Below are 55,703 nucleotides of genomic sequence, written 5' to 3' on the forward strand. Positions count from 1 at the left end.
GCCAAAGGAATCAGTTACAGATCCCTTCCTGACACCTCCGGAGGCATTTGAGAAGGACTAACTCGATCTATATCAGCTGATCGGCAGGGTGGCGCACATCGCGCCGCCGCCATCGTGTAGAAAACCCGACGTGAGCACATCTGCGGGCATCGTCATCGTCGGAGGCGGGTTGGCCGCCGCCAGGACCGCCGAACAGCTGCGGCGGTCGGAGTTCGCCGGTGCCGTCACCATCGTCAGCGACGAAGACCATCTGCCGTACGACCGTCCGCCGCTGTCGAAGGAGGTGCTGCGGGCAGAGACCGACAACGTCACCCTCAAGCCTGCGGAGTTCTACGAGGAGAACAACATCACGGTGCGACTCGGCAACGGGGCGCGCTCGGTCGACACCGCCACCCAGAAGGTCACGCTCGCCGACGGCAGCGAGCTTGCATACGACGAGCTGGTCATCGCGACGGGCCTTGTGCCCAAGACGATTCCGTCGTTTCCGAAGCTGAAGGGCATTCGGGTGCTGCGCTCCCTCGACGAGAGCATCGCGCTGCGCAAGCAGGCCGGCTCGGCGCGGCAGGTGGTCGTCGTCGGCGCGGGCTTCATCGGTTGTGAGGTCGCCGCGAGCCTGCGCGGTATGGGCGTCAGCGTGGTGCTGGTCGAGCCGCAGCCGACGCCGCTGGCGACGGTGCTCGGCGAGCGGATCGGCGCGCTGGTGACCCGGCTGCATCAGGCCGAGGGTGTCGATGTCCGCTGCGGCGTCGGCGTCGCGGAGGTGCGGGGAACCGACGACGTCGAGAAGGTGGTGCTGACCGACGGCACCGAGCTGGACGCCGACCTGGTCGTTGTCGGCATCGGATCGAGGCCGGCCACCGACTGGCTCGAGGGCAGCGGCATCAAGCTGGACAACGGCGTGCTGTGCGACGACGTCGGCCGCACCAGCGCACCGCATGTCTGGGCTATCGGCGATGTGGCGTCGTGGCGCCATCCCGTGGGACACCAAGTGCGCGTGGAGCATTGGAGCAATGTCGCCGACCAGGCGCGGGTGATGGTGCCCGCGATGCTCGGCAGGGAGATAGCTCCGTCGGTCTCGGTGCCGTACTTCTGGAGCGACCAGTACGACGTGAAGATTCAGTGCCTCGGCGAGCCGCAGGCCGACGACACCGTGCACGTGGTGGAGGACGACGGCCGCAAGTTTTTGGCCTTCTACGAGCGCGACGGCGTGGTGGCCGGCGTCGTCGGCGGCGGGATGCCGGGCAAGGTCATGAAGGTGCGTTCCAAGATCGCCAACGGCGCCCCGATCGCCGACGTCCTCCCCTCGCCTTAGCGATTTCGGCGCGCTAAGCGGCGCTGAGCGCACGTGAGCGCGCCGAAATCGCTCTAGAAGGAGCCGAGGTAGAAGCGGGAGCCCTGGTCGTCGGCGCACAGCGCCGAGCGGCCGTAGGACTGCTGCGACGGCTCCTCGATGATGGTCCCGCCCGCCTCGCGGACCCGGGCGACGGCGGCGTCGACGTCCTCGACGGTCCACATCGGGACGGTCACCGAAGCGGCACTGCTGCCCGCGACCCCCGCCATCGGATGGGTCTGCTGAATTTGCCACCCGTCGGCGATCCGGCCCGGCTCGAACGTCCAGAACAGCACGCGGCTGTAGAACGCCTTGAACGCCGCCGAATCCGTCACCTCGTACGTGACGTACGAAAGCTCGCCTGGGCCAGTGCCATTGAGTGCAGGCCGCGGCTGACCTGGCTTCGGACGGTAGACGGCGAATGAGCGTCCCAGTGAATCGGTGGCGCCGCTGAGAGTGCCGAATTCGAACTCCTCGACCTGATCGACGGTGCCGCCGCCCGCGACGATCGCCTGCCGCGCGGCGGCGAGGTCGTCGACCGCGTAACAGCAGAACAGGGTCGGCGGGCCCGGGACGCTGAAGATGCCGATGCGCTCAGCGGTGTTGGTGACTTCGTGAGTCGCCGGGTCGTAGGTCCATCCCAGCACGTGGCCGTAGAACGCGGCGGCGCGGTCGGCGTCGGGCGTCCACAACGAGACGTAGCCGATGTCGCCGTGCTGAATGGGCAGCGCCGCGCCGGTGACCGGGCCGCTGAGCATCCAGCGGTGGCCGAACGGGTCGATGATGGCCGCGTTGCGGGCGCCGTAGTTCTCGTAGGGCTCGCGCTGCACGACCGCGCCCCGCTCGCGCGCCACCTGCAGCGTCGCGTCGGTGTCGCTGACATGCAACATCAAGCTCACCGAAACTGCATGCGGTTCAGGCGCTTTCAAGCCGAGCTCGGGATACTCGTCGGCCAGGTAGAGCACTCCGTCGCCGATCTGCAGCTCGGCATGTCCGACGCGGCCGTCGTCCATTTCATACATCTCGCCGACGAGCGTCGCGCCGAACACCTCTCGGTACCACGCGACGGCGTCCCTGGCGTTGGCAACGGACAGGTAGGGCAGCGCGGCGGCCCGCGGCGGCACCGAGGCGCCGCGGTCGGCGATCGGCTCGTTCAATTCGGCGATAGCGGTGTCGGTGCCGCTCATGTCGACTCCTCTCGTTCGGTTCGGCAGGAAGAGCGCCGATTCCAGACGCGCGCGCAGTCGGGCAGCGAACGCCGGATCAGGGTGAACCGGAAGCTCGTCGCCATGCAGCACGGTCAACGGATCGTGCCCGTTGGACGTCATGGCTTCCCTCCTTCCGGTGTGGGGTAGTGAGCGCGAAACGCCCGGCGTGCGCGCACCAGCAGTGCCTCTGTGGCGTGCACCGTGCGTCCGATCAACTCGGCGCACTCAGGGACACTGCAGTCGTCCATGTAGCGCAGGGCCAGCACGGTGCGGTGCTGCTCGGGCAGCCTCGCCAGCACGCTCTCGGCGACGATCCGGTCCAGTTCGGCGTCCCAGTCGTCTTCCGGATCCGAAGGTTCGGGCGGATCGGCGACGGGCACGGTGAACCGGTCGGAGCGACGCCGGTAGTGATCGGCGAGCTTGTGCCGCGCCACCCCGATCAACCACGGCACCGTGATCGGCGGCGGATCGTCTTTCCGCGCGGCATCCATTGCCGCCAGAAACGTTTCCGACGTCAAATCTTCGGCGGCCCCGCGATCACCGCAGCGCCGGACGAAGTAGCCGTACACCACGGGCAATGCCTCGTCGTACAGCGCCAACAGCGCCCGCGGAGCGTCACCGTGATCTGGTTCGGCGCTCACACCCTTATCGTCGCTGCAGCGGGCCGAACTCCGACGCCCCAATCGCGGAATTTTTTCGCAAGCCCCGCCGAGGCCCGATTCCGGCCTCAGCCCAGCGCGCCGAGTCCGTCGCCGATCGTGTCGAACGCGTCGCGCAGCGCCTTGGCCAGCGACTGGGGACCGCCGGGGGAGGACTCGTCGGCCAGCCAGTGCTCATAGGCCGACAGCGCGACCCCCAGCATCGTCCAGGCCACGGTCTGCGGGATCAGGTCGTCGGGCCTCGCGCCCAGCCGGCGCGCGACGAATTCGGCGACCACCGCACGCCAGCCGGCATACATCGTCATCGAGTAGGCCTGCAGTTCGGCGGTCTGCAGAATGACCCGCATCCGCTGCCGATGCCGAGCCGTCTCGGCCTCGTCAAAGTTGTTGAACCCCAAAAGCGCTGTGCGCAGTGCGTCCCTGATCGGCACGCTCGGGTCAAGGTCGTCCAACTGCCGACGCATGCGCTCGAGATGCGCATCGAAGTCACCCCACGGCAGCGCGTTCTTCGACGGGTAGTAGCGAAACAGGGTCCGGCGGGCGATACCGGCGGCATGTGCCACGTCGTCGACGCTGACCGCGTCGAAGCCACGGGCGGCGAACAAGTCGATAGCGACATTGCTGAGGTGATCGGGGGTCGTCGACCGGCGCCGACCCACGCGATGCTCGGAATTCGGCCGCATCACCACCCCGCTCTTCCATTGTGGCACTCGATGCCATATTCTTGCGATCTCGATCACAAATGTCGAGACCCAGAAAGGTGGGAACCATGGAGCCGAATCAGCAGCAGGAGACGGAGACGGAACTGGTCGCCGAGATCTTGGTCGAAGAGGTGTCGATCGACGGGATGTGCGGGGTCTACTGACCCCTCCTCGGATGACACAGGGACCTGACGTGACGTTCGACCCGGACGTCAGCTGGCGGCTACACCATCAGGTGGCGGTGCGGCCGGAGCCGTTCGGCGCGCTGCTGTACCACTTCGGCACGCGCAAGCTGTCGTTCCTGAAGAACCGGACGATCGTCGAGGTGGTCAATTCACTGAGCGACCACCCCGACGTCCGGTCTGCCTGCCGCGCGGCCGGGATCGACGACGCGCACCAGGGTCCGTATCTGCACGCGCTGGGCGTGTTGGCCCAGTCGAACATGCTCGTAACGGAAGAGAGTCGATGACGATAACCGATTCGTCACCAGTGCAACCGCCAGTGCAACCGGTGCCGCGGCTGGTCGAACAGTTCGAGCGCGGCCTGGACGCGCCGATCTGCTTGACGTGGGAGCTGACGTACGCCTGCAATCTCGCGTGCGTGCACTGCCTTTCGTCGTCGGGCAAGCGCGATCCGCGCGAGCTGACCACCGAGCAGTGCAAGGACATCATCGACGAGCTCGAGCGCATGCAGGTGTTCTACGTCAACATCGGCGGTGGCGAACCCACTGTGCGACCGGACTTCTGGGAGCTTGTCGACTACGCGACCGCCCACCACGTCGGAGTCAAGTTCTCCACCAACGGAGTTCGGATCACACCAGATGTGGCCGCCAAGCTGGCAGCCAGCGATTACGTCGACGTGCAGATCTCGCTGGACGGGGCCACCGCCGAGATCAACGACGCGGTGCGCGGCGATGGCTCGTTCGCTATGGCAACCCGCGCGCTGGAGAACCTGGCCGCGGCCGGCTTCAAGGACGCCAAGATCTCCGTGGTGGTCACCCGCCACAACGTCGATCAACTCGACGAATTCGCTGCGCTGGCAGCGCGTTACGGCGCCACGCTGCGGATCACTCGGTTGCGGCCGTCGGGCCGCGGCGCCGACGTGTGGGACGACCTGCACCCGACGCCCGAGCAGCAGGTGCAGCTGTACGACTGGCTCGTCGAACGCGGTGATCGCGTACTGACCGGTGACTCGTTCTTCCATCTGTCCGGACTCGGAGCGCCGGGGGCGCTCGCCGGATTGAACCTCTGCGGTGCGGGTCGTGTCGTCTGTCTCATCGATCCGGTGGGGGACGTCTACGCGTGCCCGTTCGCCATCCACGACCGGTTCCTGGCCGGAAACATCGTCTCCGACGGCGGCTTTGACAACATCTGGAAGAACGCGCCGCTGTTCCTGCAGCTGCGGGAGCCGCAATCGGCAGGCGCCTGCGGCAGCTGCGGCCACTACGACAGCTGCCGCGGCGGTTGCATGGCGGCCAAGTTCTTCACAGGCCTGCCCATGGATGGCCCCGATCCGGAATGCGTTGAGGGCTACGGTATCTCGGCGCTCGAGAAGGACAGAGTCAAGCCGAAGCCCAGCGTCGACCACTCACGCGGAACCAGGCAAGGTCCGATCCCATTGAAACTGTTGACGAAGCCACCCGCGCGGCTCTGCAACGAAAGTCCGGTCTAGCTCATGGCACGCGACACATGGTTCGAAACGGTGGCGTTCGCCCAGCAGCGGGCGAAGAAGCGGCTGCCGAAGTCGGTCTACAGTTCCCTGCTGGCCGCCAGCGAGAAGGGCATCACCGTCGCCGACAATGTCGAGGCGTTCGGCGAGCTCGGTTTCGCGCCGCACGTGATCGGCGCGATCGAGAAGCGTGATCTTTCGACAACCGTTATGGGGCAGGATATTTCGCTTCCTGTGGTGATTTCGCCGACGGGTGTGCAGGCGGTGCATCCCGATGGGGAGATCGCCGTCGCCCGCGCGGCCGCCGCACGGGGCACTGCGATGGGGCTGTCGTCGTTTGCGAGCAAGCCGATCGAAGACGTGGTCGCCGCCAACCCCAAGACCTTTTTCCAGGTGTACTGGCTCGGTGGCCGCGACGCGATCGCCGCCCGGGTGGAACGGGCCCGGGAGGCCGGCGCCGTCGGGCTGATCGCCACCACCGACTGGAGCTTCGCACACGGCCGTGACTGGGGCAGCCCCAAGATCCCCGAGCACATGGATCTACGCACGACGGTGCGGATGCTGCCGGAGGGTCTGACCCGGCCCCGGTGGTTCCTGCAATGGGCCAAGACCATGCGACCGCCGGACCTGCGCGTGCCCAACCAGGCCACGCGGGGAGAGCCTGGCCCGCCGTTCTTCGCCGCCTACGGCGAGTGGATGGCCACCCCGCCGCCCACCTGGGAGGACATCGCGTGGCTGCGCGAGCTGTGGGACGGACCGTTCATGCTCAAGGGCGTGATGCGCGTCGATGACGCGAAACGCGCTGTGGACGCAGGGGTTTCGACGATTTCGGTGTCCAATCACGGCGGTAACAACCTGGACGGCACGCCGGCGTCGATCCGGGCGCTGCCCGCGATCGCCGACGCCGTCGGCGACCAGATCGAGGTCCTGCTGGACGGCGGCGTGCGGCGCGGCAGCGACGTCGTCAAGGCGCTGGCGCTTGGCGCGCGGGCGGTCATGATCGGCCGGGCCTATCTCTGGGGCCTGGCCGCCGAGGGGCAAGCGGGGGTCGAGAACGTCCTCGACATTCTCCGCAGCGGCATCGACTCGGCGATGATGGGCCTCGGGTGCGCCTCGGTTCACGACCTCGTGCCGGGCGACGTTGTGGTGCCGCCCGGGTTCACCCGAGCGTTGGGTGTGCCACCGGAGGGTGGCGACCAGTAGCAGTCCGAATCCGACGCGTGCGCCGTCGACACCACTACCAGCCCAATCGTCGCTGAGACATGCGTGGCAGGGGAGACAGACGGGGTTAGCCGACACCCGCTGAAGCAAATGGCCGAAAAACATTCTGCTCGCATGCGCCAACAACCGGCGCACAGCAGGTGAATTCGTCCTACCATCGGCGGGTGGCTTTCCTCAGCGAGCTTGGGAACTCAACCTCGAGGCAGCTGCACGGCACGTCACCCGCGTTGGTTATCCCGGTCGGTTCCACCGAACAGCATGGACCTCACCTGCCGCTGGATACCGACACCAGAATCGCCAGTGCCGTCGCTCGGGGGGTTGCTGAACGGCTCGCGGAAGCCGATCATGAGAACCGATGGATGCTTGCACCGCCGATCGGCTACGGCGCCAGCGGCGAACACCAGAGCTTTCCCGGCACTGTGTCGATCGGCACGTCGGCACTACGGCTGTTGTTGGTGGAGTTCGGGCGGTCGGCGGCGAGTTGGGCGCATCGGCTGGTGTTCATCAACGGGCACGGGGGGAACATGGAGGCATTGGCGGCTGCGGTCGCGCTGCTACGGTACGAGGGACGAGACGTCGCATGGTGCTCGTGCACCACGAAGAACGCCGACGCTCACGCGGGGCACACGGAAACGTCTGTATTACTCTATCTTTCGCCTGAGGACGTGCGTGTCGACGAGAGTGTGCCCGGCAATCGCGCACCGCTCGCCGACCTGCTGCCCGCCATGCGCACGGGCGGGGTGGCCGCGGTGAGCGACGTCGGAGTGCTCGGAGATCCCACCACCGCGACGGCGGCCCACGGGGCACAACTGTTCGCCGAGATGGTCGACGCGACCCTAGCCAGGATCACGCGTTGGACGCCGGATCGGGACGGGATGCTCATATGAGCCAGCCCCGCCTACCGGATGGCTTCGCCGTGCAAGTCGACCGCCGAGTCAAGGTGCTGGGCGAGGGCGCCGCGCTGCTCGGCGGGTCGCCCACCCGGTTGTTGCGGCTGGCGCCCGCAGCGCAGACCATGCTCAATGGAGGCCGGCTCGAGGTGCACGATGCACTCAGCGCGCAGGTCGCCCGCACCCTGCTCGACGCCACCGTCGCGCACCCGCGACCAGCCAGCGGGCCATCTCATCGTGACGTCACCGTCGTAATACCCGTGCGGGACAACGCATCTGGCGTGCACCGACTGGTGTCGGCGCTTCGTGGCCTGCGCGTCGTCGTGGTCGACGACGGATCGGTCACCCCGATCCAGCAAGCGGACTTCGAGGGCATGCACTGCGACGTGCATGTGCTGCGCCACCCGTACAGCAGGGGTCCGGCCGCAGCGCGCAACACCGGCTTGGCCGTGTGCACGACGGACTTCGTCGCGTTCCTCGACTCCGATGTCGTTCCCCGGCGCGGATGGCTGGAAGCGCTGCTCGGTCACTTCTGCGATCCTGCAGTGGCTTTGGTAGCTCCGCGCATCGTGAACCTGGCGCAGCCGGACAGCCTGATCGCCCGCTACGAGGCGGTGCGGTCCTCGCTGGACCTCGGCCAGCGAGAGGCGCCCGTGGTGCCGTACGGCACGGTCTCCTACGTGCCGAGCGCCGCCATCATCTGCCGGCGTTCCGTGATGAACGAGGTGGGCGGTTTCGACGAAACGCTGAAGTCGGGCGAGGATGTCGACCTGTGCTGGCGGTTCGTCGAAGCCGGAGCTCGGTTGCGCTACGAGCCCATCGCCATGGTCGCCCACGAACATCGCACACAACTACGAGAATGGTTCGCGCGCAGGGCATTTTACGGTGAATCGGCTGCGCCGCTATCCGTGCGACATCCCGGCAAGACAGCACCGCTGGTCATCTCAGGATGGACGCTGGTGGTGTGGATCCTGCTCACGATGGGCTCCGCGATCGGCTACCTGGCGTCGATGCTGGTGGCCGCGATCACCGGCCGGCGGATCGCAAAGTCGCTCGACAGCGTCGACACCGAGCCGAAAGAAGTCGCGGTCGTGGCGGCCCACGCTCTGTGGTCAGGCGCGCTGCAACTCGCCGCGGCCATCTGTCGGCACTACTGGCCCATCGCTCTGATCGCCGCTCTGCTGTCGCGCCGGTGCAGAAACGTGGTGCTGGTCGCGGCGATCGTGGACGGCCTGGTGGACTGGCTGAGGCGGCGCGGTAACTCCGACGACGACGCCAAGCCTGTCGGCCTCGTCAGTTATCTGCTCCTCAAGCGCCTCGACGACATCGCCTACGGCACCGGGCTGTGGACCGGGGTGATTCGGGAACGGCACGTCGGCGCGTTGAAACCGCAGATCCGGACCTGAAGCACCACATTGCAGGGTGATGCTGTCGGCGCTTTTAGCGACGTCCTCGTCATCGGCGCAGGCAGCGCTGGATCCGTTGTAGCCGAGCGTCTTTCCCGCGACGAATCCTGCCGGGTCACGGTCGTCGAGTCCGGACCCGCACCGTCCGATCCGCGGGTGAGGGCACAGATCACCAACGCCGTGAGGATGCCGATCGGTGCGGCCAGTTCGGTCGTGCGCCACTACACGGCCAAGCTGACGGACCATCCGGTACGGCACGGGCACGTCATGCGTGGCGCGGTGGTCGGCGGTTCGGGCGCGGTCAACGGCGGCTACTTCTGCCGCGCGCTGCCCGAGGATTTCGAGAGGTGGTCACTGCCGGGCTGGTCGTGGGATGATGTGCTGCCACACTTTCTGGCGATCGAGAGCGATCTGGACTTCGACGGACCGCTACACGGTTCAGCGGGACCGATACTCGTGCGCCGGGTATCCGAATTCGACGGGTGCACAGCAAGTTTCGTCGACGCCGCCACCGAGATGGGCTATCCATGGGTTGCCGATCTGAACGGTGCGGAGCCGGGGAAGCCGCCGGAACACGGCATCGGTGCCGTCCCGCTGAACATCAACGGCGGCATCAGAATTGGCCCAGGTGGAGCCTTCCTCCAGCCGGCCCTCGACCGTCCGAACCTGACACTCGTGGCCGATACACGGGTCATCCGAATCCGAATCGACGGCGGTCGCGCGACGGGCGTCGAATGCGGCGGCACCGACGGCCACCTCCTCTTGGCCGCTGATCGCGTTGTATTGTGCGCTGGCGCAATAGGATCAGCGCAATTGCTGATGCTGTCGGGCATCGGTCCCGAAGATGTGCTCACCGCAGCGGGCATCCCCGTGTCAGTCGAACTTCCCGTAGGCGCAAGGACGAGTGATCATCCCGAATGGGTGGTGCCGGTCGGGTGGACGCCCACTCACGACCTGCCGCCGGTGGAGGCGATCCTCACCACGCCGAACGGTCTTGAGATTCGTCCGTATACGCGGGGATTCGGCGCGATGGTCGACGGCGCCGCTCCCGATCCCGCTGACCGACCGCATATCGGCGTCGCGCTCATGCACCCTCGATCACGGGGCAGATTGAGGGTTGTGTCCACCGATCCCGACGCCGCGCCCGTCATCGAGCAGCGATACGACACAGACCCTCACGATGTGGCCGCGTTGAGCGCAGGCGCGGAGCTGGCCCGCGAACTCGCCTCGACCACAACGACAGTCGGCCGAGCAACGTGGTCCACGTCGCAGCATCTGTGTGGCTCGGCGCCGATGGGAAGCGACGGCGATGCCGACGCCGTTGTCGACGAGCGCTGCGCCGTGCGCGGCGTCGACGGGCTATGGGTGATCGACGGATCCGTCCTGCCCACCGTCACCGGCCGCGGCCCGCACGCGACCATCGTCATGCTCGGCCACCGCGCCGCCGACTTCGTCGTCGCCTAGCGCCGACGCCGCCGGGCTGCCGGACTTGCCGAAACGGCTTAGCACTCCGCGCGTCACGCGCGGCTGAGTGCCGTCGCGACCGGGCGCCACGAACGCCACGACGACGGCCGCGATCGCCAGCACGACGGCCAACACGACAACCGACAGCTCCATCGCGTCGAGGAACGCCGACTCGGCCAGCCGGAACAGCTCGGCACCCTGCGGTCCCATCTGTTCGGCCACCTCGAGCGCATTGGCGATCGAATCCAGTGCAGGACCGCGGACCTGCTCGGGCAATCCGACCAGACCGGGGCTCAGGGCGCTGCTGTACTGAGCCGCCAGCACCGACCCGGCCACCGCGATCCCGATCGCCGCCCCGACTTCACGGGTGGTGTCGTTGACAGCCGAAGCGACGCCCTGCTTTTCGGTGGGCACCGCATTCATGATCGCCGAAGTCGTCGGCGCCACACACAATCCGATGCCGACGGCGATGGTGAGGAACGGCGCGACCATGGTCACATACGAGGTGTCCGCCTCGAGGAAGCTCATCCAGTAAAGCCCGGCGGCGATGAACCCCAAGCCGCTCGAAACCGCCACCCGCAGACCAATCTTCGGAAGATACAGATGCATGGTGGCGCCCAGCGCCATCACGGGAACCGCCAACGGGGTCAACGCCAGACCGGTCGTCAACGCGCTGTAGCCGAGGACCAGCTGCATGTACTGCATGATGACCAAGAAGAAGCCGAAGTTGGCGAAGAACAGGAAGGTGATGCCGAGCGAGCCGGTCGCGAAATCCGGTTTGGCGAACAGCCGTACGTCCAGCAGAGGATGCGGGCGGCGCAATTCGACTGCGGCGAAAACGCCCGCCAACACCACACCCGCCAACATGCACCCCCAGACGACGGGATGGGTCCACCCGCGCGGCGGGGCTTCAAGGACGCCGAACACGAACACTGCGACCGCTGCGCCGCTCAGCACCGCGCCGACCCAATCCACCGGAGTTGCGGTTTCGTCGCGCGCCGACCGGATCGTCAGCGTGCAAGCGAACATGAGAACTCCGGCCGCGGCGAAGCCGTAGAAGATCGACTGCCACGGGAAGAAGTGCAGCAGCAGGCCGGTTCCCATGAAACCGACGACCGCGCCCGAACTCGCGACGCCTGCCCAGATCCCGACCGCCTTGTTGCGTTCGCTTTTCGGAAACGCCGATGTCAACAACGACAGCGTGGCCGGCATGATGAACGCCGCGCCGACGCCTGCGACCGCGCGCGCGACGATGATCTGCGTCGGGCTGTCGAAGATCGTCGGGGCAAGCGAGGCGACGGCGAAGATCGCGAGGCCGAGCAACAACGCGCCCCGTCGTCCATAGCGGTCACCGAGGGCGCCCGCAGGCAACAGCAGACACGCCAACACCAATGTGTACCCGTCGACCACCCAGGTCAGTTGGGTCTGGGTGGCCGCCGTCTCGAGCGCAATGTCGGGCAGCGCAGCGTTGAGCGCCACCATCGACGCGATCACCAACAGCACATCGACCGCGGCGACGGTCAGCAACCAGAAGCGCCCGAACTTCGAAAGGGTGACGAGGTTGGCGTCGATATCCTGTTCGGACCGGACGAGGGTGTCGGCCATCTGTCGTCGCTCTCTTTCGGCGGATAATCTCTGAGACTAACAGTCTCGGACAGAGACTTATAGTCTTGTTCCCACTTGGGAGGTGACGTAAACGATGACCGGGCGTACTGACCCGCGACCAGCACGATCGCGGGCGCGGCTCCTGGATGCGGCCACCGCACTGCTGCGCTCAGGCGGGCCGAGCGCCGTGACCGTCGATGCGGTCACCCGCGCCGCCAACGTAGCTCGCGCCACGCTCTATCGCCACTTCCCGAGCGGAAATGATTTGCTGGCAGCCGCTTTTCACGCCTTGATACCTCCGGTACCGACGCCGCCTGCCGAAGGTTCGCTGCGGGACCGCCTGATCGCACTGGTGCAGGCGCAGGCCGAAATGATCGCCGAGGCGCCGGGCACGCTGACGGCGATGTCGTGGCTCAGCCTCGGCGGGGACCTCGATCGGTTGCCGGGGGCCCCGCATCGCGGCTCGCCCGACAGCCCCGAGGTGTGCACGCTGCGGGAGCGGGTCGCCGAGCAGTATGCGGCGCCGTTCGACGCGATTCTGAGCAGTCCGCAGGCGGCGGCCGAACTCGGCGACGTCGACCGCGCCGAGGCGGCCGCGCTGCTGCTCGGCCCCATCGCGCTGGGGAAGCTGTCGACCCTGCCCGATTTCGATTACCGCAGGATCGCCGTCGCCGCCGTGGACGGATTCTTAGCCACCCACCGGAAGAAGACCCGCGAAGTCAGCGCACCGAGTAGCGAATCGGCAGGTGCTTGAGACCGCCGACGAAGGTCGTCGCCGAAAGCTCCGGTTTTCCAGCCAGCTCAATGGATTCCAGGCGCGGCAGCAACTCGGTGAAGAAGCTGTTCATCTCCATGCGGGCGAGTGCGGCGCCCAAGCAGAAGTGCACGCCGTAGCCGAAGGACAGGTGCTTGTTCGGGTCGCGTCCGACGTCGAACCGGAACGGGTCGTCGAAGATCTCTTCGTCGCGGTTGCCCGAAACATAAGCGAGATAGACGGATTCGCCCTTGGCGATGCGCACACCGCGCACCTCGGTGTCCTCCGCGGCGGTGCGCATGAACTCTTTGACCGGGGTCGCCCAGCGAATCATCTCCTCGACCGCCGTCGGCATCAGGTTCATGTTCTCCTGCAGCCGCTTCAGCTCGCCGGGATTCTCGATCAGCGCATGTAGTCCGCCGGAGATCGCGTCCTTGGTGGTGTCGTGACCCGCGCTGGCCACGATGACGTAGTACGACAGCGTGTCCACGTCGGACATCAGCTCGCCGTCGATGCGTCCGTTGGCGATCGCCGACGCCAGATCCTCTGTCGGGTTGGCGCGGCGCGAGGCCGTCAATGCCGAGAAGTAGTTGAAGAAGTCGGTGAGGACAGCGAGCAGATCCTCGGGGGAGTCACCGCGCTGGTGTTCGGCATCTTGGCCGCCGAACATCTCCTGCGTCAGCTTCATCATCCGCGGGAAGTCGTCCTCGGGCAGGCCGAGCAGCGAAAGGATCACATACAGCGGGAAGTTGACCGCGATCTCCTCGACGAAGTCGCATTCGGGGCCGATGTCGCGCATCTTGTCGACGTAGCGCTTGGCCAACTCGTCCACCCGAACCTTCAGGGCGCGCATGGCCTTTGGCCGGAACCAGTCCGCGCCGATGGCCCGAACTTTGCGATGGTGCGGGTCGTCCATGTGGATGAGCGTGCGAAGACCCATGCCGGCCTCCATCTGGGCCTTCAATGCGTCGTCAACCTCCGCGGCGGCCAGCAGGGGACGCGGCTCGGACAGGAACAGGTCGTTGGCGCGCTCGATGGCCATGATGTCGGCGTGCTTGGTGATCGCCCAGAACGGCCGGTACGGCGGATTGTCGACCCACGCCACCGGATTGTTCGCCCGCAGATGGGTGAGCGCCGCGTGCAGGCGCTCGTCGTCGGCGTAGGCGCTGGGATCGGCGAGGACCTTGGCGGCTTCGTCCATGGTTGGCGTGCTCATCGAGCCTCCTGGCGTGCTGCGGCGCAGAACTTGACGGGTGTCAAGTTTAGAGTCTAATCGATCGGTGCGGCCGGGATGCAGGGTGTTGGCCCAATCGCTGCGTAGGCTCGGATTCCGTGCTGCCCGGGACGGCTCGAAGCCTGCGAGTGGTCCTGATCGTCGTGTTGGCGACGGTCCTGATCGTCGCGCTCGGCCGTGTCCTCGGGCCCTCGACGCGGGCCGTCCTACCGGACATCCTGCAGCCGCCCTCACCCGTCATCCCCCCGACGCCGCACCCGCAGACCGACACGTCGCTGGTGCGTACGGAGGCGGGCATGGTGCGCGGGGTGGTGGAGTCCGATCACCGGTTGTTCACCGGCATCCCTTATGCCGCACCGCCTGTCGGCTCGCTGCGGTTCCGCCCGCCGAGGCCGCCGACGCCGTGGGCAGGTGTGCGCGACGCGACCGAGCCCGGCCCGCGGTGCATCCAGGATCCGGGCGCCGACCCGGAGTTCGGCAGGCAGAGCGACGAGGACTGCCTCAACCTCAACGTCTGGACACCGGCGCTGACTGGATCGCCGCGGCCGGTGATGGTGTGGATCCACGGCGGCTCGTTCACGGGTGGCAGCGGCAAGATGTACGACGCCAGGTGGCTCGTCACGCGCGGCGACATCGTCGTCGTCACCATCAACTACCGCCTCGGAACGCTCGGGTTCCTGGCGCATCCGGCGCTGGGGCCGCCCGGCGCCGTCGGCAATTATGGGCTGCTGGACCAGCAGGCGGCCCTGCGTTGGGTGCGCGACAACATCGCGAACTTCGGCGGCGACCCCGACCGCGTCACCGTTGCGGGCGAATCCGCAGGCGGCATGTCGGTGTGCGATCACCTGGTGGCGCCGGGCTCGAAGGGGCTGTTCCGGGCGGCGATCATCCAGAGCGCACCGTGCGGGGCGCAGGCCGACCTGCCGACCGCCGAGCGCAAGAGCATCGACTACGCGGCCCAGGCCGGGTGCCCGGATCCGAAAACCGCGGCGGACTGCCTGCGCTCGCTACCGGTCGACAAGCTGCGAAAACCCGTGACCTTCTACAACATCGGTGAGGACGCGTTGCCGGGGCCGGTGTCGAAATCCGCGGTGCTGCCAGTGGATCCGGTGACCGCGATCGCCAACAACGACGCCGCCCGGGTGCCGGTGTTGATCGGGACCAACCGCGACGAGTTCACGCTTTTCGTTGCGCTGCAATATCTTCGGTTGGGCGTGTCGTATACGCCCGAGCACTACCCCGAGCTGCTGCGGGACACCTTCGGGGCCAACGCCGCCGCGGTCGAGCAGCGGTATCCGCTCAGCGACTTCGGGGGCAGCACCGCGTCGGCATATTCGGCGGCGGTTACCGACGGGGTGTTCTCCTGCGTCGCCGAGAGAATGAGCGACGACCTCGCTCGTGTCGGACCGGTATACGCCTACGAGTTCAACGACCGCGACGCGCCTGCACCAGAAGCCATGCGCAACTTGCCTTTTCCGGTTGGAGCGAGCCACTCGCTGGAGTTGCGCTTCCTGTTCGAGGTCGGCGGCGCCGATCCGCTCGACCGTGAGCAGCAGGCGCTGTCCGACCAGATGATCGACTACTGGAGTCAGTTCATCGTCAAGGGATCCCCTCAGGCCGCGGGCAATCCGGACTGGCCTGCGCTCGGCACCGACGTCGACGCGCAGCCGTGGATGTCGCTGGGACCGGGCGGCAGTCGCATCGTCAGAACGTTCGACGACACCCACAACTGCAAGTTCTGGGCGAACCTGCCCGCATAGGGCCGTTTTGGGCCGCAGGGGGGCGACATAGGCTGGCGTCATGCCGACTCCGGATCCGCAACGGTTCGCCAACGAATGGGTGCGAGCGTGGAATGCCCATGACATCGAGGCTGTGCTCGCCCACTTCCACGACGACGTCGTGTTCACCTCGCCGGTGGCCGCGCGGGTACTGCCGGAGTCGGCGGGCGTGGTGCGGGGCAAGGTCGCGCTGCGGCACTACTGGAACACCGCGTTGAAGACGCTGCCGGATCTGCGCTTCGAGGTCGTCGGGGTGTACCAGGGGTGCTCGACGCTGGCGATCAACTACCGCAACCACCGCGGCGAACTGGTCAACGAAGTGCTGACCTTCGACGGGGATGTGGTGGTCGAAGGCCACGGCACCTACTTGACGTAGTCGGGCTTCGCCGTCACCCAGCAGGTGATGTCGGCGTGCACCACCTCGGTGCCCGATCTGTCGGTGACGCTGACCGGGATCACCACGTCGACGCCGTCGGTGATCGTCGAGAAATCCGGCGGGTCGAGGCGTGCCTGCGCGCGCAATGAGGTGGTGGCCTTCTGCAGGTACTGCACCGTCATCGCCTTGGGAATCCAGCGGTGGCTGGTCGGCACGGTCGCCTCCATCAACATGCCCATCGCCATCTCCGCGGCGTTGCACGACGCGATCGCGTGCACGGTGTGCAGATGGTTGTAGACGAAGAACCACTTCGGCACCCTGACCTCAGCCAGGCCGGGCTCCATGTGGACGACGTGCGGGAGGATCGAGGTGAAATAGGGCACCCGGGCCATCGCCGCCGCCGAGAACAGGCGGGTGCCACCGGGCACTCGGGCGAGCCGTTCCCACATCCGATACGTAGTGGTCGGGGCTGTCATGCCGGGCTACCTTACTCTGGAGTAAGAAAAGGGCCCCTCGGCTTGCGCCGAGATCGACCTTTTGGTGCGATCTACTCGCACTTTTGCGCCCATTTGTCGGTTTGGGCGTCGAGGGGGCGGGGATTTGGAGCAGCACGCGATTTAGGGCATACTGGTCGGGTTGCTCTGAGCCGGGTAATCGCGCCTGGCCGGGCACACGACCGGCGCCCACAGGGGCGCATCCGGTGCCAACTTCGACAATGGCGGATTTCCGTCGATGCGAAGTGTGCGTGCGGGCGACACACCCGACCGCGGGGGCCGGTGCACATAGACAGGTAAACAGCGGCGGCAACACCAGCGCTGACCAGCGCAGTGACCAGGTCCGGGCACGGGCCGGCCGATGTACGAAGCAGGAGCGAGGTAGGAGAAGCGTGGCGGGACAAAAGATCCGCATCAGGCTCAAGGCCTACGACCACGAGGCGATTGACGCCTCGGCACGCAAGATCGTCGAAACGGTCACCCGTACCGGCGCCAGCGTCGTGGGCCCCGTGCCGCTGCCGACCGAGAAGAACGTGTACTGCGTTATCCGGTCCCCGCATAAGTACAAGGACTCGCGGGAGCACTTCGAGATGCGCACGCACAAGCGGCTGATCGACATCCTCGACCCGACGCCGAAGACCGTTGACGCGCTGATGCGCATCGATCTGCCGGCCAGCGTCGACGTCAACATTCAGTAGACATCCCAGTAGGAGCAACCCGAACAATGGCTAGAAAAGGCATTCTGGGCACCAAACTGGGCATGACGCAGGTGTTCGACGAGAACAACAGGGTCGTGCCGGTGACGGTCGTCAAGGCCGGCCCGAACGTCGTGACGCGCATCCGCACGCCGGAGCGCGACGGCTATAGCGCCATCCAGTTGGCCTACGGCGAGATCAGCCCGCGCAAGGTGAACAAGCCGCTGGCTGGGCAGTACAACGCCGCGGGCGTCAACCCGCGCAGGCATCTCGCCGAGCTGCGCCTCGACGATGAGGCCGCCGCCGAGTACGAGGTCGGCCAGGAGCTGACCGCCGACATCTTCACCGACGGCACCTACGTCGACGTGACCGGCACCTCCAAGGGCAAGGGCTTCGCGGGCACCATGAAGCGCCACGGGTTCCGCGGGCAAGGCGCCAGCCACGGCGCCCAGGCCGTGCACCGCCGGCCCGGTTCCATCGGCGGCTGCGCCACCCCGGGCCGTGTCTTCAAGGGCACCCGCATGTCGGGCCGGATGGGCAACAACCGGGTCACCACGCAGAACCTGCTGGTGCACAAGGTCGACGCGGAGAACGGCGTGCTGCTGATCAAGGGCGCCATCCCCGGGCGCACCGGCGGCCTGGTCATGGTCCGGAGCGCGATCAAGCGAGGCGAAAAGTAATGGCGAACAAGAAAATTGACGTTCACACGCCGGCAGGCAAGACGGACGGCTCCGTCGAGTTGCCCGCCGAGTTGTTCGACGTCGAGCCGAACATCCCGCTGATGCACCAGGTGGTCACGGCGCAGCTCGCGGCGGCCCGTCAGGGCACTCACGCGACGAAGACCCGCGGCGAGGTGCGCGGCGGCGGCCGGAAACCGTACCGGCAGAAGGGCACCGGTCGCGCCCGCCAGGGTTCGACGCGTGCGCCCCAGTACACCGGTGGTGGCACCGTGCACGGCCCGAAGCCGCGCGACTACAGCGAGCGGACCCCGAAGAAGATGATCCGCGCGGCGTTGCGCGGCGCACTGTCCGATCGCGCCCGCAACGGTCGCATCCATGCGGTCACCGAACTGGTGGAGGGTCAGACACCGTCGACCAAGAGCGCCAAGGCTTTCCTCGGCTCGCTCGTTGAGGGCAAGCAGGTGCTGGTCGTCATCGGCCGCAGCGACGAGACCGGCGTCAAGAGCGTCCGGAATCTGAGCAACGTGCATGTGATCGCGCCGGACCAGCTCAACACCTACGACGTGCTGCACGCCGACGACGTGGTGTTCAGCGTCGAGGCGTTGAACTCCTTCATCAGTGCGGCCACCCGAAGCCCCGAAGAAAACGATGCGGAGGTCACGGCCTGATGGCGACCGTCACCGATCCGCGCGACATCATCTTGTCGCCGGTCATCTCCGAAAAGTCCTATGGGCTGATCGAGGACAACGTCTACACGTTCATCGTTCACCCCGACTCGAACAAGACCCAGATCAAGATCGCCGTTGAGAAGATCTTCAAGGTCAAGGTCGCGTCCGTGAACACCGCCAACCGCCAAGGCAAGCGCAAGCGCACCCGCGCTGGATACGGCAGGCGCAAGAGCACCAAGCGCGCCATCGTCACGCTGGCCGAGGGCAGCAAGCCGATCGACCTGTTCGGTCAGCAACCGTCCTAGCGAGAGAAGCTGAGAGACAACCGTTATGGGAATTCGCAAGTACAAGCCGACGACCCCCGGTCGCCGCGGTGCCAGCGTCGCCGACTTCGCCGAGATCACTCGTGACCATCCGGAGAAGTCGCTGGTGCGCCCGCTGCACGGCAAGGGCGGTCGAAATGCGCATGGACGGATCACCACTCGGCACAAGGGCGGTGGCCACAAGCGCGCCTACCGGGTGATCGACTTCCGTCGTCACGACAAGGACGGCGTCGACGCCAAGGTCGCCCACATCGAGTACGACCCGAACCGCACCGCGCGGATCGCGTTGCTGCACTACCTGGATGGCGAAAAGCGCTACATCCTGGCGCCCGAGGGTCTGCGGCAGGGCGACATGGTCGAGTCCGGCCCGAACGCCGACATCAAGCCCGGCAACAGCCTGCCGCTGCGCAACATCCCGTCGGGCACCGTGGTGCACGCCGTCGAGTTGCGGCCCGGCGGCGGGGCGAAGTTGGCCCGGTCCGCAGGCGCGGGCATTCAGCTGCTGGGTAAAGAGGGCACCTACGCATCACTGCGCATGCCCAGCGGTGAGATCCGCCGCGTCGACGTGCGCTGCCGCGCCACTGTCGGCGAGGTGGGCAACGCCGAGCAGGCGAACATCAACTGGGGCAAGGCAGGCCGCATGCGGTGGAAGGGCAAGCGCCCCACCGTCCGCGGTGTCGTCATGAACCCGGTCGATCACCCGCACGGCGGCGGTGAAGGCAAGACCTCCGGCGGCCGTCACCCGGTCAGCCCGTGGGGTAAGCCCGAGGGCCGCACCCGCAAGGCGAACAAGCCGAGCGACAAACTCATCGTCCGACGCCGGCGCACCGGCAAGAAGCACCACCGGTAAAGACAGCGAGAGACAGAGATGCCACGCAGCCTGAAGAAAGGTCCGTTCGTCGACGACCATCTGCTGAAGAAGGTCGACGCACAGAACGAGAAGAACACCAAGCAGGTCATCAAGACCTGGTCGCGCCGGTCGACCATCATCCCCGACTTCATCGGACACACCTTCGCGGTCCACGACGGCCGCAAGCACGTCCCGGTGTTCGTCACCGAGGCGATGGTGGGTCACAAGCTCGGCGAGTTCGCACCCACCCGCACGTTCAAGGGTCACATCAAGGATGACCGGAAGGCGAAGAGGCGATGAGCGCCCCTGTTACCGAATATCCGACCGCGACGGCGAAGGCGCGCTTCGTCCGCGTTTCGGCGACCAAGGCGCGCCGGGTGATCAACCTGGTGCGCGGTAAGTCCGTGTCCGAGGCGCTGGACATCCTGCGCTGGGCACCGCAGGCCGCCAGCGAGCCGGTCGCCAAGGTGATCGCCAGCGCGGCCGCCAACGCGCAGAACAACGAGGGCCTCGACCCGTCGACGCTGGTGGTCGCCACCGTCTACGCCGACGAGGGGCCGACGGCCAAGCGCATCCGGCCGCGCGCGCAGGGACGGGCGTTCCGAATTCGCAAGCGCACCAGCCACATCACCGTGGTCGTCGAAAGCCGTCCGCCCCGCAGCGAGCGCGGCGGTCAGTCCTCGGCCAGCAGCGCCCGCGCGCGTCGTGCGCAGGCCAGCAAGGCCGCTGCGGCCAAGAAGGCTCCTGCGACGAAGGCTTCTGGAGCCGAGAAGGCGACCGCCGAGAAGTCGGCGACATCAAGTACCGCCGAGAAGGCGAGCGCAAAGAAGACGACCGCTGAGAAGGCCGCAAAGAAGGCTCCGGCGAAGAAGGCTTCGGACGAAGCGAAGGAGGGCTCAGAGTAGTGGGCCAGAAAATCAACCCCCACGGCTTCCGGCTCGGTATCACCACCGACTGGAAGTCCCGGTGGTATGCCGACAAGCAGTACAAGGACTACGTCAAGGAAGACGTCGCGATCCGTCGGCTGCTGGCCACCGGTCTCGAGCGCGCCGGCATCGCTGACGTCGAGATCGAGCGCACCCGCGACAGGGTCCGCGTCGACATCCACACCGCGCGGCCGGGCATCGTCATCGGCCGTCGCGGCACCGAAGCCGACCGCATCCGCGCCGACCTGGAGAAGCTGACCGGCAAGCAGGTTCAGCTCAACATCCTCGAGGTGAAAAACCCTGAGTCGCAGGCGCAGTTGGTGGCCCAGGGTGTCGCCGAGCAGTTGAGCAACCGCGTGGCGTTCCGTCGCGCGATGCGCAAGGCGATCCAGTCGGCGATGCGCCAGCCCAACGTGAAGGGCATCCGCGTGCAGTGCTCGGGCCGCCTCGGCGGCGCTGAGATGAGCCGCTCGGAGTTCTACCGCGAGGGCCGCGTGCCGTTGCACACCCTGCGCGCCGACATCGACTACGGCCTGTACGAGGCCAAGACCACCTTCGGTCGCATCGGCGTGAAGGTGTGGATTTACAAGGGCGACATCGTCGGCGGCAAGCGTGAGCTGGCGGCCGCCGTTCCCGCGGGCGCCGAGCGCCCGCGCCGCGAGCGTCCGTCTCGCCCGCGTCGCAGCGGCGCATCGGGCACCACCGCGACGGGTACCACCGCGAGCGCTGACGCCGGTCGCGCGCCGTCGGGCACCGAACAGGCCCCCGCGACTGCGGAGGCGTCGGCGGGCACCGAGGCCGCTGCAGGTGCTGCCGCCGAGGCCACCCCGCAGACCAAGGAAGGCACGGAGAGCTGAATCATGTTGATTCCCCGCAAGGTCAAGCACCGCAAGCAGCACCACCCGCGACAGCGCGGGATCGCTAGCGGCGGCACCTCGGTGAGCTTCGGTGACTACGGCATCCAGGCACTGGAACACGCCTACATCACCAACCGGCAGATCGAGTCGGCGCGTATCGCGATCAACCGACACATCAAGCGTGGCGGCAAGGTGTGGATCAACATCTTCCCCGACCGTCCGCTGACGAAGAAGCCGGCTGAAACCCGCATGGGTTCGGGTAAGGGATCGCCGGAATGGTGGGTGGCCAACGTCAAACCGGGTCGCGTGCTGTTCGAGTTGAGCTATCCCGATGAGGGGACCGCACGGGCGGCACTGACCCGCGCGATTCACAAGTTGCCGATCAAGGCACGCATCATTACCCGAGAGGAGCAGTTCTGATGGCAGTGGGTTTGACGCCGGGCGAACTGCGCGAGCTGACCGACGAGGAGTTGGAAGACAAGCTGCGCGAGTCCAAGGAAGAGCTGTTCAATCTGCGCTTCCAGATGGCGACCGGACAGCTGGCCAACAACCGTCGGCTGCGTACCGTGCGTCAGGAGATTGCGCGGGTATACACCATTCTCCGCGAACGTGAGCTGGGTCTGGCCTCCGGACCCGGTGGTGAGGAATCGTAATGGCAGACAACGCAACTAAAGCGTCGCCGAAGGGCGAAAAGGGACCCAAGCGCACGCCGCGCGCCCAAAAGCCCCGCGGCCGTCGCAAGACAGCGATCGGGTACGTGGTCAGCGACAAGATGGAGAAGACCATCGTGGTCGAGCTGGAGGACCGGGTGAAGCACCCGCTCTACGGCAAGATCATCCGGACCACGAAGAAGGTCAAGGCCCACGACGAGAACGGTGACGCCGGCATCGGCGACCGGGTCTCGCTGATGGAGACGCGGCCGCTGTCGGCAACCAAGCGCTGGCGGCTCGTCGAAATCCTCGAGAAGGCCAAGTAGCAAGCCGCACAAGTCGCGATAGCCCCCGCACCGCTCGGTGCCGGGGGCTTTTGCGTTTCTGATTGAGGGCTGCCGCGCTAACCGTTGTTCGCCGACTCGCGCCACGCCCGTTCGAACGGCAGACGCCATGCGTGCGGCGCGATCAACTGGTGGATGGCGTTGGGGCCCCAGGTGCCTGGCGGGTACGGCTTGACGGGAGGCGGGTCGGCCAGCAGTTCGGCCGACCGCTCCCACAGCGACTCGATGCCCTCCGCGGTGGTGAACAACGTGTGGTCGCCGCGCATCGCGTCAAGGAGGAGACGTTCGTAGGCCTCCAGCACGTCGGTGGAGGTGTCGATCTCCTGCGTCGAGAACTGCATCGACAGCTTGTCGAGTTTCATGCCGGGACCCGGGCGCTTGCCGTAGAAGGACAGCGACACTTTGGAATTGTCGGCCAGATCGAACGTCAGGTGGTCGGGGCCTTGCGAGCCGACGCCGGAGCCGGGCGGAAACATCGACCGGGGCGCCTCTTTGAACGCGATCGAGATGATCCGCATGCCCTCGGCCATCTGCTTGCCCGTGCGCAGATAGACAGGAACACCGGCCCACCGCCAGTTGTCGATGCCGACCTTGAGGGCGATGAACGTTTCGGTGTCGGAATCCCTTGCCACGCCTTCGAGTTCGCGGTATCCGGTGAACTGGCCGCGCACCACCTCGCTGGGTTTGACCGGCAGCATGGAGCGGAACACCTTGTTCTTCTCCTCGCTGATAGCGCGCGGTTCCAGCGCCGTCGGCGGCTCCATCACGACGAACGCCATCACCTGGAACAGATGGGTGACGACCATGTCCTTGTACGCGCCGGTGCTTTCGTAGAAGTTGGCCCGCTGGTCCAGCCCCAGCGTCTCGGGGATGTCGATCTGGATGTGGTCGATGAAGTTGCGGTTCCAGATCGGTTCGAACAGGCCGTTGGCGAACCTGAACGCCAGGATGTTCTGGGCGGCCTCCTTGCCCAGGAAGTGGTCGATGCGAAAGATCTGCTCTTCGGCGAAGGTCTGATGGACGAAGTCGTTGAGTTCGACCGCACTGGCCAGATCGGTGCCGAACGGTTTTTCCATCACGACGCGGGCCCGGTCCACCAGATTGGCGTCGCGCAGCGTGTTGATGACTGCCCGCGCGGCTTTGGGCGGCACCGAAAGATAATGCAGCCGACGGACATCGGGGCCGAGCTTGGCTTCGGCCGCGTGGACGGCTTCGGCCAGGGCGGCCGAGCCCGCGCTCTGCGGCACGTAGGTGACGATCTGGGCGAACCGGCGCCATTGCTCATCGGTCAGCTTGTGCGTGCCGAACTCGTCGATCGCCGACTTGGCCAACTCCAGGAACTCGTCGCGCGAGATGTCCTCCAGCGACGTGGCGACGATCTGCATATCGGGCGCCAACTCGGACTGGTCGAGGTAGGCCAGGCCCGGGATCAGTTTTCGGCGGGCCAGGTCACCCGTCGCACCGAACAGCACGACGACGTGCGGGTCGACCGCGACGTCCTCGTATCGGTGCGGGCGCGCTTCGGGGGCGGGATAGGAGATCGTCTGCGGTTCGCTTGTGGGCACGTTTCGCATGTTTCCATCGCGGCGATTCGCGTGCACGGTCTACCCATGCTCCGCAACGGCGATCTTGGCGGCGATGCCCTCGAGCAGCAGCGCGAGCCCGGAGCGGAAATCGTCGACGTGGTCGCCTTGGGCGTCGGTGAACGCCCCGCCCTCGATGGCGGCGGCCAGCGCGGGGAAACGATCGGCGGTGACCACCCGTCGAAGCAGGCCCGGGTAGTCGACGGTCTCGGCCTGTCCGACGTCGAGGGCCAGCGCGGCTGCGCCGCGAACAAAATGCAGCACCGCCATCACCGCGGCCAGCTTGTCGCGTTCGGCCAGTCCGGTGCGGGCCAACGCGGCCAGGCCGGCGTCCAGCCACGCGAGCTGGCCGGGATCCAGCGGGGGACCGGCCGACGCGGCCTGCAGCAGCCACCGGTGGCGGTGATAGACGTCCCACAGCGCGACCGCCCAATCGGTAAGGGCTGCAGTCCAATCGGTGCCGTTGGTGCGCGGCGGCGGATCCGCCGCGGCCGAAAGCATGAACGTCAGCAGCTCGTCTTTGTTGGCGATGTGCCGGTACAGCGACATCGTGCCGCAGCCGAGCCGCTCAGCGAGCCGAGCCATCGACAGCGCCGCCAGGCCCTCGGCATCGGCCAACTCGACCGCCGCTGCGACGATGCGTTGGCGGTTCAGGCCGCTGGACCTCCGCGACGGGGTCGTGTCCTGCCACAGGATCTGCAGTGCGCGGGGGAGTGGCTGGTTGCTCATCAACCGTCAGCGTAATCCAGAGGCACACCTGGGTGCGTATAACGTACGCTAAGGCGTATGGCATACGCATCTCCTGCTCGGCGTTGGCTGCCGCCCGCGCTTGCCGTGGTCGTGGCAGGGTTTCTGGCGGTGTCGGTGCCGCCCTACTTCGTCGGCGAGAGCCGCGTGCCTGCCACCTTTGCGCTGCACTATCCCCTTCTGGTCGGGCACGTGATGTCGGCCAGCGTCGCGATGGTGTCTGCCGTCGCCCAGATCTGGCCGGGTCTGCGCCGCTGTCATCCGGTCCTGCACCGGCGCGTCGGCCGTGTCTACGTGTGGACAGCGGTCCCGGCCTCGGCATCGGCACTGGTGATCGGCGCGGCCACGCCGTTTGGTCCGATCCTTGCCGTCAGCAACGTGGTGCTGGCGTCGCTGTGGCTGTGGTTCACCGTCAACGGTTTCCTCGCGGCGCGTGCGCGTCGGTTCGCCGCCCACCGCGCGCACATGATCCGCAGCGCGACACTGGCATTGTCGATCATTACGAACCGCATCTGGGCGCCACTGCTGTTTGTCGCACTAGATCCGTTGCGGGCCAGTGTGTTCGGCGGCGTCGAGCAACACTACGTCTGGGTCGTGGCAGGTGTCAGCGGGTGGCTGGGCTGGACGATCCCGCTACTGATCGTGCATCGGTGGCTGTCGCGCGACACGGCAGTGTCGCCGTCGTCAATTCTCGGGCAAACTAGTCGCCAATCGGGGTAGTCTCCGGGCGGTTGGGCATCGATTTGGCGACATACTCATAAGACGGGCTGGGGAATGGCAACCGAATTCAACGGCAAGATCGCGCTGGATATCCGCGACTCGGAACCGGATTGGGGCCCGTACGCCGCCCCAACCGCACCCGAAGGCGCGCCTAACGTTCTGTATCTGGTGTGGGATGACACCGGCATCGCCACATGGGACTGCTTCGGCGGGCTGGTGGAGATGCCGACGATGAGTCGCATCGCCGAACGTGGCGTGCGCCTGACTCAGTTCCACACGACGGCGCTGTGCTCGCCGACGCGCGCCTCGCTGCTGACCGGGCGCAACGCCACCAGCGTCGGCATGGCCACCATCGAGGAGTTCACCGACGGGTTTCCGAACTGCAACGGCCGCATCCCGGACGACGCCGCGTTGCTGTCGGAGGTGCTCAACGAACGCGGCTACAACACCTACTGCGTCGGCAAGTGGCATCTCACTCCGCTCGAAGAGTCCAACCTTGCAGCCACTCGGCGTCATTGGCCGCTGTCGCGCGGTTTCGAGCGGTTCTACGGCTTCATGGGCGGCGAGACCGACCAGTGGTATCCCGATTTGGTCTACGACAACCATCAGGTGGCGCCGCCTGCCACTCCCGAGGAGGGCTACCACCTGTCGAAGGATCTGGCCGACAAGACGATCGAGTTCATTCGCGACGCCAAGGTCATCGCACCCGACAAGCCGTGGTTCTCCTATGTCTGCCCGGGCGCCGGACACGCGCCGCACCACGTCTTCAAGGAGTGGGCAGACAAGTACGCAGGCAAGTTCGACATGGGCTATGAGAAGTACCGGGAAATCGTGCTGGAAAACCAGAAGAAGCTCGGCATCGTCCCGCCCAACACCGAATTGTCGCCTGTCAACCCGTATCTCGACGTCAAGGGGCCCAACGGTGAGCCGTGGCCTGCGCAGGACACGGTGCGGCCGTGGGATTCGCTCAGCGATGAAGAGAAGCGCCTCTTCAGCCGCATGGCCGAGGTGTTCGCCGGCTTCCTGTCCTACACCGACGCGCAAATCGGGCGCATCCTCGACTATTTGGAGGAGTCCGGGCAGCTGGACAACACCATCATCGTGGTGATCTCCGACAACGGGGCCAGCGGCGAGGGTGGACCGAACGGCTCGGTCAACGAGGTGAAGTTCTTCAACGGCTACATCGACACGGTCGAGGAAAGCTTCAAGCACATCGACCACCTGGGCGGACCGGAGACCTATCCGCATTATCCGATCGGCTGGGCGATGGCATTCAACACGCCCTACAAGCTCTACAAGCGCTACGCGTCCCACGAGGGCGGAATCGCCGACACCGCGATCATCAGCTGGCCCAAAGGAATCAAGGCGCACGGTGAGATCCGCGACAACTACGTCAACGTCTGCGACATCACTCCCACCGTCTACGACCTGCTCGGCATCACACCGCCCGACACGGTCCGCGGCATCCCGCAGAAGCCGTTGGAGGGCGTGAGTTTTGCTGCGGCCCTGGAAGATCCGGCCGCGGACACCGGCAAGGACACTCAGTTCTACGCGATGCTGGGCACCCGCGGGATCTGGCACAAGGGGTGGTTCGCCAACACCGTGCACGCGGCGACGCCTGCGGGCTGGTCGAACTTCGACAAGGACCGCTGGGAGCTCTTCCACATCGAATCCGATCGCAGCCAGTGCCACGACCTGGCCGCCGAAAACCCGGAGAAGCTCGAGGAATTGAAGAGCCTGTGGTTCGCCGAGGCCGCCAAGTACAACGGCCTGCCGCTGGCGGACCTGAACCTGTTCGAGACGCTGACGCGCTGGCGCCCGTACCTGACGGGGGAGCGCACCAGCTTCACCTACTATCCCGGCACCGCTGAAGTCGGCATGGGTGCGGCCGCCGAACCGCGGGGCCAGTCGCTGTGCGTGCTGGCCGAGGTCACCATCGACACCACCGGAGCCGAAGGCGTGCTGTTCAAGCAGGGCGGCGGCCACGGCGGACATGTGCTGTTCATTCAGGACAATCGCCTTCACTACGTCTACAACTTCATGGGCGACGAGGAGCAGATGGTGTCCTCGCCCGGCGCGGTTCCGCTGGGCAAGCACGTCTTCGGCGTCAGCTACACCCGGACGGGCACAGTCGAGAACAGCCATACACCGCTCGGGGACGTGACGGTCTACATCGACGGCGAGGCCGTCGCGACCCGGTCCGACGTCAAGGCTCACCCGGGAACCTTCGGGCTGGCCAGCTCCACCATCAGCGTCGGGCGCAACAGCGGCTCGGCGGTGTCGAGCACCTACAAGGCCCCGTTCGCATTCACCGGCGGCACCATCGCGCAGGTCAACGTCGACCTTTCCGGGGCGCCGTATATCGACGTCGAGAAAGAATTCGCGCTGGCGTTCGCCAAGGACTGATGATGGTCGGGTGAAGCGGTTCGGTCGGGCGATGCTGGTCCCGATGTGTCTTGCGGCCGTGCTGGCGTCGGGATGTATCCGCGCCGACGACGGTGTGGCCATCACCAGCGAGGAGGCGGTCGCAACGTCTGTGGCGGCGCCGCCGAACCCGGACGCCACCGCGGATGCCGGGCCCGCGGCGCCCGGCATCGTCGCCACTTCGCGCACACCGATCCCGCCCGACGCGGTCACCTGCACCGAACCGGTCAAGCCCGCCAACTCGACCGTCGCCGCAGTCTCGGACGCGGCCGCGCCGAAGGTGGCGATCGCGGTTCCCGAGGGCTGGACGACATTGCCCGGCTCCGGCGACGTCGGCGCCCGCATGCGCGGCCCGGACGGGATGTCGGCGACCGTCACCATCGCCAAGACGGATCTGGACCCCGCCGAGGCGTTCACCCACTACGCCGACAGGGTGATGGGCGAATCGGCCGTCGCCAGCGTCAGCGTGCTGCCCGCGAAACTGTGCGGCTACAGCGGCCAGAAGTTGATGGGGGTGTGGGCCGACACACCGCAGCAGTCCGTGGAGTTTCTCGACCGCATCGCCCACATCTGGACCGATACGAACAACTATTATCTCGTGGCCGTTCACGTGCAGGCGCCGAGCGGAACTGACGAGTTCGACGCGGCCTCAGCCGTGCTCATCTCCGACTTTGCCGTCGTCATACCCTGAACCCCATGTTGACCGACCTCGTCGAGCTGCCCGGCGGCTCGTTTCGGATGGGGTCGACCAACTTCTATCCGGAAGAGGCGCCGATCCACACCGCGCGGGTCGCCGCGTTCGCGATCGAACGCCATCCGGTCACCATCGCCCAGTTCGCGGAGTTCGTCGCCGACACGGGTTACGTCACGGTCGCCGAGCAGGAGCTCGACCCGGCGCAGTATCCCGGCGCCAATCCCGCCGACCTGGTGCCGGGCGGGCTGGTGTTTCGGCCGACGGCCGGACCGGTGGACCTGCGGGACTGGCGGCAGTGGTGGGAGTGGAAGCCGGGGGCCAGCTGGCGCTACCCGTTCGGGCCGGACAGCGGCATTTCGTTCGAAGACCGCCCCGACCATCCCGTCGTGCAGGTCGCCTACCCGGACGCGGCGGCCTACGCGCGGTGGGCCGGGCGCCGGCTGCCCAGCGAGGCCGAATGGGAGTACGCGGCCCGCGGCGGCAGCACCACCACCTATGCCTGGGGCGACGAACCCATGCCCGGCGGCCGGCTGATGGCCAACACCTGGCAGGGCCGCTTCCCGTACCAGAACGACGGGGCGCTGGGCTGGACGGGCACGTCGCCGGTCGGGCTGTTTCCGCCGAACAACTACGGGCTCGTCGACATGATCGGCAACGTCTGGGAGTGGACGACGACCAGGTTCACCGGCCATCACCAGCTGAACCAGCCGGTTGAAAGCTGTTGTGCCCCAACGCTGTCGCCTGATCCCACCGTGAACCAGGCGCTCAAAGGCGGCTCACACCTGTGCGCTCCGGAGTACTGCCACCGCTATCGGCCCGCGGCGCGCTCACCCCAGTCGCAGGACAGTGCGACCACGCACATCGGATTCCGCTGCGTCGCCGACCTGGCCTGACCCCTCCTTCCCCTTTTTCGCGCGAGCGGGCGGGTCTGCGGGCGGCGGGGACCCCCCTTTTTTGGCGCGAGCGGGCGTGTCTGCGGGCGACACGCCGTTAAAAAGCACGAGAACGCGCACGCTCGAGGGGGTCCTACGGGGGTGAGGCGTGGGGGTTCGGGCACCTGTGACAGATCGACGAGTCAGTTGTCTCATCACTCGATGAATTAATGTCTAGCCGTCGCAGCCACGGGTTGACCTGCAGCGAGCGTGCGCAAACTAGGCTCGTGACCCGGCGTGTCGCCCGCAGACACGCCCGCTCGCCGGAAATACCCACCGGAGAGCTCGCCGGAAGTGGTCGCCGGAAATACCCACCCGAAGTGCTCGCCGGAAGGCCCACCGAAGTACGGGGATGCGGGAGTGCTGACCAGCGGCGATTTGGCGCATTCCTGGTCGTCGCCTAGAATTCACTGGTTGCCTTGGGCAGACCTCGGCCAGCCTGATGTGCTCTTGATACAAGCGCCATCGCCCAGCAGGCCCCGCGTGCCCTTGGGTAACGCAAGACCGCGCACGTCAGGTCGGTATCTGCCGTGCACACATAACCAGGTCGAGGAGATCGAGTGATTCAGCAGGAATCGCGGCTGAAGGTCGCCGACAACACGGGCGCCAAGGAGATCTTGTGCATCCGTGTGCTCGGTGGCTCGTCGCGGCGCTATGCCGGCATCGGCGATGTCATTGTGGCGACCGTCAAGGACGCCATCCCGGGCGGCAACGTCAAGCGTGGCGACGTGGTCAAGGCCGTCATCGTGCGCACTGTCAAGGAGCGGCGTCGCTCCGACGGCAGCTACATCAAGTTCGACGAGAACGCGGCAGTGATCATCAAGCCGGACAACGACCCCCGCGGTACCCGCATCTTCGGTCCGGTCGGCCGCGAACTGCGCGAGAAGCGCTTCATGAAGATCGTCTCGCTCGCACCGGAGGTGCTGTAGATGAAAATCCACAAGGGTGACACCGTGCTGGTCATCTCCGGCAAGGACAAGGGTGCGAAAGGCAAAGTGCTGCAAGCCTATCCGGCTCGCAACAAGGTCCTCGTCGAAGGCGTCAACCGGATCAAGAAGCACACCGCCGTGTCGCGCAACGAGCGCGGTGCGTCGTCGGGCGGCATCGTGACGCAGGAGGCGCCGATCCACGTCTCGAACGTGATGATCGTCGACTCCGACGGCAAGCCGACCCGCGTCGGCTACCGCAGGGACGAAGAGACCGGCAAGAAGGTCCGCATCGCCAAGACCAACGGCAAGGACATCTGATGACTACCGCTGAAAAGACACTTCCACGCCTCAAGCAGCGCTACCGCGACGAGATTCGCGAGGCGCTGCAGAAGGAATTCGGCTACCGCAACATCATGCAGATTCCTGGCGTGGTCAAGGTGGTCGTCAACATGGGCGTCGGCGACGCCGCCCGCGACGCCAAGCTGATCAACGGCGCCGTCAACGACCTGGCGCTGATCACCGGCCAGAAGCCGGAGGTCCGTCGGGCCCGCAAGTCCATCGCACAGTTCAAGCTGCGTGAGGGCATGCCGATCGGGGCGCGGGTGACCCTGCGCGGCGACCGGATGTGGGAGTTCCTGGACCGGCTCATCTCGATCGCGTTGCCGCGTATCCGCGACTTCCGCGGGCTGTCGCCCAAGCAGTTCGACGGCAAGGGCAACTACACCTTCGGCCTGACCGAGCAGTCGGTGTTCCACGAGATCGACGTGGACTCCATCGACCGGCCGCGGGGTATGGACATCACCGTCGTCACCTCGGCGACGAACGACGACGAAGGACGAGCGCTGTTGCGGGCCCTCGGCTTTCCGTTCAAGGAGAACTGACATGGCGAAGAAGGCCCTCGTTATCAAGGCGCAGCGCAAGCCGAAGTTCAAGGTGCGCGCCTACACCCGGTGCAGCCGGTGCGGACGCCCCCACTCGGTGTTTCGCAAGTTCGGGCTCTGCCGCATCTGCCTGCGGGAGCTGGCCCACGCCGGCCAACTGCCCGGTGTGCAGAAGAGCAGCTGGTAACAGGACAAAGACCACAACATTGAAGAAACAAATTGCGGCAGGCCCTGACCGGGGAACCGCCGCGAGGAAGGTGAAACCCGCTGTCATGACTGCGATGACGACGATGCGGAGCGCAGCGACGAAGAGGAGCAGCGCTCGATGACGATGACGGACCCGATCGCAGACTTCTTGACACGTCTGCGCAACGCCAATTCGGCGTACCACGACGAGGTGAAGCTGCCGCACTCGAAGCTGAAGGCGAACATCGCGGAGATCCTCAAGAACGAGGGCTACATCGCGGATTACCGCACCGAGGATGCCCGGGTGGGCAAGTCGCTTGTGGTGCAACTGAAGTACGGCCCCAGCCGTGAACGCAGCATCGCGGGCCTGCGCCGTGTGTCCAAGCCCGGTCTGCGGGTGTACGCGAAGTCCACCAACCTGCCGCGCGTGCTCGGCGGCCTTGGTGTCGCGATCATCTCGACATCGTCGGGCCTGAAAACCGACCGCCAGGCCGCCCGCGAGGGCGTCGGCGGCGAAGTCCTCGCGTACGTGTGGTGAGGGAGAGTTAGACATGTCGCGCATTGGTAAGCAGCCGATCCCGGTCCCGTCCGGGGTCGACGTGAAGATCGACGGCCAGCTCGTGTCGGTGAAGGGGCCCAAGGGCACACTGGATCTGGCGGTGGCCGAGCCGATCAGGGTGGCCCGCAAGGACGACGGCGCCATTGTGGTGAGCCGGCCCGACGACGAGCGGCGCAACCGCTCGCTGCACGGGCTGTCGCGCACGCTGGTGGCCAACCTCGTCACGGGCGTCACCGAGGGCTACACGATCAAGATGGAAATCTTCGGCGTCGGTTACCGCGTGGTGGCCAAGGGCAACAATCTCGAGTTCGCCCTGGGCTACAGCCACCCCGTGACGATCACCGCCCCGGAGGGTGTCACCTTCGCGGTGGAGACCCCGACGAAGTTCTCGATCTCCGGTATCGACAAGCAGAAGGTCGGCCAGGTCGCGGCCAACATCCGTCGTCTGCGGAAGAGCGATCCCTACAAGGGCAAGGGCATCCGCTATGAGGGTGAGCAGATCCGCCGCAAGGTCGGAAAGACAGGTAAGTAGTTATGGCTCAAGCCCAGAAAGCAACTGGCATCAAGTCGGGCGCACAGAGCGTCGCGGCGGCCCGACGGGCATCGCGGCAGCGTAGGCACGCCCGGCTGCGCAAGAAGATTCAAGGCACGGCCGAGCGGCCGCGTCTGGTGGTGCATCGCTCCGCGCGCCACATCCACGTGCAGTTGGTCAACGATGCGAACGGCACCACGCTGGCTGCGGCGTCGTCCATCGAAGCCGACGTGCGTGCTCTCGAAGGTGACAAGAAGGCCAAGGGCAAGCGTGTCGGCCAGCTGATCGCCGAGCGCGCCAAGGCCGCCGGCATCGAGACGGTTGTGTTCGACCGCGGCGGTTATACCTATGGCGGACGGCTCGCCGCATTGGCCGACGCGGCACGCGAAGGCGGGCTGAAGTTCTAATGACCAACCTGAAATCTATTGGAAGGATTGCATGATGGCCGAGCAGGCGACAGGTGGCGCCGGGCCGGCGACATCGGACTCCAGGCCCCCTCGCGGTGAGCGCGAAGGGCGCGGCCGTCGGGACGACCGCGGCGGTCGTCGCGACCGCGATGGCGGCGACAAGACCAACTACCTCGAGCGCGTAGTCACGATCAACCGTGTCTCCAAGGTCGTCAAGGGCGGCCGCCGGTTCAGCTTCACCGCGCTGGTGATCGTCGGCGACGGCAACGGCATGGTCGGCGTGGGCTACGGCAAGGCCAAGGAAGTTCCCGCCGCGATCGCCAAGGGTGTTGAGGAAGCGCGCAAGAACTTCTTCCGTGTTCCGCTGATCGGCGGCACCATCACCCATCCCGTGCAGGGTGAGGCGGCCGCGGGTGTGGTCATGCTCCGCCCGGCCAGCCCCGGTACCGGTGTGATCGCCGGCGGTGCGGCCCGCGCGGTGCTGGAATGCGCTGGCGTGCACGACATTCTGGCCAAGTCGCTGGGCAGCGACAACGCGATCAACGTGGTGCACGCCACCGTTGCCGCGTTGAAGATGCTGCAGCGTCCGGAAGAGGTGGCGGCCCGTCGCGGTCTGCCCATCGAAGATGTGGCGCCCGCCGGGATGCTCAAGGCGCGGCGTGAAGCCGATGCGGTGGCAGCCAGCGCCGCGCGTGAAGGAACGGCATAACCATGGCACAGCTGAAGATCACCCAGGTGCGCAGCACCATCGGTGCCCGGTGGCGGCAGCGCGAAAGCCTGCGGACGTTGGGGTTGCGGCGGATCCGTCAGTCGGTGGTCCGCGAGGACAACCCGCAGACCCGTGGGCTCATCAACACGGTGCATCACCTCGTAAAAGTTGAAGAGGTCTAGCGATGACGATCAAACTGCACGACCTGCGCCCCGCGCCCGGGTCGAAGACCGCCAAGACCCGCGTGGGTCGCGGTGAGGGCTCCAAGGGCAAGACCGCCGGTCGTGGCACGAAAGGCACGAAGGCCCGCAAGAACGTCCCCGTGACGTTCGAGGGCGGGCAGATGCCGATCCACATGCGCCTGCCCAAGCTCAAGGGCTTCCGCAACCGGTTCCGCACCGAGTACGCCGTCGTCAACGTCGGCGATCTGAACAAGCTGTTCCCCAAGGGCGGCGACATCGGTGTCGACGATCTGGTGGCCGCCGGCGCGGTCCGGAAGAACACTCTGGTCAAGGTGCTCGGCAATGGCAAGCTGACCGTCAAGGTCAACGTCACTGCGCACAAGTTCAGCGGCAGCGCGAAGGAAAAGATCTCCGCTGCAGGTGGTTCCGCGACCGAACTGTCCTGACGTACGCAAGCTCGACGAGAAAGCCCCCGCAGTGTCGGGGGCTTTCTTGTTACGCGGCTTTGTCGCTCAGCGGATGCCGGCCTCGATGTCTGCGACGTACGCGGTCGCTTCGGGTCCGCAGATCTTCTGCAGGTTCACCGGTCCATTGGCGAGGATGGCGTCAATCCGGCGTTGAAGTTCACCCGAAGTGACATGCGCGTACAGACTCGCGCCGGGGCACGCGGTGTCACCGCTTTCATCCTTGTGCCCCGCTAGTCGGTCGGTGGGTATGTTGTATTGTTCTGCGGCCCAAGCGAATGCGAGCGCGGCACCGTTGAGCTGATCCTCCGAGATCTCTTCCTGATCGAAGTCGCCTTCGCAGACGACGAGGAAATGGCCGGTGGGGTCGTAGCTGGTCGCGGTGTCGCCGACAAGTTGCGGATCCCTCAGCTCGTAGATGTTGCCGTTGCGATCGACGCTGAGGTGGTACGCGATGTCGATCCATCCGTGTGTGTCCTGGTGATACCGCTGATGCTGGCGAAGCCGGCGCGGCGCATTCTCGTTGGCGCCGAGGACCACAGCGGTGTGGTGGATCGTCATCGAGCTCAACTGATGCGGGGTACCTCCAGGCCGAGGCGCCGACGCCTGCCAGGCATCACGACACAGCATCAGGTTCGACGCGGGAACGACCGCCGGCGCGGGCGCGACCACGGGTGCGGGCGGGGCGGTCTCGATCACGGTCGTGACGGTGGACGGCGGAGCTGCGCTCGGCATCGGCGGCGACGGCGGCGCGGACGGCTCCGCCGCCGGCTTCGTCGAGCACGCGCCTGCAGCGGCCAGTCCAATGCCTGCGAATCCAGCCAACTGAAGGAGTCGGCGACGGCTAAGTGCTTGACCGCGCTGGTTGGGGCTGGCCGCAGCCACATCCATAGAGGTCACGATACGCAATCACGTACCGAACGAGCGCCAGATTCTCTGTTGGCGCGCAGTGCGCTCAGCGCAGCTGCGGAAGCACCTCGGCGGCAAGGCGTTCCATCTGCTCGCGGTCTTCGGCGACGGTCGCGCCGACCGGGTTCAGCAGGATCATCTCGGCGCCGGCGTCCATCACTTCGCGAAGGCCGCGGGCGACGTCGTCGGGGGTGCCCGATACCGGCACGTCCTCGATGCCTCGGATGTCGTCGTAGATGCGATGCAGACCGTCGAGTACCCGTTGGCGGGCGCGGTCAGCGTCGTCGTCGATCATCAGATACACGCGTTTGCCGATCGTGAATCTCGTTGCGTCCTTGCCTTCTTCGTCGAGTTCACGCCGGACTGTCTTGACGGCTTCGGCGAACGTCGCGGTGGTCGACGCGCCCGCGCCGAGGAACGCATCGGCCATCCACACCCCGCGCGCCAGCGCCTTGGGCGCGGTACCGCCGATCCACAGCGGGGGATGCGGCCGCTGCACGGGCTTGGGCTGGATCGCCAGCCCGTCGACGTCGCGGAACTGGCCGTGAAACGTCACGGTCGGCTCGTCAGACCACGCCGCCTTCATCAGCTCGATGCCCTCGGTGAAATAGCTGATGAACGTCTCCGGCGCGACACCGAACGCCGCGAACGGGCGGCGCTTGCCGCCATGACCGACGCCGACGTCCAGCCGACCGTGGCTGAGGTGATCCACCGCGGTGATCGCCGCGGCCAGCTGCAGCGGGTCGTGCAGCGAGGTGATCAGCACCGCGACACCGAGGCGCAGCCGGGTGGTGCATGCCGCGGCGTAGGACAACAGCTGCAGCGGCGCGATTGCCGTCGAATTGCCCACGATCTGCTCCATCGTCCAGCCGCCCTCGAAGCCGAGTTCCTCGGCGCGTGCGAGATAGGACTTCATGCCGGTGTCGTCGAAGCCGTCGGAAACGAATTGGGGGATCGATATCGAGAACCGCACGGAACCACCGTAGGCCCCGGCTGAACCCGCCGACCGGCCGCATCGCACAGAAAACGGGCCAACCGCGGATCGGTACCCTCGTGGAATGTTCAGCTTCCTGCCCGGCATCCCCGGCGCCGACGAGGTGCGGTCATTTGCCCGCAAAGTAGACACCGCCCGCCACCACGGCATCCCCAGCGGCTGCGTCCTCGAGCTGGATCTACACACGCCGCCGCCGGAGACCAGCGGCTTCGACCCGATGGCGATCATCACCGGCGCAGGCAAGACGCTGGTGCTGCGCGACGCAGTCGCCGCCATCCATCGGGCCGCCAAGGACGACCGCGTCGCCGGCCTCATCGCCAAGGTGCAGATTCCCGCCGCCGCACCCGGCCCGGTACAGGAACTGCGCGACGCCATCGCCGCCTTCAGAGACGTCAAGCCCTCGGTGGCGTGGGCCGAGACCTACCCGGGCACGCTGTCCTACTATCTGGCGTCGGCGTTCCGCGAAATCTGGATGCAGCCGTCGGGCACCGTCGGCCTGGTCGGATTCGCGACGAGCGCGCTGTTTCTGCGCACCGCTCTCGAGAAGGCGGGAATCCAACCGCAATACATCACGCGCGGCGAATACAAGTCTGCGCCAAACCGTTTCACACAGGACGGCTACACCGAGGCGCACCGCGAGGCCGACAGCCGGATTCTGGAGAGCCTGCACGGCCAGGTGTGGCAGGCGATCGCCGAGTCGCGGCGCATCGACAAGGCCGCGCTGGACGAGCTGGCCGACAAGGCGCCGCTGCTGCGCGACGACGCTGTCGCCGCACGGCTGGTGGACCGGATCGGCTTCCGCGACGAGGCCTACTCGCGCATGGCTGAACTGGTTGGCGCTGAAGGGTTTTCAGATGGCACCGGTGACGCGGACACCGATCCCGAGGCGCCGCCGCGGCTCTATCTTTCGCGGTACGCCAAGGCGACCGCCAACCGCCAGGTCCCGCCGATGCCGACGCTTCCCGGCCGCAAGTCCAAGCCGACGATCGCCGTCGTCACCGTGCACGGCATCATCGTCGGCGGCCGCGGCGGGCCGCACGGTCTGCCGTTCGGCACCCCGAGCGCGGGCGGGGACACCATCGCCGCCGCATTGCGGGAAGCCGCCGCCGACGACTCGGTGTCGGCGATCGTGCTGCGTGTCGACAGCCCCGGCGGCGAGGTGACCGCATCGGAAACCATTTGGCGGCAGGTGAATCGGATCCGCGACGGCGGCACACCCGTCGTCGCATCGATGGGATCGGTGGCGGCCTCCGGCGGCTACTACGTGTCGATGGGCGCCGACGCGATCGTCGCCAACCCGGGGACGATCACCGGGTCGATCGGCGTGCTCGCAGGCAAGTTCGTCGCGCGCGAACTCAAGGACCGGCTCGGTGTCGGCACGGATTCGCTACGGACTAACGAGAACGCCGACGCATGGTCGATCGACAAACCGTTCACCGAGGAGCAGCGCGCCCACGTCGAGGCCGAGGCAGACCTCGCCTACACCGATTTCGTCGAACGTGTCGCCGAAGGTCGCAAGCTCGACGTCGAGGCCGTCGAGGCGGTCGCCCGCGGCCGGGTGTGGACCGGTGCCGATGCGTTCGAACGCGGCCTGGTCGACGAACTCGGCGGCCTGCGGGTGGCGATCAACCGGGCCAAGGTGCTGGCCGGTCACGACGAAGAAGCCGACGTCCGCATCGTCAGCTACCCCGGGTCATCGCTGCTGGACTTCCTGCGGCCGAAGCCGTCGTCGCAACCGGCGGCGGCGTCGCTGACCGAGGCGGTCGCGGCCCTGCTCAGCCGATCGGTGGCCGAGGTGCTGGGGCAGGCCGAGCAGTCGCTGACCGGCGTGCGCGCGCTGTGGCTTGGTGACTACCGCTTCTGAGGGGCGTTTACAGTTGGCGGCGCGAGGTTAATCGACAAGTAACAGCAATCCCTTGCTGTTCGCGGTGACCAGCGTTAATGTTCCGATTGTCAACAAAACTACGAGCTGAGCCCTGGGGTCGGTTTGCGATCTGCCCGCAGCGCGTGGGTGCCTGCCGGGGACAGTGTCCGACAGTGTCCATGACACGAGGAGGGTCCCAATGGGAGTCCCCGATCAGCCCACCACATCGTCTCCGACCGAGAATGTGCCCCCGTCGGTCCTGAAAAAAGCGGTTGCGGCGTCGGCCATCGGTAACGCGACCGAGTGGTTTGACTACGGCATCTACGCCTATGGCGTGACCTATATTTCGGCCGCCATCTTCCCGGGCGACACCGAAAGCGCCACGCTGCTGGCGTTGATGACCTTCGCTGTGTCTTTCCTTGTGCGGCCGCTCGGCGGCCTGGTGTGGGGACCGCTCGGCGACCGGATCGGGCGCCGTTCCGTTCTGGCGATCACCATCGTGATGATGTCCGGCGCCACCCTGTGCGTCGGCCTGGTCCCGTCGTACGCGGCGATCGGGTTCTGGGCGCCCGTGCTGATGGTGCTGCTACGCATGATCCAGGGCTTTTCCACCGGCGGCGAATACGGCGGCGCCGCCACCTTCATGGCCGAGTATGCGCCATGCCGTCGCCGCGGATTCTTCGGCAGTTTCCTGGAATTCGGCACGTTGGCCGGATTCTCGTTCGGTGCGCTGCTGATGCTCGGTTTCCAAGTCATCCTCACCGAGGAGCAGATGGGGACGTGGGGCTGGCGAATGCCCTTCCTCGTCGCCGCGCCGCTCGGCCTTGTCGGCGTCTACCTGCGGTCGCGACTGGAGGACACGCCGATCTTCCGCGAGTTGGAGCAAGCAGGCGAGAAGGAAGAGCGTGCGTCCACCGCGTTCAAGGATTTGATCACCGGCTACTGGGGACCGATCCTGCGGCTCGGCGGCGTTGTCGTCGCGCTCAACGTGGTGAACTACACGCTGCTGAGCTACATGCCGACATACCTCGAGCAGTCGATCGGCCTGTCGGCGAACATGTCGCTGCTGTTGCCGATCATCGGCATGCTGTCGATGATGATCTTCCTCCCGATCGCCGGGAGCATGTCGGATCGCATTGGGCGCAAGCCGTTGTGGTGGTTCTCGCTCATCGGTCTGTTCATCTTCGGCCTGCCGATGTTCATGCTGATGGGGACCAGCACGGTCGGCGCGGCGATCGGTCTGGCCATCCTCGGTCTGCTGTATGTGCCTCAGCTGGCGACGATTTCGGCTACGTTCCCCGCGATGTTCCCGACCCAGGTGCGCTTCGCCGGGTTCGCGATCGCCTACAACGTGTCGACGTCGCTGTTCGGTGGCACCGCGCCGGCTGCCAATGAGTGGTTGATCAACGCGACCGGGAGCAATCTGGTGCCCGCGTACTACATGATGGCGGCCTGCGTCATCGGCGCGATCGCGATGATCAAGGTGCCCGAGACCGCCCGCTGTCCGATGGACGGCACGGAGATCCCGGGCACGCCCGGCGCGCCGCCGCAGCTCGAGTGGCGAAAGGAGCCCAGCGCGGTCTGAGGGGTTCCTGCAGTTGGTCCCCACAACGGTGGCTTGCCTGGGGGATAGAAAAACCTTCCCCCTGGAGGGCGGAAATCTGGCGTCGCAGCGATTACAGACTCACGCCTGATCCTGGAGCATTTCCTTCACAGCACGGAAGGAATCGCCAATGATCAAGCCAATCCGCTCCACAGCGAACCGCGTCAAGTACGGAGCGATGCTCATCGGCGCCCTAGCTGTGGCCGCGGCTCCGCTCGCTTATCCCGCTTCGGCAACCGCCGAACGGGTATGGGACATCGAACTGTACGACGGGTGCATGGAGGCGCAAGCTGAAAACCAGATGGATTACAGCATCGCCCAGCAACTCGAGGCCCATCGCGTCTGCTGCGAAGAGACCGGTGGAGTCTTCATAGACGACGGCTATGTCGGCAAGTGCGTGGCCCCACCCGCTGAACCGGCTTCGGGCTCACGGCAGCTCCCGGGCAACATCCATATTCCCACCGACCTCGCCACCGCACCCCAGGTGACGAAAACCCCGCCGCGGCCGATTCAGGATCCATCCGCCATTGCAACGGTGTCGACGGTGAGCCAACGCAGCGGGTCGGTGTCGTGATGTCTCTGGGCGAAGCCACGTACTGGCACAACCACAGCGATTTGGCGCGCCTCGCGCAGTGCATTCGCGAACAGATGGAACAACAACGAATGACGGCGGCCCAATCACCTCGTTGATTCGGCTCAGCGGGCGACGACGGCATTGACCGCGTCGGCCCAGATCGCCGCGGCCTCGTCGACCTGCTCGCTGGTCACCACCAGCGCTGGGATGAACCGCACGACCTGACCCCACGCGCCGCACGTCAGCAGCAGCAGCCCGCGCTTGGCCGCCTCCTGCTGCACGGCGGTGGCCGTCGCCCCGTCGGGCTTTCCGTCGGCGTCGCGGAATTCGTTGCCGATCATCAGCCCCAGCCCGCGCACGTCGGTGATCGCGTCGTGCTTGTCTGCCACGAGCTGCAGCGCCTCCTTGAGCTGGGCGCCGCGCTGTGCGGAGTTCTCGACGAGGTTCTCGTCGCGGATCACGTCGAGGGTGGCCAAGGCGGCGGCGCAGGCCACCGCGTTGGCGCCGTAGGTGCCGCCCTGCGAGCCCGGCCAGGCCTTGGCCATCAGCTCCGAGGACGCGGCGATACCCGAGAGCGGGAAGCCCGACGCCAACCCCTTGGCGGTGATGAGAATCTCGGGCTTGGCACCGAAATGCTCTCCGCCCCAGAACTTTCCGGTCCGTCCGAAACCGGTCTGTACCTCGTCGACGACCAGCAGGATGCCATACTTGTCGGCGCGCTCGCGCAGCCCGGCGAAGAACCGCTCGTTGCCGGGGACGTAGCCGCCCTCACCCAAGACCGGTTCGACGAGGAACGCTGCCGTGTCCGCCGGGCTGCTCATCGTCTGCAGCAGGTAGTCGAGTTGCGCCAACGCGAAGTCGGTGGCTTGCTCGACCGGCCAGCCGTAGTGGGTGGGGTCGGGGAAGGGCGCCACGTGCACGCCGGCCATCAGCGGTGCGAAGCCGGACCGGAATTTGGTGCCCGACGTCGTCAAGGAGGCCGCCGCCACCGTGCGGCCGTGGAAGCCGCCGTGGAAGGCGATCATGTTGGGTCGGCCGGTGGCCTGACGCGACAAGCGCAGCGCGGCCTCGACCGCCTCGCTGCCCGAGTTGGCGAAGAACACGCGGTCCAAACCCTCGGGCAGCACCTCACCCATCCGCTCGACGAGCGTGAGCAGCGGGCGGTGCATGACGGTGGTGTACTGCGCGTGGATGAGCGTGCCGACCTGGCGCTGCGCGGCCTCGACCACTCGCGGGTGGCAATGTCCGGTGCTGGTCACGCCGATGCCGGCGGTGAAATCCAGATACCGGCGATCGTCTTCGTCGAACAGCAGCACGCCCTCGCCTCTGGCGGCCAGCACTCCGGTCGCTTGCTTGAGGATCTCTGAGAGCTGTGCGGACGCCACGATTCTTCCCCTTGCTCGTCTACGGGTAGATTGTCGACAATCAGCGTATCCGAAGGTGATGCCGACCTAGAAGGGGATGTGGTGAGCGAACAAGACGAGGCCCGCGTCGTCCAGGCCGTCGAGAAGCGGTTGTTCATCGACGGCAAGTGGGTCGATGCGGCCGAGGGGCGGACCTTCGATGTCACCGACCCCGCCACCGGAAAGACGCTGTGTGCGGTGGCCGACGCGTCGCCGCAAGACGGCCGCGCCGCACTCGACGCCGCGGTCGCCGCGCAGCCGGAGTTCGCGGCCATGCCGCCGCGCGCACGTGCCGACATCCTGACGCGATCGTTCCAACTGTTGCATGAGCGCATCGACGACCTCGCGCTGTTGATGACGCTGGAGATGGGCAAGCCGCTCGCCGAGGCACGCGGCGAAATCATCTATGCCGCAGAGTTTTTCCGTCACTTCGCCGAAGAGGCCGTGCGGATCGACGGCGGTTACCAGACCGCGCCTGCAGGCGGCTCACGCTTCTTGATCACCCGCCAGCCGGTCGGTCCCTGCCTGCTGATCACGCCGTGGAACTTCCCGATGGCGATGGGCACCCGCAAGCTGGGGCCCGCCATCGCCGCCGGGTGCACCAGCGTCATCAAACCCGCGCCGCAGACACCGCTGTCCATGCTGGCGCTGATGGACATCCTCGCCGAGGCGGGACTTCCGCCCGGCGTCGTCAACTGCATCACGGTCACCGACGCGGGCCCTGTGATGGAACCGCTGATCCGGTCTGGGCTGGCCCGCAAGCTGTCGTTCACCGGATCCACCCAGGTGGGCCGGCTCCTGCTGGAGCAGTGCGCCGAGAAGATCCTGCGCACATCGCTCGAATTGGGCGGCAACGCACCGTTTATCGTGTTCGACGACGCCGACCTCGACGAGGCCGTAGAGGGGGCGATCGCCGCCAAGATGCGCAACATGGGCGAGGCGTGTACCGCCGCAAACCGGATCTACGTGCAGTCCTCGGTCATCGACGAGTTCGGCCGTCGGCTCGCCGAACGCATGGCCGCCCTGCCGGTCGGTCGCGGCGCCGAACCCGGCGTCACCGTCGGCCCGCTGATCGACAAGGCCGCGCTGAACAAGGTCGAAACCCTGGTCGCCGACGCCGTCGACCGCGGCGCGATCGTGCTCACCGGCGGACAGGCGCCCGGCGGCGACGGCTACTTCTATCCGCCGACGGTGCTCAAAGGCGTTCCGCGCGAGGCGACGATGTGTGACCAGGAGATCTTCGGGCCCGTCGCGCCGCTGACCCCTTTCGAAACCGAGGAAGAAGTCATCGCGGCTGCCAATGACACCGAATACGGCCTTGTCTCTTACGTTTTCACCAACGATCTACGGCGTGCGGTGCGTGTCGCCGAAGCGTTGGAAAGCGGCATGGTCGGGCTCAATCAGGGTGTCGTGTCCAACCCGGCGGCGCCGTTCGGCGGCATCAAACAGTCGGGGCTGGGCCGTGAGGGTGGCTCCGTCGGAATCGACGAGTTCCTGGAGATCAAGTACATCGGCATCAAGGTGTGACGCCGCCGGGCTGACCGCTACTTACCGGGATCTTCGCCGTCGACGCTGGTGTCGAAGGTCAGGCGATTGACCGCGTCCTCCATGTGCGCGGCCAGCAGCCGATCGACGAGTTCGCGGTCGCCCTTGCGGATCGCGTTGGCCAGCGAGCGGTGCTCCTTCTCGCGCACTTCGGATTTCGCGTAGCTCTCGTCGAGTGCATGGATGAACATCCGCGTCTCGGTGATGAACGTCTGATGCATCCGCGACAGCCGCGGACTGTCGGCGAGTTGCAGCAGCCGCTCGTGAAACGCGATGTCGATTTCGCTGACCTCCGAGGGGCTTTGGGCGGCCGCCATCTGGTCGACGATCGTCAGCAGTTCCTTGCCCGCGGCGCGGTGGTTTCCCTGGGCGATGATCTTGCGCGCGGCCGCCTGCTCGATGGCCTCGCGCGCGAAGTACATGTCGCGGACGTCGTCGGCGGTCATGTCGATGACGAACAATCCGCGGTTGCGGATCGACACGAGCAGCCCCTCCTGGGTGAGGCGCTGCATTCCTTCGCGCAGCGGCCCGCGGCTGACGCCCAGCTTGCGCGCCAGTTCGGCCTCGCCGAGTTGCGCCCCCGGCTTCAGCTCGCCGTGTGCGATGGCTTGGCGCAGCTTGTCGGCGATGATGCTGGGCGTCGACTCCCGCACCAGCGGGCCGATGAAGCTGCTCACTGGCGGTCCCCGAACAACGTGCCGAGCCCCGGCAGCGACGGGACCGGCCCGAGCAGCGCCAGACCCTTCCAGACCGTCACCTGATTCGCCGTCAGCACCGGCTTGCCGACGGCGGCTTCGAGTTTGTCGACGATCGCCAGGGTGTGCATCGCCGTGTCGGGCACGAGCACGGCTTCGGCGTCGGGATGGTCGGCGGCGACGACCATCGCCACCACTTGGTCGGGGGTCAGCGTGCCGACTTCGGCGGCGGTGTAGATCCCGTGGCTGCCCATCGAGACGACCTCCGCGCCGCCAGCGGTCAGGAACGCGACGAAATGCTGCGCCACGTCGTCGGGATAGGACGCCGCAACCGCGACACGGCGGATGCCGAGGTGGCGTAGCGCATCGACGAACGCGATCGACGTCGACGACGCGGGTACGCCCGCCGCCGCCGCGACGGCCGCAGCCTGATCCTGCGCGCCCTGCGGACCGAACACGAAACTGCCCGACGTACACGCCCACATCACCGCATCCGGCTTCTCGGCGGCCAGCTGCGCCGCACCGTCGGCGAGCCGTTCGTCGCTGCCGAGGTCGAGAAGGGCGTCGACGCGGTGGGCATCCTCGCCGACAGAGGTGATCACCACCGGAAGCCGCACAGCGGCGTCGATGCGCTTCTCGAGCGCGGGGTAGTCGTCCTCTGCGCTGTGGCCGGGGTAGAGCAGGCCCACCGTTGGCATGGCATCTCCCTTTGGATCAGGTCCGTTTTGGATCACGCTCGCCGAAATAGGTAGATTGTCGACAATGTTAACCCGCGCGACGTACGACGCGAACAGGCTCGGCAAAGAGCTGGGTTCGGCGCTCCGCGGATCCGTGTGCGGTGACCCCGCCAGCAGGGCGCTATACGCGGTCGACGGGTCCAACTACCGGGTCGTTCCCGACCTCGTGGTGGTGCCTGCCGACGTCGACGACCTGGCCGCGGCGGTGGCGCTGACCGCCGCGGCCGGTGCGCCGGTGACGTTGCGCGGCGGCGGCACATCGATGGCGGGCAATGCCATCGGCGGCGTCGTCATCGACGCATCCCGGCACGTGAACCGCATCCTCGACATCGACACCGAGAACCGGACAGCCATCGTCGAGCCCGGCGTGGTGCTCACGGATCTGCTGGCCGCGGCGCGGCCCCACGGGCTGGCTTTCGGGGCCGACCCGTCCTCGGGCAGCCGCGCGACACTCGGCGGCATGATCGCCAACAACGCCTGCGGCGCGCACTCGGTCGCGTGGGGCACCACCGCCGACAACGTGCGGGCACTGGACGTGCTGCTTGCCGACGGGACCCGATGCACCGTCGAATCCAGCGGTGTGCGCGACGATTTGGCGAAGCGGCCGGGCCGCGAAGGCGAACTGCACCGCGCGCTGCAGTCCTTCGTCGACGCGAACGAACTCGTGATCCGGCGCCGGTTCGGCCTCTTCACCCGACAGATCTCGGGGTATGCGCTGCACCGGCTGCTGCCCGAACAGGGCTACAACGTCGCGGGCCTGCTGTGCGGCAGCGAGGGCGGGTTCGCGGCGACGCTGCGTGCAACGCTGGCGCTGACACCCTTGCCCGCCGCGCGGGTGCTGTGTGTGCTGGGGTTTCCGGATTCGATCACCTCGGCGGAATGCGTGTCGGCGGTGCTGGCGCACCATCCGCTGACGATGGAGTCGATCAACGTCGACCTCGTCGACCGGCTGCCGGGTGAGGTGCGCCGCGCCGCGGTCGACGCCGGGTTGCCGGACGGCAGAGCGTGGCTGTTGGTCGAGATGGGGGGCGAAGACAGCGTCGCAGCCGAACGCTCTGCCCAGGAAATGCTTGCCGCGCTTCGTGATTCGGGATCACCGGCGACGGCGTCACTGGTGACCGACCCGGGTGCGCAGGCCGTGCTGTGGCGGTGCCGCACCGACGCCGCCGGGCTGGCGACGCGTCGCGCCGACGGCGCCGAGGCCTGGGGCGGCTGGGAGGACGCGGCAGTGCCGCCCGAGCGGCTCGCCGACTATCTGCGCGGCCTTGATGACCTGATGGGCCGATACGGCTTGTCCGGGGCGTCGTACGGGCACTTCGGCGAGGGTTGCATGCACATGCGGATCGACTTCGACCTGCTCACCCCGCAAGGGGTTGCCGCGTACCGGTCGTTCGTCGAAGACGCCACCGACCTCGTCGTCGAACTCGGCGGCTCGGTGTCGGGCGAACACGGCGACGGCAGAGCGCGCTCGGAGCTGCTGGGCCGCATGTACGGCTCCGACGGGCTGGACCTGCTCGCGCAGATGAAACGGATCTGGGACCCAGGCAAGGCGATGAACCCCGGTGTCGTCGTCGATCCGCCACCGCTTGACGCGGACATCCGCCATCTCGGCCCGGCCAAGGACCGAAAGCTGTTGACACTGTTCAGCTATCCGGACGACAACGACGATTTCGCGCAGGCCCAGCGCCGCTGCGTGGGCATCGGCAAATGCAGGCAGACGCGTGGCGGCGTGATGTGCCCCAGCTATCAGGCCACACGCGAGGAGATGCATTCCACCCGCGGCCGCGCCCATCTGCTGTGGGAGATGTTGCAGGGCGACGTGATCACCGACGGCTGGCGCTCGACGGAAGTGCGCGATGCGCTCGACCTGTGCCTGTCGTGCAAAGGCTGTCTGTCGGACTGTCCTGTCAATGTCGACATCGCCACGTACAAGGCGGAATTCACCCACCACCACTACGCCGGACGGCCGTGGGCGCGCCCGCTGTCGCACTGGTCGATGGGTTGGCTGCCGCAGCTGTCGCGGATCGCAGCGAAGGCGCCGCGGGTGGTCAACCGGATGGCGGGCACGGCCGTCGCCAAGCGCCTCGGCGGCATCGCGCCCGAGCGCGAGGTGCCCGCGTTCGCGGAGGAGACGTTCACATCGTGGTTTGCCCGTCGGCCTGCGCCGACGCGGCCGGATACCCGCGGCGCGGTCCTGCTCTGGCCGGACAGCTTCACCAATTACCTTGCGCCGCAGATCGGTCGGGCCGCAGTCGCGGTGCTGGAGGCCGCAGGCTATCGGGTCGTGCTGCCCGACGGGCCGGTGTGCTGCGGGCTGACCTGGATCTCCACCGGTCAACTACGCACGGCAAAGCGGCGTATCAGGCGATCGCTGAAGACGTTGCAGCCGGTGCTGGACGCGGGCATGCCGATCGTGGGGCTGGAGCCCAGCTGCACCGCGGTGCTGCGACGCGATGCGGCCGAGCTCGTGCACGACGACGCCATGGCCGCGGCGGTGGCCGAATCGACGGTCACCTTCGCGGAACTGTTGATGCGGTCGGACTGGACGCCGCCCGACGTGGGCGCCGACGCACTGGTGCAGACCCACTGCCACCAGCACGCGGTGCTCGGGTTCGACGCCGACCGCGCTCTGATGGCGAAGGCAGGAATCCGCGCCGACGTGCCCGACTCCGGATGTTGCGGCCTGGCAGGCAATTTCGGCTTCGAGCGTGGCCACTACGAGGTGTCGCGCGCGGTCGGGGAGCGTGTGCTGCTGCCCGCCGTGCGGGCGGCCGAACCGAGCACCGCCATCGTCGCCGACGGGTTCAGCTGCCGCACGCAGATCGCTCACGGCACGCCGCGGCAGGCCCTGCACCTCGCCGAACTACTCGCCTCCGCCCTCGGCGAGCAGACGTAAAAGTCACGCGACACGCCGCGCATTTTGCGTGCATTTGCGTCTGCTCGCGGTAAAGAGTTAGGCCTTCCAGACGGTCTTGAGGTTGCAGAACTCCTGAATGCCCGCGGCGGCGAGTTCGCGGCCGTAACCGGAATCCTTGACACCGCCGAACGGCAATTCCGGATAGGACACTGTCATTCCGTTCAGGAACACCGCGCCGGCCTCCACGCGCCGGACGAACCAGTCCTGCTCCTCCGCGTCGTTGGTCCACACCGCCGAGCTCAGGCCGAACGTGGTCTGGTTGGCGACACGGACCGCCTCGTCGCGGTCGGCAACCCGATACAAAGAGGCGACGGGGCCGAACGCCTCCTCCATCACGATGCGCATGTCATCGGTGAGCCCGGCCAGCACGGTCGGGGAATAGAACCAGCCGGAACGGTCCGGAGCGTCGCCGCCGGTGAGCACCTGCGCTCCCTTGGCGACGGCGTCGTCGACGAGTTCGGCGAGCTCGTTGCGGCCGGATTCGGTGGCCAGCGGGCCCAGCTCGGTCGACTCGTCCATCGGGTCACCCACCACGAGTGCCGCCATCTTGTCCGCGAACAGGCGGGCGAACTCGTCGTAAACGTCGGCGTGCACGATGAAACGCTTTCCGGCGATGCAGGATTGACCGTTGTTGGAGATTCTGGCCTTGACCGCCACCGTGGAGGCCGCATCGAGGTCGGCGCTGGGCATCACGATGAACGGATCGGACCCGCCGAGTTCGAGCACGGATTTCTTGATCTGAGCACCCGCGGTCGACGCCACCGAGCGGCCCGCCGGCTCGGAGCCTGTCAAGGTGACGGCCTTGACGCGGCTGTCCTCGATGACGGCGGCGACCTCCGACGAACCGATCAGCAGGGTGCGGAACGAGCCGGTCGGAAAGCCTCCCTTTTCGAAGAGGTCGTCGAGGTACAACGCGGACTGCGGAACATTCTACGCGTGCTTGAGCAGGCCCGTGTTGCCCGCCATCAGCGCCGGTGCGGCGAACCGAATCACCTGCCACAGAGGGTAATTCCACGGCATCACCGCCAGCACGACACCGAGCGGCTGCCACACCGTCCACGCCTGCGACGCTGACACCCGCGACGGGTCCTCGAGCGGTTCGTCGGCCAGAAAGGCCTCCGCGTGCTTGGCGTAGAACCGCATGTTCTTGGCGCACTTGAGCACTTCGGCGCGCGACTGTTCGATCGGCTTGCCCATCTCCAGTGTGATCATCTCCGCGGCCCGCTCCACATCTGCCTCGATGATGTCAGCGGTGGCGTTCATCCATTCCGCTCGTTGAGCAAAACTGGTGTCCCGCAGCGCCTCTGCCGCATCCGCTGCCGCTGCGATGCGGCGCTGCACCTCGGCGTCGTCGTGCGGCTCGAAGGTCTCCACCGTCTCGCCGGTGGTGGGGTTGATCGTCGCGATTGCCATGCTTTCGTTCCCTTCGGTAGAGCGGTTTAAAGCGGCGGATTACGGGGTGGAGAAGACCTCTGGATGACGGGCGAGTTGCAACCGCGTCCGGCGAATGTGGCCGAACAGCACGCGCTCCGCCTCGTCGGCGTCGCTCTCGCGGATGGCCGCGACGAGCATATGGTGTTCGTCGTGGACGATGCGGTTGCTCTCGACGTCCAGCAGCCGGGTGAACGCGCGGCGATAGTGCTGCGTGTTGTTCCACAAGCGGGCGACGGTCGGGCCCAGAAACGTCGTCTCCGCGCACCGATAGCTGCCGAGATGAAATTCGCGGTCCAGTTCGAGGAACCGCTCGACGTCGCTCGTGTTGCGCATGTCCTCGGCGAGTTGCGCCAGCCGGTCGACGTCGTCGGCGGTCAGGTAGGGCATGCTGTAGCGCAGCAGAAGTGGCTCGATGCGCTCGCGCACCTGATACAGCTCGGCGCACTCTTCGAGGCTCAGGCTCGCGATCCATGCGCCCGCGTTGGCGACGGTGGTGATGAGTCCCTCCGCGGCCAGGATCCGCAGGGCCTCGCGGATCGGCACGCGGCTCGCACCGTACTGCGCGGCGAGTTCCTCCTGACGCAGCCGGGTGCCAGGCGGATAGGCGCCGCGCAGTATTTCCCCGCGCAGTTCGTCGGCGATCCGCGCACCGGTGACGCCGTCACGCACTTGGGGCTGCGCCATGGTCCTCCGCTCGCTGTGTCAGGGCGTCACTGCGCCGGATAGTTCGGGTTCCACAGCAGCACGTCGGCGTCGCGTTCATATGCCTTGCCGTCGGGGAAACTGACGAGCTCGAACTGCATGCCCCACGGGCTGAGGAAGTACACCCACCGCTGACCCTCGCTGGCATTCTTACTGGCGGTCGGCTCTCCGAGCACCCGAATGCCCTCGGCGCGAAGGTAATCGACGGCCGCATCGATGTCGTGCACATAGAACGCGAGGTGGTGGCCACCGATGTCGCTGTTGCGAGGCATCGGCGCCTGGCCGTCGGCGGGCTCGTACACAAACACCTCGAAGTTCGCGCCCGTGCCGCAGCGGTAGAACCGCAGCTCCCGCATGACGGTGCGCGGATGGACGTTGAGATGCACAGCCATCCAGTCGTCGTCGTGCTGGAACGGCCCGAGTGTGTAGACGTGGGTGCAGCCCAGCACCCGAACGAAGAAGTCGTGGGCCTGTTCCAGATCGGGCACGGTGAACCCGATGTGGTCCGTTCCGACCAGTCCCGGTAGCGCCATCTCACCTCCGATGTGTATCCAATAGAGCCCACATTAGCGGTAAATGCCCCAAAAAGCCGCAGCAAATTTCCAAAGATCTAGTCAATGTGGATCCAATCGGAGTACGGTGGCCGCAGATCGTCGAGGTTTTGGAGATGAGCACATGCCACGCGAAAAACGGCTCGAAACCGGTTCGCCCTGGATCGAGCTGTCGACGACCGAGGACGACTGGAAGGCCGCATCCCCGCAGCTGCTCGGCACTATGCTCGCTGAACTGCACCTCATCCGGGCATTCGAGGAGACCGTGCTCGAGTTGGCCGGCGAGAGCCTGGTGCACGGCCCCGCGCATTCGAGCATCGGTCAGGAAGGCGGCGCGGTTGGATCCATTGTCGGCTTGCGCTCCACCGACGCGGTCAACGGGTCGCACCGCGGCCACCATCAGTTCCTGGCCAAGGCGCTGACCCACGTCAGCGGTGGCGTCATCGACCCGGCCACGCCGGTGACCCCCAAGATCCAGCGCGTGCTGCAGCGCACGCTGGCCGAAATCCTCGGCCTGGCGCAGGGCTTCTGCCACGGGCGCGGCGGTTCGATGCACCTGCAGTGGTTCGAGGCGGGCGCGTTGGGCACCAACGCAATCGTCGGTGGCGGTGTGCCGATGGGTGCAGGCAACGCCTGGGCCCAAAAGCACAGTGGCACTACCGATCTCACGATCAGCTACTTCGGCGACGGGGCCAGCCAGATCGGGTCGGTGCTCGAGACCATGAACCTGGCCGCGGCGTGGAAGCTGCCGTTCTGCTTCTTCATCGAGAACAACCTGTACGCGGTGTCCACCCGGGTCGAGGAGATCACCGCCGACACCCGGTTGTCGGTGCGGGGACAGGGATTCGGCATACCCTGCTGGCGGGTGGACGGCATGGATCCGTTGGCGGTCTACCTCGCGACCGAGCAGGCGGCGCAGCGGATGCGCAGCGGCGCGGGCCCTGCCGTCATCGAGGTCGAGGTGTATCGCTACTTCCACCAGAACGGGCCCTACCCGGGCAGCGCGTTCGGCTACCGCGACAAGGACGAAGAGGCGTACTGGCGCAGCCGCGACCCCCTCGACCGGGTCGCCAACGAGATGATCGCCCTCGGACTGATCGACGAGGCGGGTGTGGCGTCGGTGCGCAAACAAGCCCAGGACGCTATGGCAGCCGCCGTCGCCGAGCTCGTCGAGGCCGACCCGGACAAGGCGGGTAAACGCCGGATCAAACCGCAGCTGTGGCCAGATCCGTCGTTCGTCGACGTCGGGGTGCGAGGCGACGCCAGCGAACTGCAATCGCTCACCGCTCTCGAGCCGTCGACATACCAGGGTCCCTGGCGCACAGTGAAATTCGTCGAAGCCGTGTCCGCCGTCATGGACCGCAGGATGGCGTGCGACGAGCGCATCGTGGTGTTCGGTGAGGACGTGCACCGGCTGGGCGGCGGCACCAACGGCGCCACCAAGGGTCTGGCCAAATACGGCGAGCAGCGGTTGGTGGGGACGCCCATCAGTGAGAACGCGTTCGCCGGCCTCGGCGGCGGATTGGCACTCGACGGCCGGTTCCGTCCCGTCGTCGAGTTCATGTATCCGGACTTCATGTGGGTCGCAGCCGATCAGGTGTTCAACCAGATCGGCAAGGCGCGGCACATGTTCGGCGGCGACAATCCGGTGCCCTTCGTCCTGCGGACGAAGGTGGCAATGGGCACCGGTTACGGGTCCCAGCACTCGATGGACCCCGCCGGGATCTTCGCGACCAGCCCAGGCTGGCGGATCGCCGCGGCGTCGACCGCTGCGGACTACGTCGGACTGATGAATGCCGCTCTGGCTCTGCAGGATCCAGTTCTGATAATCGAACACGTCGACCTCTACGGGGTCGCCGACAAGGTCCCCGAGGGCGATCTCGACTACATCATTCCGCCGGGCCGCGCCGCGATACGGCGAGTCGGCACCGAGGTCACGGTCATCACCTATCTGTCGATGGTGGCCGAATGCCAGAAGGCGATCGAACAGACCGACGTCGACGCCGAGCTGGTCGATCTGCGTTGGCTGGACCGTGCATCCATCGACTGGGACACGATCGAGGCAAGCGTGCGAAAAACGAACGCCGTCTTGATCGTTGAGCAGGGCACGCGCGGCCCCTCCTACGGCGGCTGGCTGGCCGACGAGATTCAACGCAGGCTCTTCGACTGGCTCGATCAACCCGTCGAACGCGTCTGTGGCGGTGAGGCGTCGCCGAGCATCTCCAAGGTGCTCGAACGCGCGGCCATCGCCGACGTCGACGACGTCGTCGCCGGTCTGGAGAAGATCCGGGTGGGAATGGGGCAACGCTGATGCCGACGGTCGTGCGCATGCCCGAGGTGCTCGCCAACGCGGGCGAGGGCGTCATCCAGACGTGGCTGGTCGGAGAAGGGCAGGAGGTCGCCGTCGGTGATCCGCTCGCCGAAATCGAAACGGAGAAGGCCGTCGTCGAATATGTCGCCGAGATCGCTGGGACCGTCGGCCGGCTGATCGCGTCACCGGGTTCGACGATCGCGGTGGGTGAGCCGATCGCGGTGATGCTCGCGCCAGGGGAGACCGCCGCCGACATCGACGCGGCTCTACTGGACGGCGCCGAGGTGTCGCACGCAGCGGCCCCGACGACGCCGGAGCCTGCGACCGCCGGCGCCGCCGAACAGTCCGTCGAACACGCCGCGACCCCGACCGTTGAGACAGCGGCCGGAAACGGCTCGTCCGGCGGCAGGCGGCTGTTCGCTACGCCGTTGGTGCGCCGGATCGCCCGCGAACGCGGCATCGACCTGGCAACCGTGAAAGGCACCGGCCCCGCAGGTCGTATCGTGCGCCGCGACCTGGACCGACTCGAAGCCGACAAAACCGTCAGCTCGCCCGCACCCCAACCTGTTTCGGCGACAACCGCTGCGCCCGAGGCATCCGGATACACCGACGTCCCGCTCACAGGAATGCGCAAGGCCGTTGCGCGCAGGCTCACCGAGAGCAAGACAGAAGTTCCGCATTTCTATCTCAGCGCCGATTGCCGGGTCGACGAGCTGATCGCGCTGCGACACAACGTCAACGCGGCGGCCGCGGCGAAAGTCTCGCTCAACGACTTCATCCTGAAAGCGGTCGCCTGCGCCCTGATCGAGGTGCCCGACGCCAACGCGATCTGGAACGGTGACTCGATCCGTCGCTTCGAGCACGCCGACATCGCAATGGCCGTCGCCGTCGACGGCGGCCTACTCACCCCGGTGCTGCGCGGTGTGGATGCCATGCCGCTCTCGGTGCTCGCGGCAGAAGCCGCGGCTCTCGCGCAGCGCTCACGCGACGGTCAGTTGCGCCAGCATGAATTGGAGGGCGGCAGCTTCTCGGTGTCCAACCTCGGGATGTTCGGCGTAACCGAGTTTTCCGCCATCTTGAACCCGCCGCAGTCGGGCATCCTCGCGGTGGGCGCCGCCACGCAGCGGCCCGTTGTCGACGATGGCGAACTGACCGTCGGAACGGTCATGACGGTGACACTGTCGGCCGATCACCGGGTCATCGACGGCGCGGTCGCGGCGGCATGGATGGCTGCCTTCGTCCGTCGCATCGAGAACCCCTTGACCATCCTGATCTGATCGCATGAGCGACGCGCTGAGCACTTCAAATGCCCCCTTGACCGGGGCGTCAACGGCCGCGTACGGTTTGATCCATCCGCTGCTTTGCAAACGATTGCTGGTGCGGATTCGTCCCCGACTGGAGGTAGTCCACCATGGGTGGTGACGAGTTCCCGAGGGTGCGGGCGGCCGCGGTCCAGGCCAGCTCGGTGTTCCTCGACCGAGAGCGGTCAACGGCGAAGGCATGCGCCCTGATTCGCGAGGCCGGTGCCGGCGGTGCCGACATCGTCGCCTTTCCGGAGGGCTTCATCCCCGCGCATCCCGTGTGGTTCCATTTCCACCCGGCGACAGGCGAAGTCGCCACCCGGCTCAGCGTCGAGCTGTTCAAGAACGCCGTGGAAATCCCGGGACCGGAGATCGACGAGTTGCAACGGGCCGCGGCCGACGCCGGTGCCTATGTGGTGGTGGGGGTGTGCGAGAAACTGCCCAACACCACGGGGACTCTGTACAACAGTCAGGTCTTCCTCGGGCCCGACGGCGCCTTGCTCGGCAGACGCCGCAAGATCATGCCGACGGTGGGTGAGCGGTTGGTGCACACCGGCGGCGACGGCGACAGCCTGGCCGCCTTCAACACCCGCTTCGGCCCGGCCAGCGCATTGATCTGTGGCGAAAATTCCAATCCGCTGGCGATTTTCGCGGTGACCGCGCAATACTCGCGCGTGCACGTCATGAGTTGGCCCAACCACTTTCCGGCGGTGGGCACACCGCTGCGTGACCGGGTCGCGGTCGACTCGCGCGCCTTCGCGCAGATGTCGAAGGCGTTCGTCGTCAGCGCATGCGGCACGGTCGACGATGCGGCCGTCGCGCGGCTGGAGCTGTCGGCCAAGGACGAGGCGCTCATCCGCGATCCCGACTTCTGCGGCGGTTCTCTTATTGTCGCCCCAGACAGCCGAATCATCGCCGGCCCGCTGGGTAACGAAGAGGCGATTCTCTACGCCGATCTCGACCTCGACATCGGCGTACGGATGAAGTTGCGCCACGACTTCGCCGGTCACTACAACCGGCCCGACATCTTCCAGCTCACGGTCAACGCCGAGGCGCCGCGGATCTTCGGAATCGCCAACGCCACACCGACAGCCCGGCCTGCGCTGACCGACACGTCTGCGGTTGCCGACGACCCGACGGCGATCGAGCACGTCCACCAACGCGCCATCGGGAACGGCGGGGACGGTGGTCGCTGAGCGCCGGCTGCGGCGCCGGCGGTGTGGATCAGCGCAGAACGCTTGACAGATGTGGCACGGGTCACGATAGTTTCGGAGGACCGCAATCGATTGCGGAACGGAAGGAGAAGGGCCGTGAACGGACGGATAGGACGGCGGCTGGCTGGGATTTTGGCGAGCGCAGGCGTTTTACTCGGCGGCGTTGCGTGCGGCAGTGACGACGGAGGCGGCAGCGACCCGATCAAGATCGGCGCGTCC

The 55,703-nt window shown here is 66.7% G+C and carries 60 protein-coding genes and 1 pseudogene (1 of these 61 running past the window's edge); 45 read left to right on the top strand and 16 right to left on the bottom strand.

From position 1 onward, the window contains the following. The first annotated feature begins 130 nt into the window (after positions 1–130). Positions 131–1,312, top strand: coding sequence for an NAD(P)/FAD-dependent oxidoreductase (locus CQY20_RS16865; protein WP_097941231.1), 1,182 nt, complete (start codon positions 131–133; stop codon positions 1,310–1,312). A 53-nt stretch (positions 1,313–1,365) separates the two neighbouring features. Here CQY20_RS16865 and CQY20_RS16870 read toward each other — a convergent pair whose 3' ends face one another. The 3 genes from CQY20_RS16870 to mftR all read right to left on the bottom strand — a co-directional run bounded on the left by CQY20_RS16870 (position 1,366) and on the right by mftR (position 3,880). Beyond that, the gene (locus tag CQY20_RS16870; protein ID WP_097941232.1) at positions 1,366–2,658 is read right to left on the bottom strand and encodes a VOC family protein; all 1,293 of its coding nucleotides are present in this window, start codon (positions 2,656–2,658) and stop codon (positions 1,366–1,368) included. After that, positions 2,655–3,179, bottom strand: coding sequence for an RNA polymerase sigma factor (locus tag CQY20_RS16875; protein ID WP_097941233.1), 525 nt, complete (start codon positions 3,177–3,179; stop codon positions 2,655–2,657). Before CQY20_RS16875 ends, CQY20_RS16870 begins: the two co-directional genes overlap by 4 nt. Positions 3,180–3,265: 86 nt before the next feature. Continuing rightward, positions 3,266–3,880: a mycofactocin system transcriptional regulator MftR gene (gene mftR, locus CQY20_RS16880; protein ID WP_097941298.1), complete on the bottom strand. Its 615-nt coding sequence runs from the start codon at positions 3,878–3,880 to the stop codon at positions 3,266–3,268. An 86-nt stretch (positions 3,881–3,966) separates the two neighbouring features. Between mftR and mftA the strand changes: the two genes are divergently transcribed. From mftA to mftG, 7 genes are all read left to right on the top strand, one after another. Continuing rightward, positions 3,967–4,062 (top strand): mycofactocin precursor MftA, encoded by a 96-nt coding sequence (gene mftA / locus CQY20_RS16885; protein ID WP_097941234.1) that lies wholly within the window; start codon positions 3,967–3,969, stop codon positions 4,060–4,062. An 11-nt stretch (positions 4,063–4,073) separates the two neighbouring features. Beyond that, positions 4,074–4,367 (top strand): mycofactocin biosynthesis chaperone MftB, encoded by a 294-nt coding sequence (gene mftB / locus CQY20_RS16890; RefSeq protein ID WP_097941235.1) that lies wholly within the window; start codon positions 4,074–4,076, stop codon positions 4,365–4,367. Further along, positions 4,364–5,569, top strand: a complete 1,206-nt coding sequence (mftC, locus tag CQY20_RS16895) for a mycofactocin radical SAM maturase (RefSeq protein ID WP_097941236.1) — start codon at positions 4,364–4,366, stop codon at positions 5,567–5,569. The genes mftB and mftC overlap by 4 nt, the downstream gene beginning before the upstream one ends. A gap of 3 nt (positions 5,570–5,572) precedes the next feature. Further along, positions 5,573–6,769: a pre-mycofactocin synthase MftD gene (mftD, locus tag CQY20_RS16900; RefSeq protein ID WP_097941237.1), complete on the top strand. Its 1,197-nt coding sequence runs from the start codon at positions 5,573–5,575 to the stop codon at positions 6,767–6,769. A gap of 158 nt (positions 6,770–6,927) precedes the next feature. After that, positions 6,928–7,674 (top strand): mycofactocin biosynthesis peptidyl-dipeptidase MftE, encoded by a 747-nt coding sequence (gene mftE / locus CQY20_RS16905; RefSeq protein ID WP_097941238.1) that lies wholly within the window; start codon positions 6,928–6,930, stop codon positions 7,672–7,674. Next, positions 7,671–9,083 (top strand): mycofactocin biosynthesis glycosyltransferase MftF, encoded by a 1,413-nt coding sequence (mftF, locus tag CQY20_RS16910; protein ID WP_097941239.1) that lies wholly within the window; start codon positions 7,671–7,673, stop codon positions 9,081–9,083. Before mftE ends, mftF begins: the two co-directional genes overlap by 4 nt. 9 nt (positions 9,084–9,092) lie before the next feature. Continuing rightward, on the top strand, positions 9,093–10,547 hold the full coding sequence (gene mftG, locus CQY20_RS16915; RefSeq protein WP_097941240.1) for a mycofactocin dehydrogenase MftG: 1,455 nt from the start codon (positions 9,093–9,095) through the stop codon (positions 10,545–10,547). Here the strand turns inward: mftG and CQY20_RS16920 are convergent. Next, positions 10,443–12,152, bottom strand: a complete 1,710-nt coding sequence (locus CQY20_RS16920) for an MFS transporter (protein WP_097941241.1) — start codon at positions 12,150–12,152, stop codon at positions 10,443–10,445. The genes mftG and CQY20_RS16920 overlap by 105 nt on opposite strands. Before the next feature lie 94 nt (positions 12,153–12,246). Between CQY20_RS16920 and CQY20_RS16925 the strand changes: the two genes are divergently transcribed. Next, positions 12,247–12,906, top strand: a complete 660-nt coding sequence (locus CQY20_RS16925) for a TetR/AcrR family transcriptional regulator (RefSeq protein ID WP_097941242.1) — start codon at positions 12,247–12,249, stop codon at positions 12,904–12,906. Here the strand turns inward: CQY20_RS16925 and CQY20_RS16930 are convergent. Then, the gene (locus tag CQY20_RS16930; RefSeq protein WP_097941243.1) at positions 12,872–14,122 is read right to left on the bottom strand and encodes a cytochrome P450; all 1,251 of its coding nucleotides are present in this window, start codon (positions 14,120–14,122) and stop codon (positions 12,872–12,874) included. The genes CQY20_RS16925 and CQY20_RS16930 overlap by 35 nt on opposite strands. 116 nt (positions 14,123–14,238) lie before the next feature. On the opposite strand from CQY20_RS16930, the gene CQY20_RS16935 reads away from it, so the two are divergent. Together CQY20_RS16935 and CQY20_RS16940 are read left to right on the top strand one after the other, a co-directional pair. Then, positions 14,239–15,900 carry a carboxylesterase/lipase family protein gene (locus CQY20_RS16935; protein WP_371871021.1) on the top strand — a complete coding sequence of 554 codons (1,662 nt, stop codon included), beginning with the start codon at positions 14,239–14,241 and terminating at the stop codon, positions 15,898–15,900. A 40-nt stretch (positions 15,901–15,940) separates the two neighbouring features. Further along, positions 15,941–16,294, top strand: a complete 354-nt coding sequence (locus CQY20_RS16940; RefSeq protein ID WP_097941244.1) for a nuclear transport factor 2 family protein — start codon at positions 15,941–15,943, stop codon at positions 16,292–16,294. Here CQY20_RS16940 and CQY20_RS16945 read toward each other — a convergent pair. Next, positions 16,282–16,770, bottom strand: a complete 489-nt coding sequence (locus CQY20_RS16945; protein ID WP_097941245.1) for a hotdog fold domain-containing protein — start codon at positions 16,768–16,770, stop codon at positions 16,282–16,284. The genes CQY20_RS16940 and CQY20_RS16945 overlap by 13 nt on opposite strands. A gap of 410 nt (positions 16,771–17,180) precedes the next feature. Between CQY20_RS16945 and rpsJ the strand changes: the two genes are divergently transcribed. From rpsJ to rpsQ, 11 genes are read left to right on the top strand one after another with little or no spacing between them, the layout of a single operon-like run. Further along, positions 17,181–17,486, top strand: a complete 306-nt coding sequence (gene rpsJ / locus CQY20_RS16950) for a 30S ribosomal protein S10 (RefSeq protein ID WP_003883485.1) — start codon at positions 17,181–17,183, stop codon at positions 17,484–17,486. 26 nt (positions 17,487–17,512) lie between these two features. Then, the gene (rplC, locus tag CQY20_RS16955; RefSeq protein ID WP_097941246.1) at positions 17,513–18,163 is read left to right on the top strand and encodes a 50S ribosomal protein L3; all 651 of its coding nucleotides are present in this window, start codon (positions 17,513–17,515) and stop codon (positions 18,161–18,163) included. Further along, positions 18,163–18,831 carry a 50S ribosomal protein L4 gene (gene rplD / locus CQY20_RS16960; RefSeq protein ID WP_097941247.1) on the top strand — a complete coding sequence of 223 codons (669 nt, stop codon included), beginning with the start codon at positions 18,163–18,165 and terminating at the stop codon, positions 18,829–18,831. The genes rplC and rplD overlap by 1 nt, the downstream gene beginning before the upstream one ends. Next, positions 18,831–19,136 carry a 50S ribosomal protein L23 gene (gene rplW / locus CQY20_RS16965; RefSeq protein ID WP_097941248.1) on the top strand — a complete coding sequence of 102 codons (306 nt, stop codon included), beginning with the start codon at positions 18,831–18,833 and terminating at the stop codon, positions 19,134–19,136. The genes rplD and rplW overlap by 1 nt, the downstream gene beginning before the upstream one ends. Positions 19,137–19,161: 25 nt before the next feature. After that, positions 19,162–20,004 carry a 50S ribosomal protein L2 gene (rplB, locus tag CQY20_RS16970; protein ID WP_097941249.1) on the top strand — a complete coding sequence of 281 codons (843 nt, stop codon included), beginning with the start codon at positions 19,162–19,164 and terminating at the stop codon, positions 20,002–20,004. An 18-nt stretch (positions 20,005–20,022) separates the two neighbouring features. Further along, positions 20,023–20,304 (top strand): 30S ribosomal protein S19, encoded by a 282-nt coding sequence (gene rpsS / locus CQY20_RS16975; RefSeq protein WP_007167837.1) that lies wholly within the window; start codon positions 20,023–20,025, stop codon positions 20,302–20,304. Then, entirely contained in the window at positions 20,301–20,909 is a 609-nt protein-coding gene (gene rplV / locus CQY20_RS16980; RefSeq protein ID WP_097941250.1) for a 50S ribosomal protein L22, read from the top strand. Before rpsS ends, rplV begins: the two co-directional genes overlap by 4 nt. Next, positions 20,909–21,787: a 30S ribosomal protein S3 gene (rpsC, locus tag CQY20_RS16985; RefSeq protein WP_097941251.1), complete on the top strand. Its 879-nt coding sequence runs from the start codon at positions 20,909–20,911 to the stop codon at positions 21,785–21,787. The genes rplV and rpsC overlap by 1 nt, the downstream gene beginning before the upstream one ends. 3 nt (positions 21,788–21,790) lie before the next feature. After that, positions 21,791–22,207, top strand: coding sequence for a 50S ribosomal protein L16 (gene rplP / locus CQY20_RS16990; protein ID WP_097941252.1), 417 nt, complete (start codon positions 21,791–21,793; stop codon positions 22,205–22,207). Then, on the top strand, positions 22,207–22,440 hold the full coding sequence (rpmC, locus tag CQY20_RS16995) for a 50S ribosomal protein L29 (protein ID WP_097941253.1): 234 nt from the start codon (positions 22,207–22,209) through the stop codon (positions 22,438–22,440). Before rplP ends, rpmC begins: the two co-directional genes overlap by 1 nt. After that, the gene (gene rpsQ / locus CQY20_RS17000) at positions 22,440–22,763 is read left to right on the top strand and encodes a 30S ribosomal protein S17 (protein WP_097941254.1); all 324 of its coding nucleotides are present in this window, start codon (positions 22,440–22,442) and stop codon (positions 22,761–22,763) included. The genes rpmC and rpsQ overlap by 1 nt, the downstream gene beginning before the upstream one ends. A gap of 77 nt (positions 22,764–22,840) precedes the next feature. Here the strand turns inward: rpsQ and zwf are convergent, their stop codons facing one another. Then, positions 22,841–24,346, bottom strand: coding sequence for a glucose-6-phosphate dehydrogenase (gene zwf, locus CQY20_RS17005; protein WP_097941300.1), 1,506 nt, complete (start codon positions 24,344–24,346; stop codon positions 22,841–22,843). Positions 24,347–24,385: 39 nt separating this feature from the next. Next, entirely contained in the window at positions 24,386–25,093 is a 708-nt protein-coding gene (locus tag CQY20_RS17010; protein ID WP_097941255.1) for a TetR/AcrR family transcriptional regulator, read from the bottom strand. Positions 25,094–25,150: 57 nt separating this feature from the next. Here CQY20_RS17010 and CQY20_RS17015 point away from each other — a divergent pair, with 57 nt between their 5' ends. From CQY20_RS17015 to rplO, 14 genes are all read left to right on the top strand, one after another. After that, positions 25,151–25,831 carry a DUF2306 domain-containing protein gene (locus CQY20_RS17015; RefSeq protein WP_097941256.1) on the top strand — a complete coding sequence of 227 codons (681 nt, stop codon included), beginning with the start codon at positions 25,151–25,153 and terminating at the stop codon, positions 25,829–25,831. A 54-nt stretch (positions 25,832–25,885) separates the two neighbouring features. Further along, positions 25,886–28,237, top strand: coding sequence for an arylsulfatase (locus CQY20_RS17020; protein ID WP_097941257.1), 2,352 nt, complete (start codon positions 25,886–25,888; stop codon positions 28,235–28,237). 10 nt (positions 28,238–28,247) lie between these two features. Further along, a complete protein-coding gene (locus CQY20_RS17025) occupies positions 28,248–28,946 on the top strand; it encodes a hypothetical protein (protein ID WP_234816285.1) in 699 nt (232 codons plus the stop codon). Positions 28,947–28,951: 5 nt separating this feature from the next. Further along, positions 28,952–29,842, top strand: coding sequence for a formylglycine-generating enzyme family protein (locus CQY20_RS17030; RefSeq protein WP_097941258.1), 891 nt, complete (start codon positions 28,952–28,954; stop codon positions 29,840–29,842). A gap of 599 nt (positions 29,843–30,441) precedes the next feature. Beyond that, positions 30,442–30,810 carry a 50S ribosomal protein L14 gene (rplN, locus tag CQY20_RS17035; RefSeq protein ID WP_097941259.1) on the top strand — a complete coding sequence of 123 codons (369 nt, stop codon included), beginning with the start codon at positions 30,442–30,444 and terminating at the stop codon, positions 30,808–30,810. Next, positions 30,811–31,128, top strand: coding sequence for a 50S ribosomal protein L24 (gene rplX, locus CQY20_RS17040; RefSeq protein ID WP_097941260.1), 318 nt, complete (start codon positions 30,811–30,813; stop codon positions 31,126–31,128). Further along, entirely contained in the window at positions 31,128–31,691 is a 564-nt protein-coding gene (gene rplE / locus CQY20_RS17045) for a 50S ribosomal protein L5 (protein ID WP_097941261.1), read from the top strand. The genes rplX and rplE overlap by 1 nt, the downstream gene beginning before the upstream one ends. A gap of 1 nt (position 31,692) precedes the next feature. Next, positions 31,693–31,878 (top strand): type Z 30S ribosomal protein S14, encoded by a 186-nt coding sequence (locus CQY20_RS17050; RefSeq protein ID WP_097941262.1) that lies wholly within the window; start codon positions 31,693–31,695, stop codon positions 31,876–31,878. 138 nt (positions 31,879–32,016) lie between these two features. Further along, on the top strand, positions 32,017–32,415 hold the full coding sequence (gene rpsH, locus CQY20_RS17055) for a 30S ribosomal protein S8 (protein WP_097941263.1): 399 nt from the start codon (positions 32,017–32,019) through the stop codon (positions 32,413–32,415). A 13-nt stretch (positions 32,416–32,428) separates the two neighbouring features. Further along, entirely contained in the window at positions 32,429–32,968 is a 540-nt protein-coding gene (rplF, locus tag CQY20_RS17060) for a 50S ribosomal protein L6 (RefSeq protein WP_097941264.1), read from the top strand. Between the two features lie 2 nt (positions 32,969–32,970). Beyond that, entirely contained in the window at positions 32,971–33,375 is a 405-nt protein-coding gene (gene rplR / locus CQY20_RS17065) for a 50S ribosomal protein L18 (protein ID WP_097941265.1), read from the top strand. Positions 33,376–33,406: 31 nt separating this feature from the next. Continuing rightward, positions 33,407–34,084 carry a 30S ribosomal protein S5 gene (gene rpsE / locus CQY20_RS17070; protein WP_097941266.1) on the top strand — a complete coding sequence of 226 codons (678 nt, stop codon included), beginning with the start codon at positions 33,407–33,409 and terminating at the stop codon, positions 34,082–34,084. A 2-nt stretch (positions 34,085–34,086) separates the two neighbouring features. Further along, the gene (rpmD, locus tag CQY20_RS17075) at positions 34,087–34,266 is read left to right on the top strand and encodes a 50S ribosomal protein L30 (protein ID WP_097941267.1); all 180 of its coding nucleotides are present in this window, start codon (positions 34,087–34,089) and stop codon (positions 34,264–34,266) included. Between the two features lie 2 nt (positions 34,267–34,268). Next, positions 34,269–34,712, top strand: coding sequence for a 50S ribosomal protein L15 (gene rplO, locus CQY20_RS17080; RefSeq protein WP_097941268.1), 444 nt, complete (start codon positions 34,269–34,271; stop codon positions 34,710–34,712). 66 nt (positions 34,713–34,778) lie between these two features. On the opposite strand, the gene CQY20_RS17085 is transcribed toward rplO, so the two are convergent. Next, entirely contained in the window at positions 34,779–35,429 is a 651-nt protein-coding gene (locus CQY20_RS17085) for a peptidoglycan recognition protein family protein (protein WP_234816286.1), read from the bottom strand. A gap of 256 nt (positions 35,430–35,685) precedes the next feature. After that, entirely contained in the window at positions 35,686–36,612 is a 927-nt protein-coding gene (locus tag CQY20_RS17090) for an LLM class flavin-dependent oxidoreductase (RefSeq protein WP_163700834.1), read from the bottom strand. An 85-nt stretch (positions 36,613–36,697) separates the two neighbouring features. On the opposite strand from CQY20_RS17090, the gene sppA reads away from it, so the two are divergent. The 3 genes from sppA to CQY20_RS17105 all read left to right on the top strand — a co-directional run bounded on the left by sppA (position 36,698) and on the right by CQY20_RS17105 (position 40,674). Beyond that, complete coding sequence (gene sppA, locus CQY20_RS17095) at positions 36,698–38,497, top strand: signal peptide peptidase SppA (protein WP_097941270.1); 1,800 nt, start codon at positions 36,698–36,700, stop codon at positions 38,495–38,497. Between the two features lie 199 nt (positions 38,498–38,696). Further along, complete coding sequence (locus tag CQY20_RS17100) at positions 38,697–40,082, top strand: MFS transporter (RefSeq protein ID WP_097941271.1); 1,386 nt, start codon at positions 38,697–38,699, stop codon at positions 40,080–40,082. Between the two features lie 148 nt (positions 40,083–40,230). Further along, positions 40,231–40,674, top strand: a complete 444-nt coding sequence (locus CQY20_RS17105; RefSeq protein ID WP_097941272.1) for a hypothetical protein — start codon at positions 40,231–40,233, stop codon at positions 40,672–40,674. 122 nt (positions 40,675–40,796) lie between these two features. Here CQY20_RS17105 and CQY20_RS17110 read toward each other — a convergent pair whose 3' ends face one another. Continuing rightward, positions 40,797–42,059, bottom strand: coding sequence for an aspartate aminotransferase family protein (locus CQY20_RS17110; RefSeq protein WP_097941273.1), 1,263 nt, complete (start codon positions 42,057–42,059; stop codon positions 40,797–40,799). A gap of 81 nt (positions 42,060–42,140) precedes the next feature. Between CQY20_RS17110 and CQY20_RS17115 the strand changes: the two genes are divergently transcribed. Continuing rightward, entirely contained in the window at positions 42,141–43,604 is a 1,464-nt protein-coding gene (locus CQY20_RS17115; RefSeq protein ID WP_097941303.1) for an NAD-dependent succinate-semialdehyde dehydrogenase, read from the top strand. A 17-nt stretch (positions 43,605–43,621) separates the two neighbouring features. On the opposite strand, the gene CQY20_RS17120 is transcribed toward CQY20_RS17115, so the two are convergent. Continuing rightward, positions 43,622–44,299 (bottom strand): GntR family transcriptional regulator, encoded by a 678-nt coding sequence (locus CQY20_RS17120; RefSeq protein WP_097941274.1) that lies wholly within the window; start codon positions 44,297–44,299, stop codon positions 43,622–43,624. Then, the gene (locus CQY20_RS17125; RefSeq protein WP_174814679.1) at positions 44,296–45,015 is read right to left on the bottom strand and encodes a maleate cis-trans isomerase family protein; all 720 of its coding nucleotides are present in this window, start codon (positions 45,013–45,015) and stop codon (positions 44,296–44,298) included. The genes CQY20_RS17120 and CQY20_RS17125 overlap by 4 nt, the downstream gene beginning before the upstream one ends. A 64-nt stretch (positions 45,016–45,079) precedes the next feature. On the opposite strand from CQY20_RS17125, the gene CQY20_RS17130 reads away from it, so the two are divergent. After that, complete coding sequence (locus CQY20_RS17130) at positions 45,080–47,950, top strand: FAD-binding and (Fe-S)-binding domain-containing protein (protein ID WP_097941275.1); 2,871 nt, start codon at positions 45,080–45,082, stop codon at positions 47,948–47,950. A gap of 57 nt (positions 47,951–48,007) precedes the next feature. Here the strand turns inward: CQY20_RS17130 and CQY20_RS17135 are convergent. From CQY20_RS17135 to CQY20_RS17145, 3 genes and pseudogenes are all read right to left on the bottom strand, one after another. Next, positions 48,008–49,384, bottom strand: a pseudogene (locus CQY20_RS17135) (NADP-dependent succinic semialdehyde dehydrogenase). Between the two features lie 39 nt (positions 49,385–49,423). After that, positions 49,424–50,089: a GntR family transcriptional regulator gene (locus CQY20_RS17140; RefSeq protein ID WP_097941276.1), complete on the bottom strand. Its 666-nt coding sequence runs from the start codon at positions 50,087–50,089 to the stop codon at positions 49,424–49,426. Positions 50,090–50,115: 26 nt separating this feature from the next. Beyond that, entirely contained in the window at positions 50,116–50,640 is a 525-nt protein-coding gene (locus CQY20_RS17145) for a VOC family protein (protein WP_097941277.1), read from the bottom strand. A gap of 142 nt (positions 50,641–50,782) precedes the next feature. Here CQY20_RS17145 and CQY20_RS17150 point away from each other — a divergent pair, with 142 nt between their 5' ends. The 4 genes from CQY20_RS17150 to CQY20_RS17165 form a co-directional block, all read left to right on the top strand. Next, entirely contained in the window at positions 50,783–52,969 is a 2,187-nt protein-coding gene (locus CQY20_RS17150; RefSeq protein ID WP_097941278.1) for an alpha-ketoacid dehydrogenase subunit alpha/beta, read from the top strand. Beyond that, the gene (locus CQY20_RS17155; protein ID WP_097941279.1) at positions 52,969–54,246 is read left to right on the top strand and encodes a dihydrolipoamide acetyltransferase family protein; all 1,278 of its coding nucleotides are present in this window, start codon (positions 52,969–52,971) and stop codon (positions 54,244–54,246) included. The genes CQY20_RS17150 and CQY20_RS17155 overlap by 1 nt, the downstream gene beginning before the upstream one ends. Before the next feature lie 134 nt (positions 54,247–54,380). Beyond that, positions 54,381–55,466 (top strand): carbon-nitrogen hydrolase family protein, encoded by a 1,086-nt coding sequence (locus CQY20_RS17160; protein ID WP_097941280.1) that lies wholly within the window; start codon positions 54,381–54,383, stop codon positions 55,464–55,466. Positions 55,467–55,580: 114 nt separating this feature from the next. After that, positions 55,581–55,703, top strand: partial view of an amino acid ABC transporter substrate-binding protein gene (locus CQY20_RS17165; protein ID WP_097941281.1) — the 5' end (the start) only. It continues 1,098 nt past the right edge of the window; 123 of the gene's 1,221 nt are visible here — the first part of the coding sequence; its start codon is at positions 55,581–55,583; its stop codon lies beyond the right edge, outside the window.

This window comes from Mycolicibacterium agri (assembly GCF_002553505.1).
Taxonomy (GTDB): domain Bacteria; phylum Actinomycetota; class Actinomycetes; order Mycobacteriales; family Mycobacteriaceae; genus Mycobacterium; species Mycobacterium agri.

Bases quoted from the DNA above. Each gene is read 5' to 3' on its own strand.
- rpsS (WP_007167837.1), top strand. From the start codon at position 20,023: ATGCCACGCAGCCTGAAGAAAGGTCCGTTCGTCGACGACCATCTGCTG.
- rplP (WP_097941252.1), top strand. From the start codon at position 21,791: ATGTTGATTCCCCGCAAGGTCAAGCACCGCAAGCAGCACCACCCGCGA.
- CQY20_RS16870 (WP_097941232.1), bottom strand. From the start codon at position 2,658: ATGACGTCCAACGGGCACGATCCGTTGACCGTGCTGCATGGCGACGAG.
- CQY20_RS16925 (WP_097941242.1), top strand. From the start codon at position 12,247: ATGACCGGGCGTACTGACCCGCGACCAGCACGATCGCGGGCGCGGCTC.
- CQY20_RS17145 (WP_097941277.1), bottom strand. From the start codon at position 50,640: ATGGCGCTACCGGGACTGGTCGGAACGGACCACATCGGGTTCACCGTG.
- rpsH (WP_097941263.1), top strand. From the start codon at position 32,017: ATGACGATGACGGACCCGATCGCAGACTTCTTGACACGTCTGCGCAAC.
- mftF (WP_097941239.1), top strand. From the start codon at position 7,671: ATGAGCCAGCCCCGCCTACCGGATGGCTTCGCCGTGCAAGTCGACCGC.
- CQY20_RS17050 (WP_097941262.1), top strand. From the start codon at position 31,693: ATGGCGAAGAAGGCCCTCGTTATCAAGGCGCAGCGCAAGCCGAAGTTC.
- CQY20_RS16940 (WP_097941244.1), top strand. From the start codon at position 15,941: ATGCCGACTCCGGATCCGCAACGGTTCGCCAACGAATGGGTGCGAGCG.
- mftB (WP_097941235.1), top strand. From the start codon at position 4,074: ATGACACAGGGACCTGACGTGACGTTCGACCCGGACGTCAGCTGGCGG.
- rplB (WP_097941249.1), top strand. From the start codon at position 19,162: ATGGGAATTCGCAAGTACAAGCCGACGACCCCCGGTCGCCGCGGTGCC.
- CQY20_RS17030 (WP_097941258.1), top strand. From the start codon at position 28,952: ATGTTGACCGACCTCGTCGAGCTGCCCGGCGGCTCGTTTCGGATGGGG.
- rplX (WP_097941260.1), top strand. From the start codon at position 30,811: ATGAAAATCCACAAGGGTGACACCGTGCTGGTCATCTCCGGCAAGGAC.
- rpmD (WP_097941267.1), top strand. From the start codon at position 34,087: ATGGCACAGCTGAAGATCACCCAGGTGCGCAGCACCATCGGTGCCCGG.
- CQY20_RS16945 (WP_097941245.1), bottom strand. From the start codon at position 16,770: ATGACAGCCCCGACCACTACGTATCGGATGTGGGAACGGCTCGCCCGA.
- rplW (WP_097941248.1), top strand. From the start codon at position 18,831: ATGGCGACCGTCACCGATCCGCGCGACATCATCTTGTCGCCGGTCATC.
- rplD (WP_097941247.1), top strand. From the start codon at position 18,163: ATGGCGAACAAGAAAATTGACGTTCACACGCCGGCAGGCAAGACGGAC.
- mftD (WP_097941237.1), top strand. From the start codon at position 5,573: ATGGCACGCGACACATGGTTCGAAACGGTGGCGTTCGCCCAGCAGCGG.
- CQY20_RS16920 (WP_097941241.1), bottom strand. From the start codon at position 12,152: ATGGCCGACACCCTCGTCCGGTCCGAACAGGATATCGACGCCAACCTC.
- mftR (WP_097941298.1), bottom strand. From the start codon at position 3,880: ATGCGGCCGAATTCCGAGCATCGCGTGGGTCGGCGCCGGTCGACGACC.
- rplC (WP_097941246.1), top strand. From the start codon at position 17,513: ATGGCTAGAAAAGGCATTCTGGGCACCAAACTGGGCATGACGCAGGTG.
- CQY20_RS17155 (WP_097941279.1), top strand. From the start codon at position 52,969: ATGCCGACGGTCGTGCGCATGCCCGAGGTGCTCGCCAACGCGGGCGAG.
- CQY20_RS16930 (WP_097941243.1), bottom strand. From the start codon at position 14,122: ATGAGCACGCCAACCATGGACGAAGCCGCCAAGGTCCTCGCCGATCCC.
- rpsE (WP_097941266.1), top strand. From the start codon at position 33,407: ATGATGGCCGAGCAGGCGACAGGTGGCGCCGGGCCGGCGACATCGGAC.
- mftA (WP_097941234.1), top strand. From the start codon at position 3,967: ATGGAGCCGAATCAGCAGCAGGAGACGGAGACGGAACTGGTCGCCGAG.
- CQY20_RS17150 (WP_097941278.1), top strand. From the start codon at position 50,783: ATGCCACGCGAAAAACGGCTCGAAACCGGTTCGCCCTGGATCGAGCTG.
- CQY20_RS17125 (WP_174814679.1), bottom strand. From the start codon at position 45,015: ATGCCAACGGTGGGCCTGCTCTACCCCGGCCACAGCGCAGAGGACGAC.
- CQY20_RS17160 (WP_097941280.1), top strand. From the start codon at position 54,381: ATGGGTGGTGACGAGTTCCCGAGGGTGCGGGCGGCCGCGGTCCAGGCC.
- CQY20_RS17130 (WP_097941275.1), top strand. From the start codon at position 45,080: ATGTTAACCCGCGCGACGTACGACGCGAACAGGCTCGGCAAAGAGCTG.
- CQY20_RS17105 (WP_097941272.1), top strand. From the start codon at position 40,231: ATGATCAAGCCAATCCGCTCCACAGCGAACCGCGTCAAGTACGGAGCG.
- rpmC (WP_097941253.1), top strand. From the start codon at position 22,207: ATGGCAGTGGGTTTGACGCCGGGCGAACTGCGCGAGCTGACCGACGAG.
- CQY20_RS17100 (WP_097941271.1), top strand. From the start codon at position 38,697: ATGGGAGTCCCCGATCAGCCCACCACATCGTCTCCGACCGAGAATGTG.
- rplR (WP_097941265.1), top strand. From the start codon at position 32,971: ATGGCTCAAGCCCAGAAAGCAACTGGCATCAAGTCGGGCGCACAGAGC.
- sppA (WP_097941270.1), top strand. From the start codon at position 36,698: ATGTTCAGCTTCCTGCCCGGCATCCCCGGCGCCGACGAGGTGCGGTCA.
- CQY20_RS17010 (WP_097941255.1), bottom strand. From the start codon at position 25,093: ATGAGCAACCAGCCACTCCCCCGCGCACTGCAGATCCTGTGGCAGGAC.
- CQY20_RS17020 (WP_097941257.1), top strand. From the start codon at position 25,886: ATGGCAACCGAATTCAACGGCAAGATCGCGCTGGATATCCGCGACTCG.
- CQY20_RS17140 (WP_097941276.1), bottom strand. From the start codon at position 50,089: ATGGCGCAGCCCCAAGTGCGTGACGGCGTCACCGGTGCGCGGATCGCC.
- rplO (WP_097941268.1), top strand. From the start codon at position 34,269: ATGACGATCAAACTGCACGACCTGCGCCCCGCGCCCGGGTCGAAGACC.
- rplE (WP_097941261.1), top strand. From the start codon at position 31,128: ATGACTACCGCTGAAAAGACACTTCCACGCCTCAAGCAGCGCTACCGC.
- rplF (WP_097941264.1), top strand. From the start codon at position 32,429: ATGTCGCGCATTGGTAAGCAGCCGATCCCGGTCCCGTCCGGGGTCGAC.
- rpsQ (WP_097941254.1), top strand. From the start codon at position 22,440: ATGGCAGACAACGCAACTAAAGCGTCGCCGAAGGGCGAAAAGGGACCC.
- rplV (WP_097941250.1), top strand. From the start codon at position 20,301: ATGAGCGCCCCTGTTACCGAATATCCGACCGCGACGGCGAAGGCGCGC.
- mftC (WP_097941236.1), top strand. From the start codon at position 4,364: ATGACGATAACCGATTCGTCACCAGTGCAACCGCCAGTGCAACCGGTG.
- CQY20_RS17015 (WP_097941256.1), top strand. From the start codon at position 25,151: ATGGCATACGCATCTCCTGCTCGGCGTTGGCTGCCGCCCGCGCTTGCC.